Consider the following 57,671-nt stretch of genomic DNA (forward strand, 5'->3'; position numbering starts at 1 on the left):
GGTACGCTTTGGGTAGCAGGTCATGTTAAAAAAACACCCCGAAAAGAACTTTTGATTCGAAATAATTAAGAGGCATGTTGCAAAATCCTATTCCCTGATTTTTATTTGGGAGTCCCTCATAGTGAAAAAAATGTATAAATACAGTAGTTTATTTTTTACATAAAACTACATACTATTCAGTCACAGTATGAAATATGAAGGGTGTACTGTAAAATTCATTGAGCACCTCCATCTTTACGCTTATGGAGTAACAAGTCGGCACCATCATTATATTTGCTAGCCCCCAATGTTGCGACAGACCTTGCATTAAGACGGTTTATAAGAGCCATTTTTACTCCTTTCTTGTATAGTTTTTATCCACACACTCATCCCGCTTGTGACGTGCAAGGGAATGGTTTTGATTGATTCAAGATAAGCAGGTTTGAAATGAGAGAATCTTACGATATTCGAGACTCTCATTCAACATATAAAACAGTGAATTATCATTATAAATCAATGTGTTGTGTGAATCGTGAGAGTGTTAAAAAACGCTCAATTAAAGAGGGATCAGGATACGGGCTATGAACCATTTGAATTCAAGAGTAGTAGCGACGTTAGGTAAAGAATGATGGAGTTGGCTTTTGTCTGTGTAAGCGTGGGAATGGAGGGAGGATAATGGTGTGTGTTATCAAATTTCATGCAAATTAATAAGAAACGGAGTTTGAGGAAAAAGATAACTCTAAAGAAAATATGTCAGTTAATTACACAGGAGAGCATTATGCAGATCATTTTAATATGCCTTCATCCACTTTGATAGAAGGAAGTATTTATATAGCTAGAAGCTGTAGGCAATTTTATTCATTGAATATACGGCAAGATGCTGATGAAAAGAAGGTTTCACTTTCTTTTTTTGCAAGTAGCGAGGGAGTAAAAATCCGTAAGACTGCAAAACCTTCATTTAAATTTTGAGCTACTAAAATAGAATTGGTATTTCTTTTAGGTTTTGATTGTTTGAGCTCTATGATTTGTATTGGTTTTCCAATAATAAGATCGAGAGTTGTATCGGGGGTTGTCCGGTCATTGAAGCTGTAAAAAATAATCCCGTCATGCGTGTAGGTTGCCAGAGACCAAAATTGTGTTGTCTTTAGAGCTTTTAAATGAACAGGACCATTTTCAAGATTAAATCTGCAAACTTTAAGAAGAAAGAATGGATCAGTAGACTGCTGAATGGGGTTATTAGGATCTAAGTCAACAAATTGGTAAGGAGCTCCTGATTTTTTAAGAGCTTTCCATATATTATTTTGTGTCCAATAGGGAGTTAAAAATAAAACGCAAATATGAACAATGATGGCACCAATACTTGCAAGAAGTGCGGCGTGAAAGAGTCTAATCACAGTTTTGTTGTCCTGATGAAATTTGTTCTACAGAAGGCATTGTGAGCTTTTGTAATGCCGTTGCAGAAATGATTGAGGTATCATATAAAGTAAGAATAAGCCCAAATTCTTTTGGGCTGATGGTTGCAAGCCAATTGCCGCTTTGTGGTATAGGTGAAATGTTGATGCGTAATGCGCCATCTCTTTCGTAGGTAATATTGTCAGTGTAGAGTTCGAAAGGTATATCCTTAGATGAAGTGTATGGTTTCAGGAATCTGTCGGCCGTATAGAGGGTAAAGAAACGGGCGTTGGGAATATGACCTTTGAGCAAATAATGGCAATGAGGGAGCAAGGGACGCCCACGGCTGTCTTTCCAAAGTTGAAAAATGAGTCCTTCTGTGCGTCCGAGTGAGATATCACCTCGTTTGGCTGTGCGTGCACGGGTATAGGGATCGGTGTTGGTTGTGCCCACTTCTGGATAAGTACTCCATTTGCCAATTGTAAAACGTCCGAAATTATTGAAGAAATTGAGCATATAATTGACGCTAGATATTCCACACAAAATAGTAAAGGCAAAAATAAAAAAGGCAGTGGTAATATGAATAAACATTATAGAATATCTCAGATTTAAAGTTTTGAAGAACCAATAGTTTTTGTTTTCAAAGTGATTGATAGATTCCTCAGATCGTTGTTGATTAGCCGTATAATATTCAATGTTTCATGTGATGGCATGTAGGCTATTGAGGTTGCATTTTCAGAATCGTTGTAAGAAGGAATTGTTGGTGGCTGATAAGGGAGGAGAGAATCTTCAACACCATAGAGTTGTTTGAGCATGATATTTTGATGTGCAGAAGACATAATACGATGCCATATCATAGCAGGAACGCCGCCACCAAAAGCACGATTCATTGGTGAAAAATCATCATTTCCCATCCATACAGCTCCAGTATAATTACCAGTAAAACCAACAAACCATGCATCGCGATAGGATTGTGATGTTCCCGTTTTTCCAGCAACAAGGGTCATGGGGAGAGCAGCACGTTTACCAGATCCTCGTGTTGTGACACCAATCATCATCTGGTTCATATAAGCTGCTGATTGTTTGCTGAGAACCCGATATGGTTTATTTCCATTATGCTCTAAGTCCCATACCACAAGTCCATCAGTTGTTCTGATTTGTGTAAAACTATGGCGATTTCCAGCCATGCCTCCATTAGCAAAGACATTAAAACCGGTTGCTTGATCCATGGGGGTCATATTGGACGTGCCAAGAACCATCGTTTTGTGTGATGAGATATGCGCATTGATTCCCATATTTTTGATGAGATCTATGATGGGTTGTGTATCACGGTTAAGATATTGATAGGTAAGATAGACAGGAACTGTATTGATAGAAAAAGCTAAAGCAGTTGCTAAGTCAATTTTACCAACATAACGTCCAGAATTGTTTTTAGGTGACCAGCCACCCCAATTGATGGGGGCATCCAGAACTATTGTTGAGGGAGACAAACCGTGTTCCATTGCGGCGGCATAAACATACGGTTTAAATGCAGAGCCAGGTTGCCGTCCGCCTTGTGTTGCTCTATTAAATTGGCTTTTTTGATAATCTAGCCCTCCGACAATTGCACATACAGCACCGTTATTGTTGAGTATGACGGTAGCTGCTTGTCTTGCGCGATATTGTTGACCATATTGCTGTAAATGGTAGGTAATTGATTCCTCTGCTGCTTTTTGAATATTGGGATCAAGAGTCGTTTGAACAATTAAGGTATGGCTTGGAAGTTGGTCACTTATTTTTTTGACTTCTTCGAAGACCCAATCAAGAAAATAGTCAGGTTGATTATTTTCTATTTTTGGAATAGCACTGGCAGGATGGCGATGGGCACTGATAACTTGGCTCTCAGTCATGAATTCACTATTGACAAGATTAGAAAGCACGACATTAGCACGTGTTTGGGCAGCAAATAGGTGACTATGCGGAGCATATTTAGATGGAGCTTTGAAGAGTCCTGCTAACATAGCGGATTCGCTAAGGGATACGTTGCGTATATTTTTACCAAAGTAGAATTTTGCAGCTGATGCAATACCAAAGTTATTTCCTCCCATGTATGCACGGTCAAGATAAAGTTGCAAAATTTGCTTTTTGCTAAAGTTTGCTTCTAACCAAAGGGCGAGATAGGCTTCTTTGATTTTGCGTGTTATGGTTCGTTCGCTTGTTAAAAACAAATTTTTAGCCAGTTGTTGTGTGAGAGTCGAACCGCCTTGAACGACACTTTTAGCCTGCATATTTTGTGAGATCGCCCGTATGAGCCCGTACAGATCAATACCCCAGTGATCAAAAAAACGGCGATCCTCTGTCGCAAGTACTGCCTTAATAACATAATCAGGCATTTCCTCAACTGGGACAGAGGTTGCCGGCAATGCACCGCGGTGACCAATAGGATTTCCATATTTATCTAGAAAAAGAATGGAAAAATTTTTAGGAGAATACCAATCTTTTTTGGTTAACTCAAAAACAGAAATGCCCACAACGGTGAAAAGAGTAAAAACAATCAATCCTAATGTCAGTGCTTCATCGAGAATTTCTACGATAAAGCGTTTCCATCCTCGGATATGAAAATATTGTGAAATGACTTTTGTCTTATTCCAAAAGAAACTGTTGGCAGAGCGGATGCGATAAAGTGCTGTATCAAACAGTGCATCTAATTCAATAAGCGCTGGGCTTTGGAAGGGCTTATTATGCTGCGTTTTCTTTTTTTTAAAAAAATCAAACATTTTAAAAAGCCTACGGCAAAGTCATACAACCAAAAAAAATCTATGATGATTATATGGAGCACAAGTAATTTTTTGCTATAGCGCTCACAAATAAAGAGTTTTATCGAGGGGAAGGGAAATTTGTTTATGTTTATCATCGTTAAACATATTTTATTTTGAAATTGCTAAATTTTAGGATAATATCCATTTGTTTTTCTGAAAGAGGGTGTATCATTTTTGAAGAGACAAGAGAGCATTATTTGTTTTGTTTTCAAAAATGGACTGTGAGATATCTGTGATGAAAAAATTTTTCTTATTTATAATGATATCAATTTTTTTGGGGGCGGATTTTGTTGTCGCGGCTGGTTGTGTCGAAGTGGGTAAGAAGATTGCTACTCAAGAAAATGGCGTATTAGTACGTTTGAAACCAGTTGTTCAGGATGGGAAAAATATGTGTATGGTTGTGATTGTTGTGCCAGCTCGTGACGGTGAGAAGCTGCGTCGTGTTGAGGTTTTTGTTCCCAATAATTAAGTTTGGGAGATGTTGTAATGCGTATTTTAATTGTTGAAGATGATCGAAATCTTCACCGTCAATTAGTAGAAGCTGTAAAAAATGCGGGATATATTTCAGATAGTGCTTTTGATGGTGAAGAAGCTTATTTTTTAGGAAGCACAGAGCCTTATGATGCTGTCATTCTTGATATCGGTCTGCCTCATATAGATGGAATTCGTGTTGTTGAAAAATGGCGTCAAGAAGGGCATTCTATGCCTGTTTTAATGCTAACAGCGCGAGATCGTTGGTCTGATAAAGTGCTTGGCATTGATGCAGGTGCTGATGATTATGTTGTTAAACCATTTCATTTAGAGGAAATAATAGCGCGGTTGAGGGCGTTAATTCGTAGAGCTGCTGGGCATGCCACAAGTATGATACGCTGCGGTAAAGTTTTATTAGACACCAAGACTTCTCGTGTTTTTGCTGATGGTCAGCTGATTAAATTGACTTCTTATGAATTCAGACTTCTTTCATATCTCATGCATCATTGTGATAGAGTGGTTTCAAGGACAAATATTATCGAACATCTTTATGACCAAGATTTTGACAAGGATTCAAATACGGTTGAAGTTTTTGTAGGCAGGTTACGTAAAAAGCTTGGAGTAGATTTTATTGAGACAGTTCGAGGAATAGGCTATAGCGTGAGAACACTAGGTGGCCAATGAGTGTTTGCAAAAACGACAATTGGCTTAAAAAATTGTTTTTTTTCGTTAGTAGATCTCTCAGTTTACGAGTGATGATTTTATCGACATTATGGGTTGTTATTTCGCTTTCATCAATTTCTGCAGTGAGTATTTTATTTTATAGGCGCTTAAGTGAACAAAACTTAGAGCGTATTCTTTCAGCTCAGCTTTATAGTCTTGTTGCAACAGTAACTGTGTCACCCGAGGGAAGTTTGAGAGGAAGTGTTGGAATTGATGATATTCGTTATTCAGATCCAACAACAGGATGGTATTGGGAAGTTGTTGCTATATCACCTAATCTAAAAGGAAGGTTAACATCCCCATCCTTGGGAACAGAGAAAATATTTTCACCAAGCGATATTGATAGACCTTTTGACAATAAGTTTTTTCGCTCTTATCGGATAAAGGGGGATAGAGGTCAGACGCTACAGGTCATTGAAAATGATGTTGTCCTTGATAATCAAAATCACATTGCGCGTTTTCGCTTTGTTGGGAATATAGATGAGGCACATGCACAAGTGCAGGAGTTTAAGCGCACTTTGCAAATTTTTCTTTGGAGTTTTGGTATAGGCAGTGTTTTTATCAACATTGCTATTGTTTTCTTTAGTTTTCAGCCGTTGAAGCTTATCCGGCGAGCATTGAATGATATTCGCGAAGGCAAAGCTCATTACGTAAATACGGATTTAGTAAGTGAAGTTATGCCACTAGCACAAGAGATGAATGCTCTTATCAATAATAATCAGCGGATCATTGAAAGATTTCGCACGCAGGTTGGTAATCTTGCTCATTCATTAAAGACACCTCTGTCAGTGATTATAAATGAGACTGATAAGATGCATGGGAAACGGGCTCTTTTCTTGCAAGAGCAAACCGAAATGATGCAGGCACAAATAAATCATTATCTTCAGCGAGCACGGATTGCAGCGCAATGCGATAGTGTTGTTTATCACACATTTGTTCGCAGTGTGATTGAGCGTTTGGTGCGTCTTATGAAAAAGCTTAATCCTGAAAAACAGTTTCAGTTTGTTATGAATGTGGATGATATTATTTTTTCTGGTGAGAAAGAAGATTTAGAGGAAATTGTAGGGAATTTGATTGATAATGCTTCTCAGTGGTCTCGTACAAAAGTTATGATTTCCTGTCATTTAGAAGAAAATGTTGAAGAAACAGGATATTTTAGTATCCTTGTAGAAGATGATGGTCCTGGTGTAACAGAAAACAAAATGGATGAAGCGCTAAAAAGGGGGCGTCGGCTTGATGAAAGTAAACCGGGGACAGGTTTAGGATTAGCGATTGTTTCAGATATGGCCAATGAATATGGCGGGAATCTTTCTTTATCACGTTCTGTCTTGGGCGGGTTATGTACAAAGGTTTTATTACCAAGGCGGTAGATAATAAAATTTAGGGCATCATATTACGCATTGAATCTTGTGAGTTAGAAATATTTTAGATAAGATAGGGAGCAGGAGGCATTTCAGAATTATGAAGGGTGTATCTGTTTTTAATCGAAAATGGTCGATAGTATCATTTTTATATTCTTGATACCTATAAGAAGCATAAATGATAAGTTTTGTCATTCTGTCAATAAAGAAAATGTTGTTTTATCGTTTTATATTAGTATTTTTGTGAAATAAGAAGGAAGGATAAATTAGCTAGTTTTTTTATTTTCGTATCGGTATCACAATGATATGTTATTATTAGTTTTGACAGCACTTTTTCTCATTTTTCTGGCAGGTGTTCTTTTTATTTCATTGCACGTCAATGATAAGACAAACAAGGAATGGCGGGATCAAACCATTGATAATTATAAGAGTTTTATGTATCAGGTTGAATCTGACAAGATTTGCACGCATAATAAAAACAGACATACGCTTAAAATTTTGAGTATTTTTTTTGTTCTTCTTATGACGTGGAGCATATACGGTCTAACAGGTAATCCAGAAGTTAAAAGTTATTTTTTTAGCACGTTAATGGATAAGAATCCAAATCTCCTTAGTAAGAGTGAACAGCTTGTTCGTCTACAAGTGCTTTTTCTTCGTTCACCAAACGATGGTAAATTAGCAGATGCATTAGCAATAGGATATCTTGAGGAAGGTTATTTCCAGAATGCAGTGAACATTTATTTAGATGCGTTGCGTTTGAATGGAGAAACGGCTCCAAGACTTGTTGGGTATGGATTGGCCTTGGTTGGTTATGAGGGGGGAATAATTACGCAAGAAGCACAAAATGCTTTTCAGAAAGCAGCAGATTTAGCACCAAATGATTTTTATCCTCGTTTATTATTAGCTGAAGCATTTTATCAGTCAGGGAAGTCTCTGCAGGCAATACAATTTTTACAAAATTTTCTTGATACAATGCCTGAGAATTTTACAGGAAGATCACGTATTGAAGCTATGATCATTCAGTTACGTGATGCACACAATTGAATGCGTAGAAAGTAATTATCGTGGATTTAAATTTGACCATCAAGGAGAATATGAAAAGCTGTTTAACAAGCGAAATGGTTGCAATACGAGAAGTAGAAGTTAAGGTATTTCGTGAGGAAGGGATTAACAGATCTAAACCTAAGGAATGGAGAAGTGCAACAAAGTAGTTGAGGGTGAGCTAAATGACAGTTTGTAGAAAAAGTACCTTTTTATAAAGAAGTTCAGAAAGGCACTAGATTTTTGAAGAGAAGGATTGGATAAAAGTTGCACTCATATATGAGATGTGCGAAGCTCTTGATAATATATCTATCAAAAAAATCGTAGAGTGTTCATGAACAGCCAATCTTTTAATAATGCTCCTTCATTGAAAATTATTTCAAAGCAGCGAGAAAAAAAGCGATTGCTGGTAATCCTGTTTTATTGTTTGATGATAGTCATTGCAATAAGCCTCATTATGTATGCAATGCGTAACACGGTGAGTTTTTTTCGAACACCATCTGAAATTACAAGAGAAGATATTTTAACAGGACGCCCTTTGCGTTTAGGTGGTTTTGTCGAAAAGGGGACGCTTGAATATGTTGGAGAGAAAGGGATTGTTTTTTTTGTAACGGATTATACAAGACGTGAAAAAGTAATTTTCGGTGGGGTTCTTCCGGATCTTTTTCGTGAAGGTCAAGGTATTATTGTAGAAGGATATTTTGATAAACAGGGGCTTTTTATAGGTACGCGCATTTTAGCAAAACATGATGAGACTTACATGTCTAGAGAAACAGCTAATCGTTTGAACAAACATCATGGTGTGGAGAAATAATTAGATTGTGCTTGTCGAACTGGGTCATATATTTTTATCTGCATCTTTTGCAGTTAGTCTATTGCAGGCAATTTTACCAACTTTAGGTTTTTTGTGGGGGGAGCGTGCGTTAATGCGAACAGCTATTCCTCTAACATATATTACTTTTATATTATTGCTCTTATCTTTTTTGGTTATCATTCACGCCCATATTGTATCTGATTTTTCTGTTTTAAATGTTGTGAATAATTCTCATTCAGAAAAACCGATGTTATATAAAGTTACTGGTGTTTGGGGAAACCATGAAGGATCTATGTTGTTATGGGTTTTAAGCCTTACTTTTTTTAGTACATTAATGGCGTTGTCTAGGCAACATTTGCCAGAACAGTTTAAGGCATTAATTCTGATATGCCAAAGTTGGATTGTAAGCGCTTTTCTTTTGTTTATTCTTTTTGTCTCAAACCCATTTTTACGTGTTAATCCACCAGCATTGCAGGGAAATGATCTCAATCCTCTTTTACAGGATCTTGCGTTAGCAATTCATCCGCCACTTCTTTATTTAGGCTATGTTGGTTTTTCACTTTGTTTTTCTTTTGCTATAGCTGCATTGATTACAGGACAGGTTGATAGAGTTTGGGCACGGTGTCTTCGTCCTTGGGTTCTTCTTTCCTGGATTTTTTTAACATTGGGTATCATGGTTGGATCTTATTGGGCTTATTATGAGCTGGGGTGGGGTGGGTATTGGTTTTGGGATCCAGTTGAAAATGTTTCATTTATGCCATGGCTTTCAGGAACTGCTCTTTTACATTCTATCATTATTTTTGAAAAGCGAGATACATTGAAAAGTTGGACTTTATTTTTAGCAATTCTTACTTTTTCTCTTTCTCTTATGGGGGCTTTTCTTGTCCGTTCTGGTCTTTTGATTTCCGTTCATAGTTTTGCCGTTGACCCAGCACGAGGACAAGCAATTCTTGCACTTTTATTTTTTTTCACAGGAGGAGCTCTTCTTCTTTTTGTTTTGCGCGTACCCGTGTTTCAAACAGATAGATTATTTCAACCAATTTCGCGTGAAGGTTTTATTATTTTAAATAATTTATTACTCACAACAATAACAGCGACGGTATTGATTGGTACGCTCTATCCTTATTTTATTGAAGTCTTAACTGGACAGAAAATTTCTGTAGGTGCGGCCTTTTTTAATCTTACCTGCGGGCCTTTAATGGTTTTATTGTTATTGTTTATTCCATTTGGGTCAATGATGGCGTGGAAACATGGTGATTTTTTTATAGTTTTTGAACGGCTATGGTTTGTTTTTGCATTAGCTTGTATGGCTTGTTTCATAGTATTTTTTGCCACATCTTTGCGTGATATTTTTGCTGCTTTAGGCATTGGGCTTTCAGTTTTTGTTTTTGGAGGTAGTTTAGCTGATCTTTGGTGGAAGAGTGGGTATAGCAAAACAACTTTATGGGTGCGAATTAAGAGGCTTATAGGATTGCCATGGTCTGTTTTTGGTGCAGCGATGGCACATATGGGATTAGGTGTTACATTGTTTGGTATTGTCTGTGTTGCGTTCTTCACGCAAGAACATATTCTCACTATGCATAGGGGAGATATGGTAACGATAGCAGGTAAAACTCTTCATCTGAGCGAAGTGCGTGATGGCGATGGTCCAAATTATTCTGCAATGGAATTTAACTTTACGATATATGAAAATAAAGACGCTATAGGTAGCGTAATAGCATCAAAGCGGTTTTATTCAAGTCAAAATACGTCAACAACAGAGGTTGGTATTCAAAATTATGGATTATCTCAGTTATATATTGTGCCAAGACGTATAGATGATAAAGGCGTGATTTTACATATATGGTGGAAACCTTATGTAATATGTATTTGGTTAGGTGCATTTATGATGGCGATGGGCGGATGCCTTTCTCTTTTAGGTTTTTGGTTGCGCATGAGGATACACAGTAGGTGGATTTTTACTTTAAATTTTTTGAAAAGACATTGAGATGAAAAATCTATTGCTTTGGGTTTTATTTTTTTTAATCGTAATTTTTCCAATGCAGTTAGTAATAGCAGTAGAACCGGACGAAGTTTTAAAAGATACGGTTCTTGAATCGCGTGCACGAGATATTGAATCACATTTGCGTTGTCCAGTTTGTCAAAATCAATCACTTGATGATTCAGATGCTCCTCTAGCACGTGATTTACGGTTTTTGATTCGGGAAAAGTTAGAAATGGGCTATACGAATCAGCAAGTTATTGACTTTCTTGTTGAACGATATGGTGAGTTTATTCTCTTAAAACCGCCATTTAATCAAACAACTTGGTTTTTATGGTTATCACCGTTGATCATTCTTATTATTGGTATAAGCGCAATATTTTTTCGGGTGATACGATATAAGCCAAAATAATGATTTTAAATGCTCAGAAAGAAAAAATGCCATTACCGTTAAAAGAAGAATTGTATGAAGAAAAGTGTACTACATATAAATTGGTTATTCAGCTTTATTGATAATGAAGGGCAGCCGTGTATTTCAACCTTACAAAACTTTAATAATTTGGACAGAAAATGGTAAGGTCTGCTGTTTTATAAGTGATTGCAACCTGGATGAAAATATAATTGAATAGGAGCGTATACTAGATGCTTAAAAAAACTTTCTTTAAAACATTGGCTGCAATAAGTTTCTCCACTGCACTGGAAAGTGCACTGTTTTTTAGTGGAAGTGGATCAAGTTTGTGGACAACAGAAGCCCATGCAAATTCTGTATTTACTTCATTAGTACAGCAGCAGGGATTTGCAGATATTGTTTCTAAAGTAAAACCAGCTGTTGTTTCAGTTCAGGTGAAGAGCAATAAAAAGAAAGAAGACTGGTTCTTTAGCAATTTTTTTAGTAGTCCAAGTATTGATCAATTACCAGATCAACATCCTTTGAAAAGGTTTTTTAGAGAATTTTATGATCGTGGTAGGTCTAACAACAAGTTCCCGCAACATTCGCATAAACTTCGTCCTATAGCTTTTGGATCAGGTTTTTTTATTTCGTCTGATGGTTATGTTGTGACCAATAATCATGTGATTTCTGATGGTACAAGTTATACTGTTGTTCTTGAAGACGGTACAGAATTAAATGCAAAGCTCATTGGATCGGATCCACGAACTGACCTTGCAGTGTTGAAAGTCAATGAAGAAAAAAAATTTTCATATGTTGATTTTGGTGATGATTTAAAGCTCCGCGTTGGTGATTGGGTTGTTGCTATCGGTAATCCATTTGGTCTTGGTGGAACTGTGACAGCGGGTATTGTTTCGGCACGTGGACGCGATATTGGTACTGGCAGTTATGATGATTTTATTCAGATTGATGCTGCTGTTAATAGAGGCAATTCTGGTGGTCCTACTTTTGATCTTGAGGGAAAGGTTGTTGGAGTGAATACTGCGATTTTTTCTCCTTCTGGAGGAAATGTGGGGATTGCTTTTGCTATTCCAGCAGCAACAGCAAAACAGGTTGTACAACAGCTTATTGAAAAAGGTTCAGTTCAGCGTGGCTGGCTTGGAGTTATGATTCAGCCTATAACGAAGGAGATTTCTGACTCAATTGGTTTAAAAGAGGCTAAAGGTGCTTTAATTACTGATGCATCAAAGGGACCAGCAGAAAAGGCGGGTATCAAGACAGGTGATGTGATTATTTCAGTGAACAGAGAAAAAATTAATGATACTCGTGATCTGGCAAAACGTATCGCAAATATTAAGCCTGGAGAAACAGTGACGTTGGGTGTTTGGAGATCTGGTAAAGAGACTAATATTAAGGTTAAGCTCGATTCAATGCCTGAAGATGAAAGTAAGAAAGAAGGGCAAAAATATTTAAATGGGCGCAGTAGTTCAGATGAAACATTGGAAGATTATGGTTTGATTGTTGCTTCTTCTGATGATGGTGTAGGATTGGTTGTAACGGATGTAGATCCAGATTCCGATGCTGCAGATAGGGGAATACGCCCTGGCGATGTAATTGTGACAGTTAATAATAAATCTATTAAAAAGGTATCGGATGTTATTGAGACAATCAAGAATGCTCAAAAACTAGGACGAAAATTTGTACTTCTACAAGTGCAAACAAATGATCAAAATCGTTTTGTTTCTCTTCCAATTTTAAAAAAATAATACTTTGTTAACAGTAGAGCAGAGGTTTTACAAACTTCTGTTCTACGATGCGATTGAATAAAATAACGGAGATGCGTTTTATGAAGATACTCGTTATAGAAGATGATCATGAAACGGGGCGTTATCTCGAAAAAGCTTTTCTGGAGGTTGGACATTCTGTTGATGTTGCGTATGATGGAGATACGGGATACGCTTTAGCTGAAAAAGAAAATTATGATGTTATGGTTGTTGATCGGATGCTTTTGCATCGTGATGGTCTTTCTATTATTTCTGAATTGCGTGCTAAAGGCAATGAAACACCAGTTCTCATCCTTTCGGCTTTAGGGCAAGTGAATGATCGTGTGACGGGATTACGTGCGGGGGGTGATGATTATTTGACCAAGCCTTATGCTTTTTCTGAGCTTCTTGCTCGTGTTGAGGTTTTGCAACGGAGGAAAAATCCTAAAGGAGCAGAAACTGTTTATTGCGTAGGAAATCTTGAGCTTGATCGGTTAGCACATACGGTAAAACGGGGTGATAGAAATATCATATTGCAACCGCGAGAGTTTCGTTTACTTGAATATTTGATGCGATATGCTGGTCAGGTTGTGACACGCACGATGCTTTTGGAAAATGTTTGGGATTACCATTTTGATCCACAAACAAATGTTATCGATGTTCATATATCTCGTTTGAGAGCAAAAATTGAAAAAGATTTTGATGTCTCACTTCTCCATACTGTGCGTGGAGCTGGATATATGCTGAAAGCGCCAGATAATAAAACATGAATCGTTTAATTAATATAATGCGCACAACTGCGTTAAGACTTTCAGCACTATATATTTTATTATTTGGATTGGTTGCAATAGGGCTTTCTATTTATATGACAGCATTTTCTGCTTCGTTATTAACCGAGCAAACAGAGCAAGCTTTACATGAAGAGTTAAGATATATCGAAAATGCTTATAATTATGGAGGTCTTACTTTATTAATGCGTGCTATCGATTATCGTTCACGACAACCAGGCGCTTTTCTTTATCTTGTTACGGATCCTATGGGACGCATTTTAGCAGGCAATGTTGCGCGTATTGAATTTGGTATTTTGAATAAAAATGGTTTTATTTCAAATTCTTTTTTATATTCACGTTTTGGAGAACATGGCAAAACAAGTGAACATCGTGCTTTAGCAATTGTTGTTGATTTACCTAATGCTATGAAGGTTCTTATAGGGCGAGATTTGGATGAACCAGAACGTTTTGCTGCGGTTGTTCGTAAAGCAGTAATGATTGCTCTTGCTGCAATGGTTGGTGGGGCTTTACTCATATGGTTCTTTGTTGGCCGGCGAGCATTACAGAGGATTGATCATGTGACAGCTGCATCGCAGCGTTTGATGGATGGTGATTTCAGTAGGCGCTTGCCTGTTTCTGGGGTAGGTGATGAGTTTGATCGTTTGTCGGCCAATCTTAATGTTATGTTAGACCGTATTGAAGAATTAAATATTGGTTTGCGTCAAGTATCAGATAATATCGCTCACGATTTGAAAACACCGCTTACACGTCTTAGAAATCGTGCTGAAGAAGCACTTTCAGGGCAAAAGACAAAACTTGAATATCGTCAGGCACTTGATGGTATCATTGCTGAATCAGATCAACTCATTCGTACTTTTAATGCTATTTTAATGATTTCACGTATTGAAGCCAGCAGTGCAATTGAGCATCTTGAGCTTATGAACATGAAGCTAATCCTTGAAGATGCTGTTGAAATTTATGAGCCTTTTGCTGAAGAATCAGGTGTTTTACTTCAGTTAGGGGATATATTTGATAAAGAGCTTAAATTGAATCGTGAGCTCGTTGCACAATCGATTTTTAATCTGATTGATAATGCCATCAAATATAGGGCTCAAGATGGAAGGAAAGCGAAAGTTTGCTTATCTATGGAATATCGCGATGAACATTTATTGGTCGTTGTTAGCGATAATGGTCCAGGAATTGCAGAAGATAAACGTGAAAAAGTCACAGAACGATTTGTTCGCCTTGAGGAAAGCCGTACACAACCCGGTTTTGGTATTGGTTTAAGTATAGCAAAAGCCGTTATGAAACTTCATGGAGGAGAATTATTATTGGAAAGTGCAAATCCAGGTCTTAGAGCTGTTTTATTATTTCCTTAAAAGTGTTTTTCCTCATTCTCTTTTTTTTTGCACGTAACAACGATGCTTTTTAAATATAATGTAATGGTATAGAAAGGTAAAATACTCTTCAAGAAGGTGAAGATGAAAAATGCTTTTTTAAAAACACAACTCCTCCCTTTATGTCCCCTTGATGAGAGTGGTTCTCAATGGCTGAAAGATCTTGAAGAACAAGCAAGAAAAGAAAATTTAGAACTGCTTGTTTCTTGTATTTTAGACAGGGGAAAGCAGATCGATTTTATAAGCGCAGTTATGACATTGTCTCCTTTTTTGCGTGAGGTTTTAATTACTCATCCATCGTATCTCAGTCCTCTTTTAAATGTTGATATAGAGACGAGGCTAAGCGAAATTATAGCTGATATTACAGCTCTTGATAGAGAGGAATCTTTACATGAAACTATATTGATGGCTGCTTTAAGGCGTAAAAAACAGGAAGCACACGTTCTCATTGCTTTAGCTGATTTAAGTGGTGTTTTTACTTATGAAATTTCATGTGCTTGGTTGACGCGTTTAGGCGAAGCAGCATTAGGTGTAGCTCTGCGTTTTCTTTTAAGAGAAGCGCATGATCATGGTAAAATAAGTTTGTCAAGCCGTGATGATCCAGAAAAAGACTGTGGTTTAATCATTTTAGGGATGGGTAAATTGGGAGCGGAAGAACTTAATTATTCTTCTGATATTGACCTTATTGTTTTCATTGACGAAATGTCACCTCACATTGCTAGTCTTTCTGAGAGTGTTGATATATTCTCTAAAATGGTACGCAGATTAATTCGTATTATTCAAGAACGAACTGCAGAAGGATATGTTTTCCGTCTTGATTTTCGGCTTCGACCAGATCCGTCCTCAACTCCTTTGGCTTTACCGGTAAGGACAGCGTTGCGTTATTATGAGGGGCGCGGACAAAATTGGGAACGGGCAGCTATGATTAAAGCGCGTCCAGTCGCTGGTGATAAAAAAGCTGGCTTTAACTTTCTTAAAGAGCTTTTCCCTTATGTGTGGAGAAAATACTTAGATTATGCTGCTATCGCGGATATTCATTCGATCAAACGTCAAATTCATGTGTATAAAAATTATGGTCAAATTGCTGCTTATGGTCATAATGTAAAATTAGGGCGTGGTGGTATTCGTGAGATTGAGTTTTTTGTTCAGACACAACAACTCATTGCTGGTGGGCGTTTTTCTCAATTACGCGGGCGTCAGACAGTTGCAATGTTAGCAGAACTTTGCACGCTTGGGTGGATTAGTGAAAAAACAAAAGATAGCCTTGTAAAAAGCTATGCTTTTTTACGAAATGTAGAACATCGTATTCAGATGCTTGCAGATGAACAAACACATCTTCTTCCAAATAACATTTCTCAGTTCACAAGTGTTGCATATTTGATGGGTTATCAAGAGAGTAGCAGCTTTATGGAAGATTTACTAAAAGTACTTCAGGTTGTTGAAAAACATTATGCTGCACTATTTGAAAATGAGCAAGAACTTGGTTTAGAAATTGGCAATCTAGTTTTTACTGGTGAAGAAGATGATCCAGAGACACTCATAACGTTAAGCTGTTTAGGTTTTGAACGAACGAGTGATATTTGTCGTATTATGCGTACGCTTCATTGTGGGCGTTATAAAGCAACACAATCTGCAGAAGCACGCGAAAAATTGACAGAATTGACGCCAGCGCTTTTGAAAGCTTTCGGTGCAACAAAACGGGCTGATGAAGTCATGTTGTGTTTTGATAGTTTTTTGCAGGGTCTTCCTTCAGGAATTCAGCTTTTTAGTCTTTTGCAATCTAACCCTTCTCTTTTAAATATGTTGGTCCTTATCATGGGAGCTGCTCCACGTCTTGCGGAAATTATTACACGCAAACCACATGTTTTTGATGGAATGTTAGATCCAAGCATTTTTTCAGAGTTTCCAACCAAAAATTATCTAGAAAAACGGCTTGAATGTTTTCTTGAGGAAGCTCTCTCTTATGAAGAAATTCTTGATCATTTAAGAGTTTTTGCTGATGAGCAACGTTTTTTGATTGGCATTCGGATTTTGAATGGTGCAATTGTGGGCGAGTGGGCTGGTTTTGCATTTACAGCGCTTGCTGATCTTATGATAGCAAAAACGTTTTCGGCTGTTCAAAAAGAGTTTTCTCGTCTTCATGGAAATATTAAAGGGGGACGTGTTGGAATACTGGGTATGGGTAAGCTTGGAAGCCGTGAATTAACTGCTGGTTCGGATGTTGATCTTATTTTTCTGTATGAACATGATGAGGATGCAGAAATATCTGATGGAGAAAAACCTCTTTATATTTCTCAATATTATACCCGTTTGACACAGCGTTTGGTTGCAGCTTTATCAGCTCTTACAAGTCAAGGAGTTTTGTATGCGGTTGATTTAAGATTGAGGCCATTAGGAAATAAAGGGCCTGTTGCTGTTTCTTTTCAATTTTTTAAAAACTATTATCGCAAGGAAGCATGGATATGGGAACACCTTGCTTTAACACGGGCACGGGGTATTGCAGGGGATCATGATTTTTTACAAAAATTGGAGAATGAAGTTTGTACCATTATTTCTTTTTCTCGTAATAAGCAGGAGGTCGCAAAAGCAGTATATGAAATGCGTACTTTGATCGAAAAAGAAAAACCACCAGAAAGTCTATGGGATTTTAAAACAATGCCTGGTGGTATTATGGATCTGGAGTTTATAGCTCAATTTGCTCTTATTACGCATGTGGTTGAATTTAAAATTGGAGAAACGACAGCAGATATTTTATCTCATTTACCAAATAGTTTTCTTCATCAGTCATTTATTTCTGACTTACATCATTCTTATAGCCTTTATACAAATTTGAGCCAAATCATACGGCTTTGTTTAAATGACTCTCTTAATCCTCATGATATGCCACCCAGTTTAAGCGATCTTTTGTTAACAAGTGTTGGGGAGCCTGATCTGCCTCGTGTTGAAAAATTAATTGAGGAAACTAGGCAATCGGTATGCTCAATTTTTACACATGTTATTAATATTGCAATAAAATCAATCTATTAATAAATAGAGAGGGCGTTTATGGTTATTAATTATGAAACTGTCACGTGTAGTCTTGCATCGATATTGCAAAAGATGGTTGTAGTTATCTTTTTGGTGAGAATTTTTCCACTCATACAGTGATGAAATTAGGATAAAGATCATTGATAAAATATATGCATATATTGGTAGGCTGAGGAAAACAGATTCATGATAGAGATAGTACATATTTTGTGTGAGAGGGTGTCATTTTAATATTCCAATGGAGGATTAATTTAGAGAGCGTGGAGGTAGCTGGTTTGTACAGCCTTGTTGAGAGAAGATGACCGTTATCTAGAAAATTTGAAATCACAAGCAAGATTATCTGAATAAGCTTGAATCTGCTAAGGATAAAAATTGGAAAAACAGAACAGTTGTTACACACGCAGTTTGACTTGGTTTATATAAAAATTTTTGTGAAGAGAGGAGGGGAATAAAAAATAAAGCGTATATAAGTTTGTGTAGAAGAAGAAAGACTATAGCTCTTGATGGAATTTTTTCAGAAAAAACGTATCAGATAAATTACTGGAAAATAAATAAGAACATATTTTAAGAGCTTGATTATAAATTTTGAAGAAGCTGAGGAATTTTTCGAAAAAAACAAAATAAGATTAAAAAGAAAAATAAATGAAAGCATTTTAGATAGAGTTAGAAAATTAAAATACACTTTTTTATTTTTTAGTAAACGATGTTATTTATAAGATTTTTTAGTGAATATATATATAATTATATCATGTAACATATATAATTATGAATTATAATTATTCTATGAAAGTTATTAAAAATAAATTTAGTAATAGTATTTTAAAATAAAATGTTTATTAGTAATTTATATTTTATAATGTTAAATTAAATATATTAAAATGTAAACATTCATGTAATATTTTTCTTTGTTAAAAACAATTATTATATTATTTATAGCATAAAGTAAGTTATAATTAAAAATATTGATAATATATAGTTATTAAATGTATAATAATATTTTAAAATATATAACAATTATATAATTTATATTTTATTTAATCTTTTATTACTACAAAATAGTTAATAGCAGCATCTATTTTTTACTGTAGTTTCTAAAATACAGAAAGCGTATGTTATTCTACTAGGATCGCCAGTGCTTGTTTTTTCTTCTTTTCTTGGACAGGATTTTATCTCGGTGGCTAAATTGATAGCTTTTCCAGTAAAATGTGTGCGAATTATTTAGCAGATGAGAATACATGTAAATAGAGTCTAGTTAAAAAAGAATTTTACCTAAACTTTCTGGTTTTATTAACGGTATTTATGCAGGTTCCAATATTAATACCGACAATAGTTTGATTGTAGGTATTGAGACAGATATGATGGGGCTGACCGAAAAATATATCAATTCGTTAGATGTCAATTTATTGGGAATGAAATTGAACGGAATGTCTTTAAACAGTTTTGAAGAAATGAGCTACTCCTTCGGAGCCCAAGAGAATTTTGTGGTGGCAGCTTTTAAAAATATGAATCATAATTTATTTTCATATACTTTAAGAGAATTATCATTAGATTTTTATAATCATAAGGATTTCAATATACAATATAAGAGATAGATCGATTTCTTATTATTCTCTTCATTATTTCATAAAATGGTGAGAGTGCAGTTTTGAGTTAATGATTAAGAAGATAATTTTAAGGTAATTTTGCTTTGTCTTGTAAAGAGTGTAATGTAAAATTTTTTTCTTTATATTTTATTGTAGGATACAAAAATCTTTAAGGAATGTAAAAAAGTTAAAATGCTGGAAGTTTCTCAAAAGAAAATATTCTGTCTAAAAAACGTCTCGATAGGAGCGCTTTTGGTGGCAAAATCTCACAAAGGGATTTGTAATATAGCATTGGGGGATACGACAGAACAATTATTACAAGAATTTAAAAGACGCTTTGATAATGTACAACAAGCAGCTGATGACGACATATTGAAGAGAGAAGTTGCTTATATTGTTGCAATGATAGAAATTCCCAAATTGGTAGAAAAATGTGATTTCCCCTTAGATATAAATGGCACAGCCTTTCAGCAAAAAGTGTGGGCGCTTTTACGTGAAGTGCTATGTGGTCAAACAATTTCATATAAAGCATTAGCACAACGTATTGGTATGCCTAATGCTTTTCGTGCTGTTGCTCATGCATGTGCACACAATGAATTAGCACTAATGATTCCTTGCCATCGTGTCGTGTGCAAGAATGGTTTTATTTCTGGATATCGTTGGGGGGTTAAGCGAAAACAGATTTTGCTAGAACGGGAACAAAATAGGGGAATCTAAAAGGGCTTTAACTTTGTTTAATTGGCATTGTAATGGTTACAGTCGTCCCTTTCATTTCTTTAGAAATAATTTCAAGTTTCCCTTTGTGTAGTTCTAGTAAAGAGCATGAAATAGCTAATCCAAGACCTGATCCAGTATGGGTTTTAGTGAGTTGATTTTCCACTTGTTCAAAAGGTTGTCCAAGTTTTTTAATGGCTGATTGAGGAATACCAACCCCTGTATCTTTAATTTTACAAATAAGGTTACTTTTTTTCTTAAAAGCACAGATATCAATACTTCCGCCAGAAGGTGTGAATTTAACAGCATTGGAGATAAGATTAAGGAAAATCTGCTTCATAGCACGTTCATCAACTTCTGCATGCAGTTCTGGAGCAATATTTGTTGTAACAGAAATATTTTTTTCTTGAGCTTGTGGCGTAAGCGTGCGTACTGCTTCACTCATGATAGGTTCAAGATCGGTATTTTTACAATCGAGGGTAAATCTTCCGGCTTCAATTTTTGACATATCAAGGATATCATTGATAAGGGTGAGAAGGTGGGTTCCTGAATTGTAAATATCTTGCATATATTCTTTATAGCGCTGCGAACCAAGGGGACCAAAAGTAGATTGCAACATAATATCTGAAAAGCCGAGAATGGCATTTAGAGGAGTCCGCAATTCATGCGACATATTGGCTAAAAATTCTGATTTAGCTTTGTTAGCACTTTCGGCTCTCTCTTTTTCCGCTTTCAGACTTTTATTAAGCTTTTCAACTTCTGTTGCACGTTGTTGCGCATTTCCTCGAGCACGCTTAAGCTCTTGAATAAAAGAAAAAAGCCGTCTTTCACTGTCTTCAAATTTTTCTTGTTGTTGTTTCAACTCAGAAATATCAGTACCAATACAGACAAGCCCTCCATCTTGGGTTCGCCGTTCATTAATTTTTAGCCAAGAACCATCTGCAGTTTGGCGAACACTGGTTAAGTTACCGGTGCCATCATCCTTGAGAAGATATTCATTGATTGCAGGACGTGCCATAGCTTCGACGGTTGCACGTTGGATACCTGATTGTAGAATCGGTTTAGGGATAGCTGCATATTCACAGAATTTGCTGTTGGACATAACTAAGCGTCCTTCTGAATCCCATAATACAAAAGATTCTGAAATATTTTCAATTGCGTCGCGGATTCGAAGATCGGCTTGTGCTGTTTCTTCAGCGAGTTGACGTTGTTCACTAATATCGAAAGCAATACCAACCAAATGGGGTTCTTCTTCATCCGTTACTTCGGCACGAATACGCATCCATACATAATGACCATCGGCATGACGCATAGGGACATTAATATCGATATGCTTTTTTTCGCCACTCATCAATTCTTGGGCAAGATCAAAAAAATTAGCATCTTCTGGGCTAATAATAGCTGTGATTTGTGAAATTGAGAGCAGGGCATCTTGAGGGACATAACCAAGCATTTCATAAATTGCTTGCGACCAATAAACACGTCCGCTTGCCATATTCCAATCCCACAGTCCACAGCGTCCACGCATCATTGCCATATCAATGCGGTTTTGAATTTTTTCTGAGATGAGATCTGTGTTGCGTGCTCGTACAATTTGACTGTAATAAGCGTAGAGGAGAGCTAGAATAGCACCGGCAGTTCCTATGAATAGGGTTATATCTAACGAGGAAATTTTTTGCCATTCCGTATAGGTATGTTGCGTTTTTTCACTGATGAAGATACCATATTGCTTATTTTGTGTTTGCTGAAATGAAGCAAGAGCAGGGGTGTTCTTGCCTATTATAATCTTTATGATTCCAGCATGTTGTTCAAGAAATTGCAAAGAAAAGTTCTCAGAGGTATAGTCTTGTAAGGAATTTCCTAGAGTAATTTCTGGACTGGATGATGCTAGAACATTTCCTTTCTGATCCACTATAGCAATGACGGTGTTGAGTTTTATAAGCCCTTGATTGCGAAAATTGGTAAGGATATCTTGTAACTGATTATGAGAAAGAGCAGCGGCTTTCCCTTTTTGAGCAGCAGAAAGTAAATTCTGATCTATTGTATTAGTAAGATGAGCAGCTAAAAGGGTGATGGTAGAGCGTGTATTTTTATCAATCACATTTCGCCAATCATAGATTGATATGAAACGAATTGCTGCCAAAACGATAAGAAGTGTGATGATTACCAATGGAACAGAACGTCGTAACCAAGGTTCGATAAATAAAAGCTTTTGATAGGTTGAACCAGAAAGAAGATTGATATACTTCACTCGCGCTTTATGATTTTGAGCGCTTGATTTTGGATTGGCATATATATCTGTCGGCGCACTATCTGTTGGCGCATTACATGCGTCCAATTTAGCCATTTCTAAACCCTTTAGTTATGGAATAGTGTATTTTTAAACTTGCTTCGATATTCATAGTAACCTCATAGAGTGCAATGAATCAAAACAGGAGTCTTCTGTCCAGTCTTTTTTTAGAAAAAATAATTTCATTTTTATGAGAGTGGAGTGTGGAAATAAAAAGGAAGCATCATATGGTCTATAAACATGCTTAATGACCTGTTTATAGACCAATTATTATTGAGTAGCTTGTGGTATAGGTGATATTATAACATATTGATTTAAAATGTTTTTTATCTTTAAGAAAGGAGGCGATTGATAATATCAGTTATATCTTTTGACAATTTTGGTGTCGCTGCGATTGTTTTTAATGCAGTTTTAAATTTTTGTTGACGAATAGGTTCTAATTGTCGCCAAGAGCGTGTCATTGTTAATAACCGTGAGGCAAGCTGTGGATTTTTTTTGTCAATTTCCAAAATGATTTGGCAAAGGAAATCATAGGATGCGCCGTCAACTCTATTAAAACCAGTTAGATTGTTAGAGGCAAAGACACCAATCAAGGATCGTACACGATTAGGGTTATCTTTTGAAAAAAGCGGATGTTGTGTGAGTTTTTGAACTTGATCAAGTGTTGATGATCCAGCAACCATTGCTTGAATGGAGAACCATTTATCCATAACTAAAGGATCGTGTTGATACCGGTTTTCAAAATCATTTAAAGCATTTTGCGCTTGCTCACTTTTGTTAAAGCGCCGCACTAAAACAGTGATACTGGCCATACGATCAGTCATATTATCAGCTGTTGCATATTGTATGGCAGCACGGTTTGGTTGAGCTTCGGCAAGTGAAAGGTAGTCTAGTATCATATTCCGTAATGCCCGTTTTCCAGCTTGTTTAGTATCTGGAGAATAAGGATCTGTGATTTGCATTTGCGCATAAACTTTCGTGAAGAATTCTTGATGCTTACGTGCAATAGAGACTAAAAACTGATTGCGCACATGGTGGATCCGATCTGGATCAATATTTTCACCGATTGTATGTGCAAGCTCAATCTCACTCGGTAAACTTAAACAAAAAGCACGAAATTCTGGTTCAAGATTTTCATCTTTAATGATGTTTTCAATAAGTTTTAGCAAAGGAGATGGCATCTCTTTTTTTGCTTGCGTTTTATCTTGAATAGCTTGAATCAAAGCTTGTGTTATTAAATGGTTAAGAGACTGCCAACGATTGACTTGGTTGCTATCATTTTGTGCAAGAAAGATTAGTTCATCTTCATTGAATGGTGTTTTGAGAACAATAGGTGCAGAAAAGTCTCGGAGTAACGATAGAACAGGCTTTTCGCGTAATCCCTTTAATGTAAAAGTTTGATTTTCCTTATATAGAAGCATAACATCTGATTGAATATCTGTATCAGATTCATACGTGAGAGATTCTCCTTTATTCCCTATGAGACCAAAAGCGATAGGGATAAGCATAGGCTTTTTTGTGCTTTGTTGTGGTGTTGCCGGAATATGTTGTTTTGCATGAATCGTTAAAACACTATCACTATAATGGTGGTCAATTTCCACATTGGGTGTGCCAGCTTGTTCATACCACAGCATAAATTGTGAAAAATCTTTATGAGAAACTTCAGCAAAACAGGCAATAAAATCTTCAATTGTGCAAGCTTGTCCATCATAGCGTTGAAAATAGAGATCCATCCCTTTGCGGAAAAGAGTGGGGCCTAAAATAGTATGCACCATGCGAACAACTTCTGCACCTTTTTCATAAACGGTTGCGGTATAAAAGTTGTTGATCTCGTTATATTGACGAGGGCGGACAGGATGAGCCAAAGGACCAGAATCTTCAGTAAATTGCATAGCTTTTAATGTTTTTATATTTTCAATTCGCTGTAGGCTACGTATATTTTGATCAGAGGAGAACTCCTGATCACGGTAAACTGTTAGTCCTTCTTTTAAACAGAGTTGAAACCAATCACGGCAAGTAATACGATTTCCGGTCCAATTATGGAAATATTCATGAGCAATGACACGTTCGACGTTTCTGTGATCATGATCGGTTGCTGTTTCAGGATCTGCAAGAACATATTTATCATTAAAGATATTAAGCCCTTTGTTTTCCATTGCACCCATATTAAAATCGGAAACAGCGACAATATTAAAAACATCAAGATCATACTCACGACCGAAGTGTTGCTCATCCCAACGCATGGAACGTTTGAGAGCATCCATTGCATAGGTTGCACGTTTGGTTTTTCCTTTTTCCACATAGATAGCAAGTTTGACACGTCGGCCAGATACAGTGGTAAAATGATCTTCTAACTTCTCAAGATTTCCACCAACCAAAGCAAAGAGATAAGATGGTTTAGGATAAGGATCTTCCCAAACAGCAAAGTGGCGATGATTTTCAAGAGTTCCTGTTTCTACAAGATTGCCATTAGAAAGTAAGATAGGAATTGTTCGAGAATCTGCTTCAATTTTGACTGTATAGGTAGAAAGAATATCTGGGCGATCGTAAAAATATGTAATACGACGAAAACCTTCTGATTCACATTGCGTGCAATAAATACCATTTGAAAGATAAAGCCCCATGAGTTGGCGGTTACTTTCAGGGTTCACTTCTGTAACCAATTGTAAGGTAAAAGGAGCTGCTGGTGGTGTTGTAATTTCTAAACGTGAAGGAGTTGCTTTATAAGCGTTCTCGGACAATACTTCGCCATTAATAGCAACAGAAATTAATGTAAGATCATCACCAGAAAGCACAAGAGGTGTTAAGTCTTTTGTTCCTTGACGAGGTTCAATAGACAATATTGCTGTAACAGAGGTTTTTGTTGGAGATAAACAGAAGTAGAGTTGTGTTTTTGGTATAGTATAAGGGGTTGGTTGATAGTCTTCTAGACGATAAACGGGTGTCGTTGATTGTTGCATAATTTTTCCTATTCGTATTTTAAGAATTAAAGAATTGAAAGAGTTTTTATATTTTAAAGGAAAGGATGTGAAATGAAGAAGTTACAGTAGGTTCTCTAAGCGGTTTTTTACTTCTAAAAAATCTATCCATGTAAGTTTTTTTTGACTAGGAGTTCGGAGAAGGTAAGCGGGGTGAAAGGTTGGCATGACAGGTATTTTTATATTGTCCTCTCTTTCATAAGTGAGCCATTTTCCTCTTGTTCGGACAATACCATTTTGAGCTCCTGTAAGAAATTGTGTAGCAATGCCACCCAGCGCTATTAAAATACGAGGGCGTGCTAAATAGATTTGTCGTTCAATAAAAGGGCGGCATAATGCGACTTCTCTTGGCGTTGGTGTACGATTTCCTGGAGGGCGCCAAGGAATAGTGTTGGCTATGTAAACATCATTTCTTGTCAAACCAATTGATTCGAGAATTTTATTAAGTAACCTACCTGCTTTTCCTACAAACGGAGTTCCTTGTATATCTTCCTCTCGTCCTGGCGCTTCTCCTATAATCATGAGCGGGCTACCCGCTGTTCCATCTGAAAAACAAGTATTTTTTGCTGTCAATTTTAATGAGCAACCATTAAATTCGAGAAGAGCAGATTTTAATTCATCCAAGGTATTTGCACTTTTTGCTATTTCTCTCGCTGAAGATTCATGTTGTACTGTACCGGAGTTCGGCAGTGGATGATTATGGAAATTTACAGGTGGCGTTGGTTGATTATGAGAAATGTGAACAGCTTTTATTGGTTTTTTCTCTAAGAGTGCAGACTGATGAAAGCGGTCAATGGGCAAGTCTGTTAGAACAGCATCTACCCCACTTTCTTTATAAAAGTTTAAGAGTTCTTCATATGATATTACGTGTGGTGTTTGATTTAACATCTTATTTTTTCTACTGATCTATTTTACTATGAATAGACCAGACAATATTATCTTTCAAGTTTTATGCTACATTTGTAAGCCATTTCGTATACGAGACAATTATAACTTCTTTATCTTTTGATCAGGAAGAAAAACTGTAAATAATCACTTTAAGTTTTTTGGGTGTTATTTTTTGTAGATATATTAAAATATTTCATAATAAAAAACTAAATATACGCATTATAAGATATGCTTATATTTTATTTTATAAATTTATATTATTATAAATATATTTAATAAAAACATTTATATATTTGAATATTCAATAAAAGTAATATTTTTTTACAAACATTACTTTTATTAAAAAAATATTTTTCTATAATTTTTAGATATACTTTTCAAGATAAATGATAATAGAGAAATAGTTTTTTATAAAATTTTGACATAATTTCATGTTTTCAGAGAAAATTTTGATTATAGTTTAGAAGCAATGTGTGAATATATTTTTTTGCATTTTTTATGGCTTGAAGCGTAGATTGATTGAGTGCCAAATGTGCAGCAATAGTGCTTGAAAGAATACAGCCAGTTCCACGCATTGTTTCTTTTAAACGTGGAGTAGAAATATTTGTGATCCCAGTTTTATCAATGAAGCTATCAGTTGCGAGAGGTCCATCTGCATGCCCACCTTTTATTAAGATAGATCGTAGACCAAATGAAAGAAGTTTTTGTGCTTGTTCTATTGCTTCTTCATGATGAGACGCTAATGGATTTTGGCTGAGAATAGCAAGTTCTTCTCTATTTGGTGTTAAAAGATCAACAAGAGGAAGAAGTTTGTGGATTATAATTTCTATGGTTTCTTCCGTTGTTAGTTTTCCTCCTGAGGAGGCAACAAGGACGGGGTCAAAAATAACAGGGATGTGGGGATATTCTTCTAATACATGGCAAATTGCTGTTATAATTTCTTGATTGCCTGTCATGCCGATTTTTATTGCACTTATCAGATTTGCTTCTAGAGCTATACGCATTTGTGCAGCGATAAGTTTTTCACTCATTGGAAAAATTTCAGCAACGTGGTTATCATCTTGTACGTTAACGCAAGTGATGGCTAAATTTACTTTTATTTGAAAATGTGCTGCTGTTTCTATATCGCGAACAATACCAGCTCCCCCAGTTGGATCAGTTCCTGCAACAATCAGAATAGAAGGCATCAACGCCATGTTTGTGTCACCTTTATCCACTGTTGGATACGCTGTTCAGGTTTTTTATGGAGAATAATATCGGTTACAACAGCTGCACTATTTGCACCTGCTTGTAAAACATCAATGGCGCGTTCTGGGGTTAAACCACCGATACCCACTAAGGGTAAGGTGCCAATTCTCTTTTTCCATTGTTTTATTTTTTCAAGCCCTTGTGGCTCCCATTTCATTTTTTTTAAGATTGTTGGATAAATAGGACCAAGCGCAATATAGTCAGGGTTTACAGATAACGCGATATCTAATTCATGTTCATCATGTGTACTAAGACCAATTTTTATACCATTTTGACGAATTATGGGAAGATCAGCATTGCTTAAATCTTCTTGTCCAAGATGAATAAAGTTACATTTTTCATCAATTGCTATGGTCCAATGATCATTAATAATTAATTGTGTTCCCCATTTATCGCAGATACTTTTTGCGCGCTTAATATGGTGACGAGTCGTTTTTGAATTTTCATTTTTTATACGCAATTGTATAAGTTTTATTCCAAGAGGCACTAAACGTTCAACCCAATCAGCATTATCAACAATAAGGTAAAATGGATCCAGTTTCATGAGAATACTGCTTTTCCAATAACTGGTGTTGAAGGAACTGCAATATTACGTGCTTCGAGCATTCCTGCTTTATATCCCATACGCCCTGCCTGAACAGCTTTAGAAAATGCTTCCGCCATTAAGACAGGATCACCTGCTTTGGCAACTGCAGTATTGAGAAGGACTGCATCATAACCAAGTTCCATAGCAACAGCAGCGTGTGATGGGCGACCAATTCCAGCGTCAATAACAAGAGTAGCATCAGGAAAGTAAGCGCGAATAGAACGCAATCCATCGGTATTATGAGGTCCCTTGGCAGATCCAATTGGAGCACACCAAGGCATAATAACTTGGCACCCAACATCCAAGAGTTTTTCAGCAACAATGAGGTCATCTGTTGTATAGGCAAAAATTTTAAAATCTTCATTGTTTAAAATTTGCGCTGCTTCAATTAAAGAAAAAACATTTGGTTGCAAGGTATCGGGATTACCGATAATTTCGAGTTTAATCCAAGAGGTTTTAAAAAGATCTCTTGCGAGTTTTGCTGTTGTAATGGCTTCTTTAACAGTATAACAACCAGCGGTATTTGGTAGCAATGTGATATTAAGTTCTTTAAGGAACTGCCAAAATTGTCCACCTTGTTTTCCACCTGCGGTTTCTCGGCGCAATGAAACTGTTACAATTTCTGCTTTTGATTTACAAATAGCATCACGAAGGATTGCTGGTGAAGGATATTGAGCTGTACCTAACATGAGGCGAGAAGAGAATTGATGTCCATAAAGATTCAGCATAATTTCAGCCTCCTTGCATTGGACTTAGAATTTCAATCTTATCTCCTTCATGCAAGCTAAATTGACTCCGTGCATCTAGAGGAACGACTTCTGCATTAACAGCAGTTGCAAGCCAATTTCCTTCATAACCCAATTCTTTAAGCAATAGACTGAGAGTGATGGCTTCAGTTTGGATTGTTTCGCCATTGACAAATATTTGCATGCTTTACTCCAATGCCAATTTTATTGCTCGTTTTGCCATTTCTGGAGATAAAAGAAAACCATGTCTATAAAATCCGTTCACAAAAATATGATTATCATGTTTGTACACAGAAGGGAAGTTATCAGGATAGCATGGTCGAATACCAACACCAGATTCAATAATTTCTGCTTCAGAAAAAGCTGGATGCAAGGTATAAGCAGCATTGAGTAACTCCATCATAGACCTTACAGAAATAGCGCCATCAAAATCACTTTCAATCATTGTTGCACCAATCATAAAAATATTATCTTGTCGAGGGACAATGTAGAGAGGAAACCGTGGATGGAGAAGACGGACAGGACGAGAAATTTTAATATCTGTACTGCGTACAAGAAGCATTTCGCCGCGTACGCCTCGTATATTTTTGTCTTTTCCTAAACGTGCTATTCCTGTTGCATCAATAATAATATCAAAATTTGTTTCAGATATTCCTACATCGACAAAACATGCGCCATTTTTTATAAGAATTTCTTTTAAAGTGATAAGCGCTTTGCGTGGATCAATATGCATTTCATTTTCGTAAAAGAGTGCATAGTTAAACCGATCGGCAAGATCTGATTCAAGATGCGCTATTTCTGCACCATTTACAGTTTTGTGGTTATGTGTACGCATTGCAAATCGTTCAAGTTCTACTCTATCGCGCATAGGGGCGACAACTAAAGTTCCTTTTTGTATAACAAGATTGGGAAGTGTTTTGCGCCACCACTGTATGGCTTTTATTCCAAGATCTTCAACAATTTGTTCAGCATTTTCTCTTTCACAATAGGGTGCTAGCATGCCTCCTGCATACCAGCTGGCTGTTCCTATAGGAGAATGAGGGGGAGATGATACAGTAACAGGAATGCCTTTTTGTTGTAGCATAAAGGCAACCGTTAATCCCCCTACACCTGCACCTTTGACAAGAATACTCTTCAATTGTTTGCTTTCTTTCTTTGAGTAGGAGTAACTTCTATATAAAGATCACCATTTTCTTGATATTTCTCAGACATGGCAATCATTCCTTCATCTTTCATTTTTTGCATTGCTGCTGTTTCACGAATATCATGGGAAATTCGCATGGAACAGAATTTTGGTCCACACATGGAACAAAAATGCATTAATTTATGGGCTTCTTTAGGCAATGTTTCATCATGAAGGGTACGAGCTGTTTCTGGGTCGAGAGAAAGGTTAAATTGATCATGCCATCGGAAATCAAATCGTGCACGTGAGAGGGCATTATCACGCAATTGTGCTCTGGGTAAACCTTTCGCAAGATCAGCGGCATGGGCAGCAATTTTATAAGCAATAACACCAGTTTTAACATCATTTTTATCAGGGAGCCCTAAGTGTTCTTTAGGCGTTACATAACATAGCATAGCAGTTCCAAACCATCCAATCATAGCAGCGCCAATTGCTGAGGTAATATGGTCATAGCCAGGAGCAATGTCAGTGGTAAGAGGTCCCAAAGTATAAAAAGGTGCTTCATGACAGAGATCTAATTGTTGGTCTATATTTTCTTTAATTTTGTGCATTGGTACATGTCCAGGTCCTTCAATCATAACTTGTACATCTTTTTCCCAAGCAGTTTTTGTTAACTCTCCTAAAGTTTTGAGTTCAGAAAATTGAGCTTTATCATTGGCATCGGCAATAGACCCAGGACGCAGTCCATCCCCTAATGAAAGAGAGATGTCATATGTACGTGCAATATCACAAATTTCATCGAAATGTTCATAGAGAAAACTTTCTTTGTGGTGATGCAAACACCACTTTGCCATAATTGAACCGCCTCGTGAGACGATACCTGTTACTCGATCAATAGTGAGAGGAATAAATGGTAATCTTAATCCGGCATGAATGGTAAAATAATCAACACCTTGTTCTGCTTGTTCTATAAGGGTATCACGGAAAATATCCCATGTTAAATTTTCAGCAATGCCTTGTACTTTTTCGAGTGCTTGATAAAGAGGAACAGTCCCGATTGGAACCGGAGAGTTTCTAATAATCCACTCACGAATATTGTGAATATTTCGTCCTGTTGAGAGGTCCATAACTGTATCAGCTCCCCAACGAATAGCCCAAACCATTTTATCAACTTCTTCTGCCATAGATGAAGCAACTGCTGAATTGCCAATATTGGCATTAATTTTAACACGGAAATTGCGACCAATAATCATTGGTTCGCATTCTGGATGATTAATATTTTGGGGAATAATGGCGCGTCCACAAGCAATTTCATTGCGTACAAATTCTGCAGTGTAAATTTCTGGTATTGATCCATCAAATGTTTTACTTAATTGTATTCTTTTTGGGTCTTTTGTTGTTAAGCCTTCATTTTCTCGTATAGCTACATATTCCATTTCTTCGGTAATAATACCTGCACGTGCATATGCCATTTGTGTAATTGCTTTGCCCTTTTTGGCACGCAAAACAGGGTGTTTTTTTGCGAAAGTTGGTGCAGAATCTTTGTCGTAGGTCAAGCCATTATCTTCAGGTTTGATTGGTCGTGCTGGATAAGGTTCCGTGTCAGCACGTTTTGAAAGCCAAGGTGAGCTAATTTCTGGTAATCCTTTTGTAATATCAATAACTATATCTTTATCGGTATAGGGACCAGAAGTATCATAGACATTTAAAGTTTTTTCGTTGATGCTATCTGTCAATGAAATTTCACGTAATGGTACGCGCACATCAGAAAAAAAAGGGCTTTGTTGATAAATTTTTCGTGAGGCGGGAAGGGGATTGCAACTGATTGATGGAGTATTTTTTTGCACAAACTTTTTCCTTATAAACACATAGTTCAAAAACAGATTGTTATGTTAACGAGGATGTATTCAAATTATCAATCATGGGCACTTTAATGAAAGAATGCAATATGACTATTACAGTTATAGCAAGAAGCTCTCTAACAAAGCGCAAGAAGTTTCATTTTGAAAAAGTCAATGCAATATCTCTTATCATATTTGCACGACACCCCCACTTAAAACATTTTTGTTGGTGCGAATATGGTTGGCATAAATATCTCTATTGTCAATCACAAAGATATGTTTTTAACGATTTTGTATATCTCGTTAGAAATAAAATAGGCCTCATCTGATAAGATAATAACGACAATATTAAAGAGATATTTATAAAAATAAAGCAAAGTCAATAAAATATTACTATTTTGAAAACTTTTTTATAGCTTTTAAGAATAATTATTCTCTATTTTTATACAGCTCTCTAGTTGATCCAAAATCTCATTTTTAGCGATTAGCACTCTTTGCAAAAAATGCCATGCTATTTTCTGTTTAGCTAAAAATTTTTGAAGTTTAATATGATGAAATCCGAAAAAAGATACTTATCATTACTCAATTTTGCTACATTTCTTAAATTGATACCATATAAAATATGTACATAAACTTCTTTTTGTGAGTATCTTACCGCTTTTATCAAAAGTTTTTATTACTCTTGCAAAAGAACTCTACATATAATAAAATATAGAGAGGAAGTGTCTGCGCTAAATATAGAGGAGCAGATGGGTGGGGGAATTATCTCTTAATGCCAATTGTATGAGCTTTGTTTAGGGTGAGGACGTTGGGGGTGTATTTTTCAGCGTATAAAATGGGTATGTCCTTTAAATTTGATGAAAATGTGTGAGTATGTCTTAGGTTGTTTGAGGTACTTGCTCCAAATTTAAGTCAAAGTGCGGGAAATTTGCGTGCTGAGCCTATTCTTTGCGGTATTCTATAAATCGTAAATGAAGAATGTTTGAAAAGGGGCGTTGATGTTGATCTTGTGAAAACATTTTCAGAAACAAATTTCGTGAAATAAGATATGTTTGAAAAGATATTTGTGTGCGAATAAAACACGGTAGATTGTGTAAAGAACTCAAAGTAAATCTTTTAGTTTCCCTTATAAAGCTTTAATATAGCAATTGTAGAAAATAAAGATCAAACACAAAAACAATTTACAAAAATTTTGCGACCAAAAGTTAGAAAATCGAAGTGATTTTGTAGAGAGATGAAACATAGTATTGATAATACAAAATATGGCTTATGAGGAAGCTTAAAGTTTTAAAATATCTAAAAAATAGAGGTTTTCACGAAGTAATCAAAGTACATTATTAATCTCTTAGGTTAGATAAATTCACATTTAACAGTACACATATTAAAGCTATAAGATAGCTTCATGATCAATATTGATGAAATTTTCAACAAGACGAATTTCTCAATAGAAATGCAACCACTACAGAGCAATAATGGGCAAGTAATGCAAGATGAGATAGTTCCCTTATCAATGAAGGCATTGATGCTGATGTTATGAAAAGAAGATATGATGATTTTAGTTTGCTGAATAGGAGGAATGAAGAAAAATAAAATAAGTAAGTATAGGGTACAGAAGCAAATGATGTATCGACCAATGATAGTGGTGGGGAAACACTCTGGCACATAGAAGACAAATTGTTAAAAGAATTATTAAGAAAATGGGGGATTATAATGTCTAATATTTACGATTGGTCATTAAAGGCTGATGAAAATGCTAATTCGGATAATATCATTAATTGGGCAGAGGGACAACCTCCTAGTTCTGTTAATGATAGTGCGCGGGCGATGATGCAGCGTGTGCGTGAATATCTTGCAGACAGTGGTGGTTCGATTAATTCAAGATTTACGGTTAATGCAGAAGATAAAACAACATTAATTACATTGAATACAACTTCACCTATAACACAATACAACAATGATATTATCATACGTTTTAAGTCTTGTGGTGCGAATATTGGTACAACGACAGTAACTGTTAATAACATAGGGGAAAAGCCTATCTATAAGGCAACGGATGCAGGTATTATGCCATTAGAAGGTGGTGAGTTACAAACAGATGGCATTTATGAAATGGTATATAATAACGACTTTTCAATGAAAGTCCGTGACGGTTGGTATTTATTAAATCCGACACCACTAAAAGTAGAAAGTTTTCCGCCTGGATTTATTGCTACATTTGCTATGCAAAAAGTGACGAGTGGTTGGATTTTATGTGATGGTGCAACCTACAATCGTAAAGATTATCCGCAGTTATTTCAGGCAATAGGGGATCAATGGGGGAAAGATAGTGATACAACTTTCAAAGTTCCTGACTTTAGAGGTATGTTTTTACGCGGCTTTGATAATGGTCGCGGCATAGATGCAAAGAGACAATTTGCAGATGTGCAGAAAGATAGCATAAAGTCGCATACACATATTGGCACCATTGGAACGGCAGGTGAACATAAACACCAGTTTAAGTATAGTGGACTTGTGGTCGACAAGGGAGGAATTGGTACTTCTAACAATATTTTTGCGCGTGCAACATACACAAATACAACAGAATCAGCTGGTAAACATACACACAATATAACTATTTCAGCAACAGGTGAGCAAGAAACACGACCTATTAATGCGACGGTTGTTTATGCCATAAAGTCATGAGAATTATCGAACGACAAATGTCTATCTATCTTTGATAAGAATGTTAATGCGGAGAAAATCCGCGTTAACAATCACGACTGGTTCGTGTACTTTTAAAGTTAAGATATTTTAAAAGTATTAAATCTTAGAGTTGATACATTTTAAAATATAATAGAGCTGATTTTTCAATCAGCAACTTCAAATGGTTATGGTAATAATAAGGGAGAAATTTATCACTAAGGAACATATTTCAAAGTGTATCTTTTTTTTGTTTTTTTTGAATTTTGTATTTGCATAAATTTCACTTCAGATTTTTTGCAGTGTCATCAATTTTAGCATGATTATTTATCATTGCATAAAGACATTTTGATTTCTACAAGATGCATTTTCTTGCAAACAGTGTGAGTACTTTTGCATTATCACCTATCTGAGAATGCATCATAAATAAGAGCATTATAATTCACACGTGTATCATCATCATTCTATATAGATCTTCAATGATAACTTCATTATTCTCATAGGAATTACCATGTTTTATATTGTCAAATTTTCGTAAATTTTTAAAGTGCGCATTTTATTTTATTATAAAGTCAGAAGTTACTTTTCATGCAATAGATTATTTGCTTTTTTCACTTTCAATATGTTCTCCAATTTTGATATTAATACCAGTGCATAAGAGACAATAATTTAGTGTTTTCAAGCAATTTTATTCGCAGGTTATTCTCTTTTATAATGCGCAAGTAAGTGATTTTTGTTTCTGAACAGAACAAAAACAAGAGAATGTTGTTATATTTGATACTCTCATTTAATATAAAAATGCTGAATTATATTTATAAACAAACATCCTAATGGAAGTCTGTTTACTTTAAACAGTGATTTTTGAAGAGATTCATATATTTTATTGTATCGTTGAGTTTTTGGTTCAATCAAAAAATCTTCTCTAAATATGCTATCTCATAGGTGCAATGCTGTTTGAGGCAGTATAAATGGAACATTTTCTTTAGGTATTTCAGAAACGATTAAAGCACAGTGATAAACATCACGTAGATTTTGGGTTGTCAAAACGGTGGAAGCGCTTCCTTCACAATAAATCTTTCCCTGCTTTAGTAAGATGATTTTATCTGCATAATGCGAGGCGAGATTGAGATCATGAAGAACAGCAAGAACACCACCACCACAACGGGCAAAATTTTTAGCAATATCCATAACAACAAGCTGATGTTGAATATCAAGGCTAGCAATGGGTTCATCTAATATCATCCAACGAGAAACCCCATCACAAATGGGCTCCCATATTTGGCAAAGGACGCGAGCAAGTTGCACCCTAGCTTGTTCGCCTCCTGATAATTGATGATAATATCTGTTGCTATAGTTAGCAAGTCCAACACGTTCTAAAGCTTTTGTCGTAAGGTTTTGCAATTTAGTTTTGGTAATGGCAAACTGATTTACAGAAAGACCAAGTTCCACAACTTCGTGCACTAAGAATGGAAAAGCCAATACTGTTGATTGTGGAAATACCGCCCGTATTTTTGCCATTTTGTAAGTTTTTGTTTGGCTAACTTCATGACTATTTAAAGTTATTTTCCCACTATAAGGAATTTCTCCACTGAGTGCTTTGACGAAAGTGCTTTTTCCAGATCCATTGGGACCGATAATGATAGTAAGATCACCACTTTTCGCTTGAAGATTTATCTGGCTAAGAATTTGTTTTTTTCCGCGTTGAACGCAGACACTGCTTGCTTTGATCATGGAAAGTTTGTTCCCCGTTGACATATAAGAATCCAAAGGAAAAAAGGAGCGCCAAAAAGAGCTGTAACAATTCCGATTGGTAGTTCAGCAGGAGCAACAATTAAACGCGCAAAGGTATCAGCAAAAATAAGCAATGCTGCCCCTAAGAGAGCAGAACAAGGAATGAGATAACGATGATCGGGACCAATCAGCTGACGTAAAATATGTGGAACAACAATACCAATAAAACCAATTCCTCCACTGACAGCAACAGCACTACCACACATCAAAGCAACAAGAAAAATAGCAATATTTTTAATGCGTTGAATATGGAAACCAATATGGCCAGCAACAGCTTCTCCAAGAGCAAGAGCATTAAGCGCTCGTGATAAAAGGGGTGAAAAAAGAAGACCAACACAAATAAAAGGAAGCACAATCCAGACTTTTAACCATGTGGCTCCAGCAAGAGAGCCAAGATTCCAAAAGGTAATGTCACGTAATTGTTGGTCATTTGCGATAAAAATTAATGTTCCAACCACAGCGCTACTTAAAGCACCAAGAGCAATACCTGCAAGAAGCATTGTTGCAATAGAAGTAAAACGATGATGCGTTGCTATTGTATAAAGAAGGATTGTTGATAAAAGTCCACCCAAAAAGGCACCTATAATAACTTTATAAGGCTCTAGAAAAACTGCTAATGAAGCAGGAAAGGTAATACCAACAACAATCGCTAAAACAGCACCAAGACCCGCCCCTGCCGACACACCTACAATTCCAGGATCTGCAAGAGGATTACGAAAAAGCCCCTGCATAAGAACACCAGAGACAGCTAATGATGATCCAACCAATAATCCCAAGATAACACGAGGAAATCTAATATCAACAAGTATAAGATAATCGCGGGTTTTACTGCTTACGGAAAAATCTTGTGTAAGCATTACGTGAAGGAAATCAAAAAAAGAAACGTTGGAAGGCCCATTCAAAAGTCCACTAAAAATACTGAAGATCAGGAGTATAATAAGGCCTAATACTACAATCTTTTTCAAAGTTGCACGATTTGCTCCATTATCTTTTGTTTCAGGGGCACATACAGTGGATATTGGATCTGCCATTTCTATCAGCTCTTACCATTTTGGTTTGTACCATAAAGTATATTAATAAGATCTCTTGATGCGTCAGCAGTGCGTGGACCAAAACCTAAGAGATACATAGCATCCATTTGTTTAATAGCGTGATTTTTTGCTGCATTTGTTGCTTGAACTGCTGGTATAGCTAAAATCTTTTCAAGGTTAGCAGATTGTTCACGATGCTTTACAAGCAAAATAACATCAGGGTTTGATTGCAATAATGCTTCACCATTAAGGAGTTTATATCCTTTATAATCAGTGATAGCATTGATCCCACCTGAAAGTTTTATCATACCATCGGCAGCTGTACCTGTTCCAGATGCCATAACGCGTCCATTTTGCACGGATAGAACAAAAAGGACACGTTTTTGTTTTGTTATTTTTGATAAAAGTGCATCATTATCTACAAAATCACGGCTCACTTTCTTAATTAATGCAGCAGCTTGCGCTTCACGATGAATGGCTTGACCAACGATCCGAATTTTTTCTATCACACTCTCACGGGAATAATTTTCTGGCACAATCACTATAGGGATCGAAGTTTTTTTTAAAATGTCAATTGTTGAGGCAGGGCCACTTCCTTCAACGAGTAATATACCTTCTGGAGAAAGTGATAAAACCCCTTCAGGTGAAAGCGCACGCATATATCCAAGTACAGGAAGTTTGAGTGCTTCTTGCGGATAAACACTTGTACTATCACGGGCAACAAGCTGATTTTGGGCTCCTAATGCATAAACGATTTCTGTAAGAGATCCACCAATAGAAACAATCCGTGCATTTTCAGGAAAATGCTCCACAGGTTCAGCAATCACTTGATAAGAAAAAGTAGAAAAAGAAAACAGTACAAATACAAGAAAAAAATTTGATAGTTTGCGCAAAAAAAGTATAAGCATATTCAACTTTACCTTTCTAAGCGACTACTGCTTTTTGACACGAAGGAAGACTGTTCAATAATGAGCGCCAATCCTCACGTTCTTTTTGACTTTCCTTTCGTAAACCAAAGAATTGTATAATCATCTCACCATTTTTATCAAAAACTTCGAGTGAACTGACATAACCATCACGGGTAGGTTTGCGAACATACCATACACTATCAATACCAGAAATGAGTAAGTGTAGGTCGAATTTTTGATCAAGAACATTAAGCCATGGTCCCATCTGCTTAATATTTTTAACTTGCCCACTGAAAATCTGGATACATCCTCTATTACCAACAAAACACATAATAGGTATTTCTTGCTGCGCAACTTGGTTAAGCATCATTTCAACAGCTTCCACCTCTAATTCATTGGCAAATTCACGACCAGCATATTTTACAGCATCGCGTCGATTAATTTTAAATTCAGAAATAATATTATGAAGCTGGTGTACATCGGTCATATTCCGCCAACGATCACGGAATTTCTCAACATCCAATTCTATTTTATCCTGTTGAACTGAAGTCGGAATAGGAAGGACTTCAAGATTAGGTGATTGATTTTCATCAAGCAATTTTTCAACAAGCCTACTCCACTCTTCCATATCTGTTGTGTCTTGAGAGTAGAGTTTGAAAATAGCAACACCATACTGATCAAAAAATTGCAGACTTTTTGTAGGCTTTCCAAGAATAGTCATTTCATATTCAAAACCAAATTTCCACTGTTTTGCAAAAATACGCAAATCAATTTCACCGAGTGTTATAGGGACATTTTGATTTTGAACGACTTTTTCAACATGTCCTGTTACTTCGTGAACAGCATATTCATTGCGTGTTAACGCCATAACTGTTCCAAGAAGAGGAGCACTTTCTAAGAGAGTAGCAACATTAGTTTGGAGTTTTTTTGCTTTTCCAATTGTACAATAGGCAGCAATAAGCTCTGCCTCAGAGATACCAACAGAGATTGCAAAATCACGGTTCCGCATTTCTTTTTTTTCTTCCCGCAAGCGGATAATCATTTCGGCTGTATATGACATGGACTTTCCTTATATTTTCCTTATGTTACGTTAAAAGAGTTAACTTTCAAAATTTTACCGTTTCAAGGCAAAAGGTTGAACTATTTTTAATGAGTGGTTCAACCGATTATTAAATGAGCCCTTATTATTAACAGCGAAACAACCAAAAACCGATAGATAAAGTTCTCCTTTTAAGTCTTTATGATTCAAAGAACGAAGAGAACAGAGATACAAAAATTTATCCTTTTATTATACAATTTTCTATTGGTCTAAGTCATTAAGCAGAAGAAATTAAAACTTTTGCACAAACGACACTTTAAAGTTACGACCAGGTTGGCTGTAATAATCCTTTGGTGTTGTACTTTTACTGGAAGGAAGATCTGATACATTCCAATATTTTTCATTAAAAAGGTTATAGATACCAGCTCTTATAACCGGTCCCTTTTCACCAAATGGTTTCCACCAGCCTGACATATCGACAACTTTATATCCTGGATTTTTTTGGTAATCAGATTTTTTAGCAACTTTGTCACGTTTAGCTGCCAATGTAAGCACAACATCTGTTCCCCAAGACTTTTGAGCGTATCCTAAACCGATAATCGCTTTCAAAGCTGGAATTGAGTTAAGATATTCATTGTTATCAAGATCTTTTCCTTGAGAATAGGAAAGAGCAAGATTGCTATGGATTCCACTATAAAGAGCAAAATGCATCTTTGCTTCAACGCCGGAAATACGCACACGTGAACGATTTATATAATGCCGACGTGCAAATCTAAATTCTCCTGATGGGCCCTTATCTATAGTATCTATAAAATTTTTATATCGATTGGAAAAGGCACTAAGAGAACCACCAAAATTTCCATTTCCATATCGTATACCGACATCATACCCATTGCTGATTTCTGGCAGAAGATCAGGATTTCCCTTCACATAATAAAGAGAAGGCTTAGTGTAAGAAAGGTAGAGTTCTGAAACTCCTGGCGCACGAAAAGCTTGTGCCCACTGAGTATAGAGTGTCACTTGATCACGAACATCCCATTCCATACGTAGCTTAGGAGAAAAACGTGAACCAGTTCTTTCTGCAGGATATTCGCTAGAACCTAATGCTTTCTCATAAGAAGGAGTTTTTTGAGGGCTATGTTTGTACCAATCATAACGAACTCCAGGTGTTACACGAAAGTGGTTATTAACCAAAGCAATTTCATCTTCAAAGACAAGTCCAAAATTGTAACTTTTTGTATCTGGCGATTCTGATCTATTAGCAGGCAAGAAAGCACATCCTTGTGCATTTTCTTTCAAATGACAATTGTCTTTACCTAACATATAATGATGAAATTCGGATGACAAAACATTGGTAGCAAACTTTAATGTGTGGGTTCCAGAGCCAATATCGACCGTTTTGAGAACATGAGCATTTAAACCATAATTGCTATTACGTACTAAATTATCTCTTAAATAGTCTCCTTCTGGTGCTCGGACACGAAAACCACTCATAACATTGTTATTCGACTGTCTTTGCCAATAAATTTGTCCATGAAATGCATTTAAAAATGCATCACCGTCACCATTATAATCATAAGAAAGAGATAGGCGTTCACGCTGTCTATGATCTTCCTCATAAACGGAACCTAGGGCATATCTGGTAGAGGCATTCAATACATGCGTGTTTTTACTAGAACCAAAACGCTCTGCTGCAAAGCCAAGACGATGATTGTCATTAAAATATTGATGAATCTTAAAGAGCAAATTATTTCTATCATAATGAGCAGGGTTTTTGCGCGTACGTTCTCCATACCCTTCTACAGTTCCCATATTTTTACGCTCATGTCCTTCTACATAAGATCCTTGGAAAAGCAAAAATGTATTATAATTCTGTATAGCAAAAGCTTGAGTTACACGCCAACTGTTATCAACAGAATGGTAACCGCTTTTTATAAGACTACCCCAATTCTTTCCTCCAGTAATGAGGTCTTCAGGATTAAGGGTCCGCAAAGCAATAACTCCTCCTAGTGCACCGGATCCATAAAGACTAGAATCCGACCCTTGAATAATATCGAGCGTAGAAAGTGCTCCAAAGTCAAAAGTTGTATTTCCACTATTTCCACGCACTATATCTGAAAACCATGGAATGACAATTCCGTCCATTGTTGTGAGAACACGATTTGCATCTAAACCACGAAGCACAAAACTGCTATTGCTTGTGTTGTAGGTCACAGACGGATTAAGACGACTAACATCATGGGCATCATTTATTTGTTTCGCATGAATATCCTCAGAGGTTTTACGACTAGTGAGAATGGTTACTGAATCTGAACGTTCTTCTATTTTTTTTCCTTTAATAACAATTGGTTTTAGCTCAGTTACACTATTGTTGTCGCTGCTTTGCGCAAAAACCAATGAAGGTATACAGACCGATAATGCGCTTAAAATCACGCAGCTTTTATGGATATTCTCTCGTCTTATTCGCATAACACATTATAACCTTTTCTTTTAAAATCCCCTCTCTAAAACTTTACATAAAAAACACCCACTCTTCTGACAACAAGCTAGCCAGCTGAGCAAAAGCGGTTTAACTTCAGCGTAAAACCACAGAGAAAACATATTAAACATGATAAAATCAGTCAAGAAAAAAGTTGCAATTCTTAAAGAGCTTGTTTTAATGCAGTTTAATATCAATATAGGTTTAAAATAGCGGCGGAAAAAACTATGAATTTTGCGAATACGAGGCAGTTATTAACTCTTTGGATTTGTGCGTTTATGTGTGCTTTTTCTTTGCATATAATGTTGGGAGCACAGTTTTATTTTCGAAACACAGGTATAAGCAATGCTATGCTTTCACCGGGGGTTATGCTAACTTTTGTACAAGAGACTACCTATCCGGATATCGATACAGATTTGTTGGACGTTAGTACAGAGCCGGAAATGATGCAGCCTGATTTTATAGAACAGGAGACAGAGGTGTTGGAATCAGGGGATGAAGTTCAAGCAGAAGAGCTTCAGCAGCATGTAGAAAAAGATGATTTTTCGGTTCTTAAGTCTTTGGAAGAACCTTTTCCTCAAAAAATAGAGCACAAAGTACCTGCCAAAAAACTGGTACCGATGTTAAAGCCTATAGTAAAACATTCTAATATAAAATCAATACGTTCGTCTATTTCTAGTCAGGGTGGAGATAGGGCAGCGCGTGAAGATGCATTGTTAATAGAATGGTTGGCAAAGGTACAGTCACAATTAGAAATGCAAAAAAAATATGTAGTGGGACAGCGTATCAGTCGTGCAACAGGAACGGTAAAGTTAGAATTTAGAGTGCATGAACAGGGAAGTATTTTTTCTAGCCGTGTTGTTGTTTCTTCTGGCGATCCAGAACTTGATCGGTTAGCTATGGCAGCACTTCAACATGTAGGTTCTTTTCCTCCCCCCCCAGCATCAAAAGTGAACAAAATTATCAGAGTATCCTTAATATTTAGCTGATTTTTACGGAGAGCAGTTTCATTTTCTCATAGCTTATGTTGATCATTTCTATGATGTTGTGGTTTGTGGGTTGAGAAAACAGCATGAATTACTCCTAGAGTGAGTTAAAGATATACTATTTTCATTGTCCGGAAAGAAGGTCAACTTTTATATCTGCTTCCCCTGTGAGTCTTGCTTTGTAAACCTCATAATTTTCCATAACACGCATCACGTAATTACGTGTTTCTGTATAGGGGATACGTTCAATCCAGTCGATAACTTTATCGAGAGGTTGCCCTCGAGGATCACCATAACGTTTGATCCATTCATAGACACGACGGGGGCCTGCATTGTAACCAATAAGAGTTAATATATAAGATCCGTTAAAACGTTCCAATTGCTCGCTTAGAAAATAGGTACCTAATGTTGCATTATAGCTGGCATCACTGCTAAGTCTTTTGGGTGACCATGTGATTGAATATTTTTTTGCAAGCGTTTTTGCTGTTGTAGGGAGTAATTGGAGTATCCCTTGTGCGCCTGCCTTTGATATAGCTGTTGGATTAAATTCACTTTCTTGGCGTGCAATTGCATAGATGAGTGCTTTTTTTGCTACAGGAATGTTAGCAGAGGACGGTATAGCACCGAGTGGATGGGAAAGTGCGCCAACATTTTTACCTTGGAAAACAGCAGTTTTGCCGATTTTAAGGCTGGTATAATAATCACCATTTTTTTCTGCCATAACAGCCAGAAGAGCTAATTCACCAGGGTTATCTATTTTTTTTCCGAGTTCTCTATAAAAAAATTTAGCAAAATCAGCGTAACCAGCGGATTCTAGGCGCTGAATAACTTTAATAGCTTCTCGTGTGCTGAAACGTTGTCTCTCGGTGGTGGTTGGTTTTGGGAAAGAGACATCAAGTTTTTTTTGATGAAGTCGTGAAGCTGCTAATTGACCATAATACGTTGTACCAAAACGAGCTGCATTATGAAAATAATTTTGGGCATTGTTATGTTCCTCTAGATTTTCTGCTGCTCTTCCCATCCAATAATATCCTCGGGATACAGAAAGAGGCGTAGAAGATAATTGGAGAATACGCGAAAAATGGTGCATTGCCAATTTGGGGTTTTGAAGAAACCGTAACGCATACCACCCTGCATGGAATTCAGCATCGACTGCTAATGAAGAGATCATTTCAGTATATGTTGCAACGAGTTGGTAAGCAATTTTAGGTTTGTTTAAATCGAGCATTTCACGAGAAAGGGCACGCCGTTCTGTCCATAAAGAGTGAGGTTCCATAAGACGTAATGTTTCTCGTGGTGTTTGCATCATGAGTGTTGCAGCTGCGCTATATTGTCCGGTTCGTCGAAGATGTCGAATTTGAGCGAATTGTAAGAGAGGATCCTTTTGCCATGATCGTTTTACAGCACGTAATTTTTGTGCGGCTTTAGGATCATTTTTTTCGACAGCGGTAAAAGCATGATATAAAGATTGAGCATTTGCTAATTTTGCAACACGCTCAGCTGAATCAAAACGAGACGCATAAAGCATAAATTGCATACGTTTTAGATGATCGATAGGTTTTAATGCAGCACTTGCATTTTTAAGAACAAGCTCTTCTTCTTTTGCATTGAGCTTTGTTTTATACCACCACGGTGCGATGGTTTGTCGAGCACGAGCTGTTTGTCCAGTTGCAATAAGTGCTTTAGCGAATATAGCCATACCTTGCGCCGTTAGGGGAGGGTGATGAGAGAATTTTTGAATGATCACCTGTGCTAAATTGGTTTCATTGATAAAAGCACGTTCTGCATTGCGTTGCATAGTGATGAGACTTGGCCATCCTTTTAACGTATTTATTGCATGAAATATTTCAGAGCTTGATATATTCGCTTGGCTGGATATACCGATTGCCCATGTCAGGATGTGGCGATCAAGGCTGTTCTTCTCCATTGAATTGCGAAGCTTTATTGTGGTTGCAATATCGTTGTTTGAAAGGGCATCTAGCCCAGCTTTAAGTTGTTTGAAGGTAGGAGTGCTATGAGTTATATTAGAGAACTCTCTCAGGGGGGAGGCGCTTTCTTCTTTTATCACAAGGGAGGTAGGGCGAGCCAAGGGGATGGGAACTGTTTTGTGCAAAAGCGATGTTTGTGCATATGCACTTGAAAATGAAATCGTTGTTGCCAGTATAAGTGCAATAGAAGTTTGTAAAAAAAGGGAGTAAGAAGATACGCGCATAGAGAAAAAGCCTTGAGACTTTATTTTTTAGAAATACTCAAAATTTCTAAAACAGAAGCATAAAAAACTGGTTAATGTAGAAATCTTTAGAAGTAAAAAAGATACATGCTAAATTTTATAAGAGCTAGAAATTCATCTTGCTTCAATGATAGAGCAAGATTATGCTCTATTAGTGGTGATCTATAAAGGACATAAAAAGAAAATATTATTAGGGAGTTTACTATGCTCAAGGGAGCTGTGACAGCACTTATCACACCGTTTGATGATAAGGGTGCTGTTGATGAGACAACATTTTGCAATTTTGTTGAGTGGCAAGTTGCACAAGGCATTAATGGTGTAAGCCCTGTAGGGACAACGGGTGAGTCAGCAACTTTAAGCCATGAAGAACATAAGAGGGTTATAGAATTATGCATTGAGCAGGTTGCTAATCGCGTTCCTGTTATTGCTGGAGCGGGATCAAATAGTACAAGTGAGGCTGTAGAACTTGCACAACACGCGCAAAAAGCTGGTGCAGATGCAGTTTTGGTGGTTACTCCCTATTATAACAGGCCTAATCAGTTTGGTTTATACACGCACTTTTCTTCTATTGCGAAAGCTATTTCTATACCCATTATAATTTATAATATTCCTGGTCGTTCTGTTATTGATATGACTGTGGAAACAATGAAAGACCTTTGCCAAGATTTTAAAAATATCATTGGTGTGAAGGATGCAACAGGCAAAATTGAGCGTGCTAGTGAACAGCGGGAGAAGTGTGGCAAGGGTTTTGTGCAGCTTTCCGGTGATGATTGCACAGCAGTAGGTTTTAATGCGCACGGAGGTGTAGGATGTATTTCTGTTTCATCCAATGTTGCCCCAAAACTTTGTACAGAGCTTCATGCTGCTTGCTTGCGTGGTGATTATAAGACGGCGCTCGAATTAAATGATCGTTTGATGCCTCTCAATCGTGCATTATTTATTGAACCAAGTCCTGCAGGTATTAAATATGCTGCTGCAAAATTAGGGCTTTGTAGTGAAAGGGTTCGTTCACCGATTGTTCCGTTAGCGGAGACTACAAAGAAAACTATCGATGCAGCTTTACGTCATGCTGGTCTCCTTAAAGAATAATAATAAAGCTATAATATTGAACAAAGTTATGAATAAGAAAAAGAACGCGCCAATACGAAAAATAATTGCTGACAATCGTAAAGCCCGTTTTAATTATGAAATTCTAGATAATCTTGAGGCTGGTCTGGTCCTTCAAGGAGCAGAAGTCAAGTCTTTGCGTTCTAATCATGCAAATATTGCTGAAAGTTATGCTAGCTTTGAAAATGGGGAATTGTGGTTAGTGAATAGCTATATTCCTGAATATACGCAAGCTAATCGTTTTAATCATGAGCCACGTCGTTTACGTAAATTATTAATTTCAAAACGTGAAATGGCACGTTTTTTTAACGCCACTTCTCGTGAAGGGATGACCCTTGTTCCTCTTAAACTTTATTTTAACGAAAGAGGGCGTGCTAAATTGGAAATTGCTCTTGCACGTGGGAAAAAGCTTCATGACAAACGCGAGACGGAAAAGAAACGTGATTGGGGTCGTGAAAAAGCAAGACTTTTAAAAAGATATGGATAGCAGGAACGATTAATATATCTTTATTGGTAGAGAAGCTAAAGAAATTTTAGCACTGATCTAGGTATGCTTTTGCTGCTTCAAAAATCTGATGAAACATAGCATCTGTTAGACGGCCAGTATTTGTATTGTATCGTGAGCAGTGATAGCTTGAAAAGATGCGTAATTTTCCGACGTTATTTATTGCTCCGTGTCCAAAAGGATGGGCTGGAATTTTTGCGTTGAGAGCGCGTAGTGTTGAGTGGTGTGCAATAGTCCCCAAGGTGATAACTGCCTTAAGTTTTGGAAGGTTTGTTAAAAGGGGTGAAAAGAAAGATCGACAAGTGTTGATTTCTAGACCAGTCGGTTTATTTTCCGGCGGAACACAACGAACTGAGTTAACAATTGCTGCATCAATCAATTCAAGATTATCATCTGCTCTTTCTTCAAAGGTGCCTTGAGCAAAACCAAATTTTTTTAAAGTGGAGTAAAGTAAATGCCCAGCGTAATCACCAGTGAACGGGCGTCCAGTACGATTTGCTCCACGTAATCCAGGAGCAAGACCAACAATGAGAAGACGGGTTGTAGCAGCACCTTTATAGGGAAAGAAAGGGCGCACCGGTGCATTGTGCCAGCTTGGCTCTTTCACACGCCAGTCGGAAATGAAATCGTGTAAGCGAGGACATAAATTGCAATTTTGTGGTGGTTCTGGGCACAGCGAAGTTAATTGGCTATTCATGGGGAGGCATTCATCACTTTTTATAAAAATTAGGTTGTTTTGTATGAAGTGTATGGTGGATTATATCTTTATAGACAACCATAATGAATACAAATGAGTTATTTTATAACATAATTTAACATAAAATTGTCGCCAATTATTTTGCAGAAAATGAAATCCTACAGTATTTGATTCGAGAAATAAGGGAATAAGAAATATGTTATTTAATGGGATAAAATTTCCATTTATTTTATAATGAATACATTCATTATAAAAATTATACATGGATAAACATTATACATGAGGTTATTGTTATTAAAAAAGATTTTGAATAAATTTGAATAGTTGTAAGCTTTTAAGAATGAATCTCCCTTAAAGGAGAAAAGCGTTTTATCAGATAAGTGTATTTTATTTGTTTGAATCGGTTGCTTTTGGAATCTTTTATTTTATGGCAGCATTGATAACTGATTTTAATAGATTATGCGTTTTTGATAAACTTCCAAGATTTATTAAAATAGGTTCTTTAGATAAAAAATATGATAACTTGCATTGTTTTTCTTGTGTTTTATTTTGGTTATTGTATATACTTCTGAAGAAGTTTTTAATCTGTAAGAAAGAGGCATAAATGGCCCGCGTAACGGTAGAAGATTGTATTGATAAAGTCGATAACCGCTTTGAGTTGGTGCTTTTAGCAGGGCATCGAGCGCGTCAGATTTCACAGGGTGCGCAGATTACGGTTGATCGTGATAATGATAAAAATCCGGTTGTTGCTCTGCGTGAAATAGCAGAAGAGAGATTGTCTCCGGCTGATTTGAAAGAAGATCTTATTCATTCATTGCAGAAGCACGTGGAAGTAGATGAGCCAGAAATGGCGAGAGAATTAACTTCACATTCAGGTGAAACTGAAACTGTTTTTAGTACATCATTGGAAGAGGAAGGCGGTTCATTCGACAATATGTCGGAAGAAGAGCTTTTAGCAGGTATAGAGGGTTTGGTTGTTCCAGAGAAAAGTGATGATTATTAATTGCAGCAATTTCTATTGCAGCAAGGGGAATATGTTATTGTGGGATAGTGATCATTTTTCTTGTTTTTATTGATGAAGTGTTTCTATTCAATTAAGGGTTAGGTTGTGAAAAGATAAAGGATATACTCGTATGATGCGTCAGTGTGAGCTTGTTAGGCGTGTTCAACGTTACAAGTCTGACGTAGATGAGGCGCTATTAAATAAAGCCTACGATTACGCGCTACAAAAACATGGTTATCAGAAGCGTGCTTCAGGTGACCTCTATTTTTCTCATCCTTTAGAAGTCGCCGCTATTTTGACAGATATGCGGTTGGATGAAGCAACGATTGCTGTTGCTCTTCTGCATGATACGATTGAAGATACGAGCGCTACACGAGCAGAAATTGATCAGCTTTTTGGATCTGAAATTGGTAAGTTGGTTGAAGGGCTTACAAAGCTTAATAAGCTTGATCTAGTATCCAAAAAGGCAGTACAAGCAGAAAATCTTCGTAAACTTCTTATAGCTATTTCTGATGATGTCCGTGTCTTATTAGTTAAGCTTGCTGATCGTCTTCATAATATGCGCACTCTTGGTGTTATGCGTGATGATAAGTGGCGGCGAATTGCTGAGGAGACCATGGATATTTATGCGCCACTTGCAGGTCGTATGGGTATGCAGGATATGCGTGAGGAATTAGAGGATCTCTCTTTTTTTTATTTAAATCCAGAAGGTTATCGTACAATTACGCATCGACTTTCTGAATTATCGAAGCGCAATCGTGATTTGCTTTCTAGGATTGAAAATGAATTGACAAAACTTTTTTGGGAGAACGGTATTAAAGCAGATGTTAAAAGCCGTCAGAAAAAGCCTTATTCAGTTTTTCGTAAAATGGAAAGCAAGGCACTTTCTTTTGAACAATTATCCGATATTTTTGGATTTCGCGTTATTGTTAAAACAGTGAATGATTGTTATCGTGCTCTTGGAATTATTCATACGACATGGCCAATGGTTCCTGGTCGTTTTAAAGATTATATTTCTATACCAAAGCAGAATGATTATCGTTCTCTACATACAACGATTGTTGGACCTTCAAGACAACGGGTTGAATTGCAGATTAGAACTGCAGCTATGGATGAAGTTGCTGAATATGGTGTTGCAGCACACTCTATTTACAAAGATCATGGTTCTCATTATCCACCTACAAAATTATCAAATGAAACCAATGCTTATGCATGGTTGCGTCAAACCATACAATCCTTATCAGACGGAGACAATCCGGAAGAATTTTTAGAACATACAAAGCTCGAGCTTTTTCAAGATCAAGTTTTTTGTTTTACTCCACAGGGTCGGTTGATTGCTTTTCCAAAAGGTGCGACTCCTATCGATTTTGCTTATGCAGTCCATACTGATATTGGTAATTCTTGTGTGGGGGTAAAAATTAATGGGCGTATTATGCCTCTTATGACCAAATTAAAAAACGGTGATGAAGTTGATATTATACGTTCACAAGCTCAAATTCCGCCAGCGGCGTGGGAACTTCTTGTTGTAACGGGAAAAGCACGATCCGCGATTCGTAAAGCAACTCGCGTAGCTGTACGTAAACAATATTCGGGTTTGGGCTATCGTATACTTGAGCGTTCGTTTGAATATATGGGAAAGCAATTTTCAAAAGATATCCTTAAGCAAGTTTTACCACGTTTAGCACACAAAGATGTGGAAGACGTTTTAGCTGCTGTTGGGCGTGGTGAGTTACCTTCCGCTGATGTAATAAAAGCAGTTCATCCTGATTATCAAGATCATCGCGTGGTTCAAAAATCTTCTTTTAAACCTAGAGAAGAGGGTTGGTTTAATATTGAAAATGCTCAAGGAATGATTTTCAAAGTTCCAGAAAATGAAAAGGGTAAAACTGTAGAGAAGAAACATCAATCCAAAGCATTGCCTATTCGAGGAACTGGTGGAGATATTCCTGTACGATTTTCTCCAGAAGGGGCCGTGCCTGGAGATCGGATCGTTGGTATTATGCAACCAGGGGCGGGGATTGTTATTTATCCGATACAGTCTTCTGCTTTGATGGCGTATGATGATCAGCCAGAACGATGGATCGATGTTCGCTGGGATATCGATGCTCAAATGAGTGAGCGTTTTCCTGCGCGGATACATATTTTGGCTGTTAATAGTCCTGGTTCTTTGGCAGAAATTACTCAAGTGATTTCTACTAATGATGCCAATATTCAAAATTTATCTTTTGTTCGGACAGCACCAGATTTCACAGAAATTATGATTGATCTGGAAGTTTGGGATTTAAAACATTTAAATCGTATTTTTTCTCAGTTAAAAGAGGCTGGTTCGGTGAGTACAGTAAAGCGGGTTCATGGATGAAAAAGAAAGATTTTGCAATGAATACACAAGAGGTTATTGATATTTTTAAGCAAGCAGATGCTATCCTAGAAGGCCATTTTATTTTAACTTCAGGCCGTCATAGCGCTATCTATATGCAGAAAGCCAAAGTATTTATGCATGCTGACTTGACAGAAAAATTATGCTGTGGATTGGCTGAAAAAATCAAAAAATCTGTTGAAGGAAAAATTGATTATGTAGTGGGTCCAGCGATTGGTGGTCTTATTCCTTCGTATGAAACTTCACGTCATCTTGGTATTCCTTCTCTATGGGTAGAGCGCGTAAACGGTGTTTTTGAGTTGCGTCGTTTTGAAATCAAGAAGGGCGCACGGATCGTTATTGTTGAGGATATTGTGACAACAGGTCTTTCTATCCGTGAAACCATCGAGGCTCTCGTTGCTGCAGGAGCGGAAGTGGTGGCAAGTGCATGTATTCTTGATCGTTCTGGTGGTCAAGTTGATGTGGGTGTTCCATTAGTTGCACTTGCTGAATATGAGGTAGAATCTTACGCAAGCGATGCACTTCCTGCGGAACTTGCAATGCTTCCAGCGGTTAAGCCCGGAAGTCGCAATATTTAAGTGCCTTTATATTTTTTTATTTTTGTGCAAAAACATCCAGCAATCAATTTGCTTCATACGGATTATTTGTTGTCATAAGATATATATTGAGAATTATATGCTTTTTCGTCGTAGAGAATCAACAAATTTTTTTAATCGACTTCGGTTTCTGTTATGGCCACGTCGTTCATTTTCTCGTTCGTTTTCTTATATACGTAAACGTATTTTGCGTATATCAGCGACGCCGCATAAAGTAGCTCTGGGGTTTGCTATTGGTATTTTTTTAGCCTGTTCCCCTCTTTTTGGGATGCATATTGTCTTGGCGGTATTTTTTTCTTGGATCTTTCGCGCAAATTTTGCCGCAGCAATCATAGGGACGATTTTTTCTAATCCACTGACATTTTTGTTGATTGTTATGGCTGATTACAAAGTAGGTTATTTTTGCTTATCGCTTTTTAGCGATGTTAATGAGATTTCTCTTTCACAAATTCGCGCCTTGTTTAATGGTTTGACATTTACAAATATATCTCTGCTTTTTAAAGGAGCATGGGTCTCAATCATGAAACCAATGTTTTTAGGGGGTAGCCTTTTAGGTTTTATTTTGGGCGGATTATCTTATATAGGCGTTTACAGAGCAATTGTTCGTTTTCAGCAAAAGCGCTATCAAAAGATTATAAAAAGAAAAAAATTGTGGCAAGAAAAATCGGATAATATTTTATGATTGTTGGTCTTGGAAATGATCTTATTGATATAAGACGCATTGAGAGAATGTTGGTTCGTTATGGCGATCATTTTGTTCAACGTATTTTTACCGATATTGAACAGATAAAATCCGATAATCTTCAAAAAAGATCTTCTTCTTACGCCAAAAGATTTGCTGCCAAAGAGGCATGTGCTAAAGCTTTGGGAACAGGAATTTCTCGTGGTGTAGGGTGGAAAGACATGGGGGTGGTCAATTTACCATCTGGAAAACCAATCATGAAACTAACAGATCGTGCGCAACTTCAATTACAAAAATTATTGCCTTCTCATTATGACGCTGTCATTCATCTTAGCATAACAGATGATTTTCCGTGGGCGCAGGCATTTGTCATTATCGAAGCGCTGCCGCATGGATAAAGAGTGTAGGAAATTGTGTTTTTGTTTTTTTAACATTATGATAAAAAAGTGAATGATATTCGTCATGGAAGGTGGTTTATAATGAGAGAGAAAGTGCGTAAAAAGGAAGAAAAAGGTGGAATTCTTGAATTCATTTTTGTTTTGATACAAGCTCTGTTTTTAGCAGCACTCATTAGGACACTTTTGTTTCAGCCTTTCAGTATTCCTTCTGGTTCTATGCGTCCTACTTTGTTGGTGGGAGATTATCTTTTTGTTTCTAAGTATTCATATGGGTATTCTCATTTTTCTATGCCTTTTTCGCCTCCTCTTTTTTCGGGACGTATTTGGGCAACTCAGCCTCGTCGTGGAGATGTTGTCGTTTTTCGTTTACCGAGTAATCCAGATATTGATTATATAAAACGTGTTGTTGGACTACCGGGGGATCGTATACAGGTTCGTCAAAGCGTTCTTTATATTAATGATGAAGCAGTTTCACGTCGCTTTATGGGAAAGATTGATAATTTTGATATAACAGAAACCAATTACCCTGTTGATGTTTATCGCGAGACGATGCCTAATGGTGTTAGCTACGATACACTTGATTTAGCCTTTATTCCGCAAGTTGACGATACAAAAGTCTTTGAAGTTCCGGATGGGCATTATTTTGTGATGGGTGATAACCGTGATAATTCAGATGATAGTCGTTTGGATGTAGGTTATGTACCAGAGGAGAATCTGATTGGTCAGGCAAGAATAATTTTTTTCTCTATTAGGAATGGTTCAAGCGCTTGGCAGATTTGGCGCTGGCCATTTGATGTGCGTTGGAGTCGTTTATTCTCTTTGATCAATACTGTTCATGATTTGCCGCTTATCAAGCAAGGAATCGACGATGAAGAGTCCAATGATTGATCAGCTTGAAAAGCTAACCGGGCATCGTTTTAAAAATGAAGAGAGATTAAAAAGAGCATTAACACATTCTAGTGTACAAGATTCAGAACAGGGGAACTACGAGCGGCTAGAATTTCTAGGTGACCGAGTACTGGGGCTTCTGATTGCAGAAATGCTGTATCAATTTTTCCCGCAGGCAAGTGAAGGTGAATTATCGGTACGCCTAAATGGCCTAGTGAATGCACAGACATGTGCTGAGATCGCACGAGAAATGGGATTGGCTGAAATGATTCATGTTGGTTTTGAGATGAGAAATTTCGAGGGGCGTCGTCTCACCAATATGCACGCTGATGTGGTAGAGGCTTTGATTGCTGTCATATATCTTGATGGAGGATTGGAGAGTGTTCGGCCTTTTATTCAAAAATATTGGCAAAGTCGGGCAAAACAAATGGATGCTGATCGACGTGATGCTAAGACAGAGTTACAGGAATGGGCGCATATACAAGGTAGCGCACAACCACATTATCGGGTTGTAAAGCGCTCTGGCCCAGATCATGATCCTATTTTTATGGTAGAAGTAAGCATTTCTGGTTTTGCACCAGAGATTGGGCAGGGTAGTTCTAAAAGATATGCCGAAAGAATGGCAGCTGAAAAAATTTTACGACGAGAGGGAGTATGGGAAGCAATGGGAAAGAGCAATCATGGATGACGTTATAAAAACGCGTTCTGGTTTTGTTGTGCTTATTGGCATGCCTAATGCTGGTAAATCCACATTGGTTAATCAATTAGTTGGAGCAAAGGTTTCCATTGTAACTCACAAGGTGCAAACAACACGAACTTTGATCCGTGGTATTGTTATTCATGATAATACGCAAATTGTGTTGATTGACACTCCAGGTGTTTTTCGTCCTCACAAGCGATTAGAACGTGCGATGGTGTCTGCTGCGTGGGGAAGCGCTAAGAGCGCTGATGTTTTGCTTGTTTTAGTTGATGTTCAAAGTGGTCTTTCGGATGATGTTTGTGCTATGTTAGATATCGTAAAAAATGTTAAACAAGATAAAATTCTCATCATTAATAAAATTGATACAGTTGCTAAAGAGTCTCTTTTAGCATTAACCGCAAAGGTTAATGAACATGTAAAGTTTGTGCAGACATTTATGATTTCTGCTTTAAATGGCTCTGGTTGTAAGGATTTGCTTCATGCGTTGAGTTCAATGATGCAGGAGGGACCATGGTATTATCCAGAGGATCAAATTTCGGATATGCCCATGCGTCATCTTGCTGCTGAAATTACGCGCGAAAAGCTTTTTCTTCGCCTTCATGATGAACTCCCTTATTCTTCAACAGTTGAAACAGAAAACTGGGAAGAGCGTTCAGATGGTTCAGTAAAAATTAATCAAGTAATTTATGTAGAACGTGAGAGCCAGAAAAAAATTGTCTTAGGCGCAAAAGGTGAGACAATTAAAGCAATTGGTCAAACAGCGCGTGAAGAGTTAATGAAAATTATGGATCAGAAGGTTCATCTTTTTCTTTTTGTGAAGGTGCGTGATAATTGGGATAGCGATCCAGAACGTTACCGTGAAATGGGATTGGATTTTTTAAAATAAAATGAAATGGAAAGAACAAGCCATTATCCTTAGTACGCGCCAATATGGTGAAACAAGTGTTATTCTTGAAATTATGACACGTCAGCATGGCCGTTATATGGGGGTGGTAAAAGGGGGACGTTCGCGTCGTATGGCAGCTCTTCTGCAACCTGGAAATTTTGTTGAGGCTGAATGGTGGGCACGTTTAGACGAACATTTAGGACTTTTTCGGATTGAAGCCCTTGATTTACATGCAGCACGATTAATTGTTTTACCAGAAGCACTTTACGCTTTGCAGGTGATGGCATTTCATTTGCGTCTTCTTCCTGAGCGTGATCCACACCCTATTTTATATGATATGTTATACCTTTTTATGCAGAATTTTGATGAATTCTCTGTCATTGCAGAATTGCTTGTACGTTTTGAAATGCGGCTTCTTGAAGAACTTGGTTTTGGTCTTGATTTATCTCATTGTGCTGCAACAGGTTGTCAAGAAGGTCTTTGTTATGTTTCGCCAAAATCTGGAAGGGCTGTATGTGAGGAAGCAGGGCATCCTTGGAAAGAAAAGCTCTTAACTTTACCACAATTTCTTGTGCAAAGAACGATACGTCCTATAGATTTTAGTGACATAATAAATGGTTTTATTTTAACAGGCTTTTTTTTAATGCGTCATGTTTGGGAACCACGAGATATGAAACAGCCTTTAGTACGCATAAATTTGATACAATTGTTTGAACGGCAGTTTCGTATACAAGCATTAATTTAATTCATAATGATGAGAATGTGAAAATGCAAATCTTAAAAACGATTGCGGAAGTGCGTCAATATCTTGCAGAAGAAAAACGTTTAGGATTTTCGATTGGTTTTGTGCCTACTATGGGGGCATTACATGATGGTCATCTTGCATTGGTACAGCAAGCAAGAGCAATGTGTGATCGAATATTGGTTTCTATTTTTGTTAATCCGAAGCAATTTGATCCTCATGAAGATTTTGATAAATATCCAAGAGATTTGATGGGCGATTGTGCTTTATTAAAACAAGCGGGCGTTGAATATGTTTTTGCACCTTCTGTAGAAGAAATGTGGCCACTGGGAAATGAGACAATTGTAAAGGTAGAAAAATTATCACGCATTTTGATAGGAAAATTACGTCCAGGACATTTTTGTGGTGTGACCAGTGTCGTTGCTAAGCTTTTTAACATTGTTCAACCAGATAAGGCTTTTTTTGGGGAAAAGGATTTTCAACAAATTTTGATCATTCGGCGTATGGTTAAAGATTTGGCGTTTCCTATTGAAATTGTTGGAGTTCCTATTTTACGTGAGGAAGATGGTGTAGCGAGTTCTTCACGTAATCAGCTTTTAACATTAGAAGATCGTAAAGCTGCCAAAATTATCCCTGAAAGTGGTCGAGCTGCTGAAAAATTTTATAGTCAAGGTGAACGATCGGTTGATAAATTGTGCAAGATTGTTCGCGCTATTTTACAACAAGAGACACGTGCGATCATTGAATCAATAGATTTACGGGATATGGAAACTTTATGCGTGGTGAAAGGAACATTAGATAGACCTGCAGTTTTACTTCTCACTGTTCGTTTTGGTGAGGTGAGACTTATCGATCAATATGTATTACAGGAAAAAACTGAAAATGAGTGTACATAAAACTATAAAACGCATAACCGCTTCTCAAATACAGTCAAGGAAAGGACAAGAACCTATTGTTTCACTTACGGCTTATCAGTCCTATACTGCACGGATTGCTGATCCATATTGTGATTTGCTTTTGGTTGGTGATAGCGTTGGTATGGTTGTATATGGATTTGAAACAACACTCCCTGTTAATTTAGATATGATGATTTTGCATGGGCAGGCGGTTGTCCGTGGATCTAAAAGGGCTCTTGTGGTGGTTGATATGCCTTTTGGTTCTTATGAAGGAAGTCCAGAACAGGCTTTTTTGAATGCGTCACGTATTCTTGCACAAACAGGATGTGGTGCAGTTAAGCTTGAAGGTGGTGTCTCTATGGCAAAAACAATTGATTTTTTGTGCAAACGCGGTATTCCAGTTATGGCACATATAGGTCTTACTCCACAGGCGGTAAATCATTTTGGTGGCTTTAAAACACAAGGACGCAAAGAGAGTGATTGGCAAAAAATTGAAGCTGATGGAGCAGCGATTGAAGAGGCCGGTGCTTTTGCGGTTGTTGTGGAGGGGGTTGTCGAACCCTTAGCGGTAAGGCTTACAGAAAAACTTTCTATTCCGACTATTGGTATTGGTGCGTCTAACCAGTGTGATGGGCAAATATTGGTTATGGAAGATATGTTAGGCTATGGTGCTTATGTGCCAAAATTTGTACGCCGTTATGGTACTCTTGAACAAGCAATGGAGACTGCCATCAAGAATTATGCGGAAGATGTCACCTCTCGTGCTTTTCCAGCGGATGAGGAAGTCTATAAACTGAAATAAATCCAATTTAATTTGGAAAACATGATAAGTGATCATTTGTTATCGATCCTAGGTAATGAATGTTTATTTTTTATATCTCTCCTGTTTGCATTCAGTCTGTGGTATGATTTTTGTGTATTATTTTTTCATGAATGCATGAGTTTTTGCATCTCTTGTTGAGAGGATGTTATAAAGAATTTAGGTTTAATAACATCGTTTTTGCTAATTGAAACGATGCATTATTATAAAAGCAGAATTGCAGAACATCGAATATCGAGAGGGTAATGGATGGAAGAAAAGAAATTATTCTTTTAATGATTGCATCCAAGAGAAATGTTAAGAGAAGACAACGATAATTGAATAAATTT

At 36.9% G+C, this 57,671-nt stretch carries 47 protein-coding genes and 1 pseudogene; 28 read left to right on the plus strand and 20 right to left on the minus strand.

Annotation, left to right across the window (positions count from 1 at the left end; translation table 11 throughout):
• Nucleotides 1-218 precede the first annotated feature (218 nt).
• The 4 genes and pseudogenes from ABID39_RS07920 to ABID39_RS04170 all read right to left on the minus strand — a co-directional run.
• Nucleotides 219-329 (minus strand): annotated as a pseudogene (locus tag ABID39_RS07920) (integrase); the annotation flags it as partial.
• A 504-nt stretch (nucleotides 330-833) separates the two neighbouring features.
• Complete coding sequence (locus ABID39_RS04160; protein ID WP_354186335.1) at nucleotides 834-1,373, minus strand: DUF1254 domain-containing protein; 540 nt, start codon at nucleotides 1,371-1,373, stop codon at nucleotides 834-836.
• Entirely contained in the window at nucleotides 1,366-1,962 is a 597-nt protein-coding gene (locus ABID39_RS04165) for a DUF1214 domain-containing protein (protein ID WP_354186337.1), read from the minus strand. The genes ABID39_RS04160 and ABID39_RS04165 overlap by 8 nt, the downstream gene beginning before the upstream one ends.
• Before the next feature lie 17 nt (nucleotides 1,963-1,979).
• Nucleotides 1,980-4,127, minus strand: coding sequence for a transglycosylase domain-containing protein (locus ABID39_RS04170; RefSeq protein ID WP_354186339.1), 2,148 nt, complete (start codon nucleotides 4,125-4,127; stop codon nucleotides 1,980-1,982).
• A 274-nt stretch (nucleotides 4,128-4,401) separates the two neighbouring features.
• On the opposite strand from ABID39_RS04170, the gene ABID39_RS04175 reads away from it, so the two are divergent.
• From ABID39_RS04175 to ABID39_RS04235, 13 genes are all read left to right on the plus strand, one after another.
• Entirely contained in the window at nucleotides 4,402-4,638 is a 237-nt protein-coding gene (locus tag ABID39_RS04175) for a hypothetical protein (RefSeq protein WP_354186341.1), read from the plus strand.
• 17 nt (nucleotides 4,639-4,655) lie between these two features.
• Nucleotides 4,656-5,324, plus strand: a complete 669-nt coding sequence (locus tag ABID39_RS04180; protein WP_354186343.1) for a response regulator transcription factor — start codon at nucleotides 4,656-4,658, stop codon at nucleotides 5,322-5,324.
• Nucleotides 5,321-6,733, plus strand: a complete 1,413-nt coding sequence (locus ABID39_RS04185; RefSeq protein ID WP_354186345.1) for an ATP-binding protein — start codon at nucleotides 5,321-5,323, stop codon at nucleotides 6,731-6,733. The genes ABID39_RS04180 and ABID39_RS04185 overlap by 4 nt, the downstream gene beginning before the upstream one ends.
• A 297-nt stretch (nucleotides 6,734-7,030) precedes the next feature.
• Nucleotides 7,031-7,768, plus strand: coding sequence for a tetratricopeptide repeat protein (locus ABID39_RS04190; RefSeq protein ID WP_354186347.1), 738 nt, complete (start codon nucleotides 7,031-7,033; stop codon nucleotides 7,766-7,768).
• Between the two features lie 331 nt (nucleotides 7,769-8,099).
• On the plus strand, nucleotides 8,100-8,579 hold the full coding sequence (ccmE, locus tag ABID39_RS04195) for a cytochrome c maturation protein CcmE (RefSeq protein ID WP_354186349.1): 480 nt from the start codon (nucleotides 8,100-8,102) through the stop codon (nucleotides 8,577-8,579).
• A gap of 7 nt (nucleotides 8,580-8,586) precedes the next feature.
• Entirely contained in the window at nucleotides 8,587-10,566 is a 1,980-nt protein-coding gene (locus ABID39_RS04200) for a heme lyase CcmF/NrfE family subunit (protein WP_354186351.1), read from the plus strand.
• 1 nt (nucleotide 10,567) lies between these two features.
• Nucleotides 10,568-10,972 (plus strand): cytochrome c-type biogenesis protein, encoded by a 405-nt coding sequence (locus ABID39_RS04205; protein WP_354186353.1) that lies wholly within the window; start codon nucleotides 10,568-10,570, stop codon nucleotides 10,970-10,972.
• A 230-nt stretch (nucleotides 10,973-11,202) separates the two neighbouring features.
• Nucleotides 11,203-12,714 carry a Do family serine endopeptidase gene (locus tag ABID39_RS04210; protein ID WP_354186355.1) on the plus strand — a complete coding sequence of 504 codons (1,512 nt, stop codon included), beginning with the start codon at nucleotides 11,203-11,205 and terminating at the stop codon, nucleotides 12,712-12,714.
• Nucleotides 12,715-12,794: 80 nt separating this feature from the next.
• A complete protein-coding gene (locus tag ABID39_RS04215; RefSeq protein ID WP_354186357.1) occupies nucleotides 12,795-13,481 on the plus strand; it encodes a winged helix-turn-helix domain-containing protein in 687 nt (228 codons plus the stop codon).
• Nucleotides 13,478-14,860 (plus strand): sensor histidine kinase, encoded by a 1,383-nt coding sequence (locus tag ABID39_RS04220; RefSeq protein WP_354186359.1) that lies wholly within the window; start codon nucleotides 13,478-13,480, stop codon nucleotides 14,858-14,860. The genes ABID39_RS04215 and ABID39_RS04220 overlap by 4 nt, the downstream gene beginning before the upstream one ends.
• A gap of 102 nt (nucleotides 14,861-14,962) precedes the next feature.
• Nucleotides 14,963-17,905 (plus strand): bifunctional [glutamine synthetase] adenylyltransferase/[glutamine synthetase]-adenylyl-L-tyrosine phosphorylase, encoded by a 2,943-nt coding sequence (locus ABID39_RS04225; RefSeq protein WP_354186361.1) that lies wholly within the window; start codon nucleotides 14,963-14,965, stop codon nucleotides 17,903-17,905.
• A 1,355-nt stretch (nucleotides 17,906-19,260) separates the two neighbouring features.
• Complete coding sequence (locus ABID39_RS04230) at nucleotides 19,261-19,497, plus strand: hypothetical protein (protein ID WP_354186363.1); 237 nt, start codon at nucleotides 19,261-19,263, stop codon at nucleotides 19,495-19,497.
• 183 nt (nucleotides 19,498-19,680) lie between these two features.
• Entirely contained in the window at nucleotides 19,681-20,205 is a 525-nt protein-coding gene (locus ABID39_RS04235; protein ID WP_354186365.1) for a methylated-DNA--[protein]-cysteine S-methyltransferase, read from the plus strand.
• A 7-nt stretch (nucleotides 20,206-20,212) separates the two neighbouring features.
• Here the strand turns inward: ABID39_RS04235 and ABID39_RS04240 are convergent, their stop codons facing one another.
• The 9 genes from ABID39_RS04240 to thiC all read right to left on the minus strand — a co-directional run bounded on the left by ABID39_RS04240 (nucleotide 20,213) and on the right by thiC (nucleotide 31,908).
• Nucleotides 20,213-22,549 (minus strand): sensor histidine kinase, encoded by a 2,337-nt coding sequence (locus ABID39_RS04240; RefSeq protein WP_354186367.1) that lies wholly within the window; start codon nucleotides 22,547-22,549, stop codon nucleotides 20,213-20,215.
• A 275-nt stretch (nucleotides 22,550-22,824) separates the two neighbouring features.
• A complete protein-coding gene (pepN, locus tag ABID39_RS04245) occupies nucleotides 22,825-25,452 on the minus strand; it encodes an aminopeptidase N (protein WP_354186369.1) in 2,628 nt (875 codons plus the stop codon).
• A gap of 81 nt (nucleotides 25,453-25,533) precedes the next feature.
• Entirely contained in the window at nucleotides 25,534-26,358 is an 825-nt protein-coding gene (locus tag ABID39_RS04250; protein ID WP_354186371.1) for a uracil-DNA glycosylase, read from the minus strand.
• 437 nt (nucleotides 26,359-26,795) lie between these two features.
• Nucleotides 26,796-27,554 carry a hydroxymethylpyrimidine/phosphomethylpyrimidine kinase gene (locus ABID39_RS04255; protein WP_354186373.1) on the minus strand — a complete coding sequence of 253 codons (759 nt, stop codon included), beginning with the start codon at nucleotides 27,552-27,554 and terminating at the stop codon, nucleotides 26,796-26,798.
• On the minus strand, nucleotides 27,545-28,150 hold the full coding sequence (locus ABID39_RS04260) for a thiamine phosphate synthase (protein ID WP_354186375.1): 606 nt from the start codon (nucleotides 28,148-28,150) through the stop codon (nucleotides 27,545-27,547). The genes ABID39_RS04255 and ABID39_RS04260 overlap by 10 nt, the downstream gene beginning before the upstream one ends.
• A complete protein-coding gene (locus ABID39_RS04265; RefSeq protein ID WP_354186377.1) occupies nucleotides 28,147-28,920 on the minus strand; it encodes a thiazole synthase in 774 nt (257 codons plus the stop codon). The genes ABID39_RS04260 and ABID39_RS04265 overlap by 4 nt, the downstream gene beginning before the upstream one ends.
• Nucleotides 28,921-28,924: 4 nt before the next feature.
• Nucleotides 28,925-29,122, minus strand: coding sequence for a sulfur carrier protein ThiS (gene thiS / locus ABID39_RS04270; protein WP_354186379.1), 198 nt, complete (start codon nucleotides 29,120-29,122; stop codon nucleotides 28,925-28,927).
• A gap of 3 nt (nucleotides 29,123-29,125) precedes the next feature.
• Complete coding sequence (locus ABID39_RS04275) at nucleotides 29,126-30,076, minus strand: FAD-dependent oxidoreductase (RefSeq protein WP_354186381.1); 951 nt, start codon at nucleotides 30,074-30,076, stop codon at nucleotides 29,126-29,128.
• Nucleotides 30,073-31,908 carry a phosphomethylpyrimidine synthase ThiC gene (thiC, locus tag ABID39_RS04280; protein ID WP_354186383.1) on the minus strand — a complete coding sequence of 612 codons (1,836 nt, stop codon included), beginning with the start codon at nucleotides 31,906-31,908 and terminating at the stop codon, nucleotides 30,073-30,075. Before thiC ends, ABID39_RS04275 begins: the two co-directional genes overlap by 4 nt.
• A gap of 1,704 nt (nucleotides 31,909-33,612) precedes the next feature.
• On the opposite strand from thiC, the gene bgtC reads away from it, so the two are divergent.
• Nucleotides 33,613-34,584: a gene transfer agent tail collar protein BgtC gene (gene bgtC, locus ABID39_RS04285; RefSeq protein WP_354186385.1), complete on the plus strand. Its 972-nt coding sequence runs from the start codon at nucleotides 33,613-33,615 to the stop codon at nucleotides 34,582-34,584.
• A gap of 933 nt (nucleotides 34,585-35,517) precedes the next feature.
• Here bgtC and ABID39_RS04290 read toward each other — a convergent pair.
• The 5 genes from ABID39_RS04290 to ABID39_RS04310 form a co-directional block, all read right to left on the minus strand.
• Nucleotides 35,518-36,312: a heme ABC transporter ATP-binding protein gene (locus ABID39_RS04290; RefSeq protein ID WP_354186387.1), complete on the minus strand. Its 795-nt coding sequence runs from the start codon at nucleotides 36,310-36,312 to the stop codon at nucleotides 35,518-35,520.
• Nucleotides 36,309-37,403, minus strand: coding sequence for a FecCD family ABC transporter permease (locus ABID39_RS04295; RefSeq protein WP_354186389.1), 1,095 nt, complete (start codon nucleotides 37,401-37,403; stop codon nucleotides 36,309-36,311). Before ABID39_RS04295 ends, ABID39_RS04290 begins: the two co-directional genes overlap by 4 nt.
• 5 nt (nucleotides 37,404-37,408) lie before the next feature.
• Nucleotides 37,409-38,311, minus strand: coding sequence for a heme/hemin ABC transporter substrate-binding protein (locus tag ABID39_RS04300; protein WP_354186391.1), 903 nt, complete (start codon nucleotides 38,309-38,311; stop codon nucleotides 37,409-37,411).
• A 16-nt stretch (nucleotides 38,312-38,327) separates the two neighbouring features.
• A complete protein-coding gene (locus ABID39_RS04305; RefSeq protein WP_354186393.1) occupies nucleotides 38,328-39,371 on the minus strand; it encodes a hemin-degrading factor in 1,044 nt (347 codons plus the stop codon).
• A gap of 270 nt (nucleotides 39,372-39,641) precedes the next feature.
• The gene (locus ABID39_RS04310) at nucleotides 39,642-41,819 is read right to left on the minus strand and encodes a TonB-dependent hemoglobin/transferrin/lactoferrin family receptor (protein WP_354186395.1); all 2,178 of its coding nucleotides are present in this window, start codon (nucleotides 41,817-41,819) and stop codon (nucleotides 39,642-39,644) included.
• Nucleotides 41,820-42,056: 237 nt separating this feature from the next.
• Here ABID39_RS04310 and ABID39_RS04315 point away from each other — a divergent pair, with 237 nt between their 5' ends.
• Nucleotides 42,057-42,818, plus strand: coding sequence for an energy transducer TonB family protein (locus ABID39_RS04315; RefSeq protein WP_354186397.1), 762 nt, complete (start codon nucleotides 42,057-42,059; stop codon nucleotides 42,816-42,818).
• Nucleotides 42,819-42,939: 121 nt separating this feature from the next.
• Here ABID39_RS04315 and ABID39_RS04320 read toward each other — a convergent pair whose 3' ends face one another.
• On the minus strand, nucleotides 42,940-45,027 hold the full coding sequence (locus ABID39_RS04320) for a lytic transglycosylase domain-containing protein (RefSeq protein WP_354186399.1): 2,088 nt from the start codon (nucleotides 45,025-45,027) through the stop codon (nucleotides 42,940-42,942).
• Nucleotides 45,028-45,249: 222 nt separating this feature from the next.
• On the opposite strand from ABID39_RS04320, the gene dapA reads away from it, so the two are divergent.
• Together dapA and smpB are read left to right on the plus strand one after the other, a co-directional pair.
• Nucleotides 45,250-46,134, plus strand: a complete 885-nt coding sequence (gene dapA / locus ABID39_RS04325) for a 4-hydroxy-tetrahydrodipicolinate synthase (RefSeq protein WP_354186401.1) — start codon at nucleotides 45,250-45,252, stop codon at nucleotides 46,132-46,134.
• 28 nt (nucleotides 46,135-46,162) lie between these two features.
• Nucleotides 46,163-46,639: an SsrA-binding protein SmpB gene (smpB, locus tag ABID39_RS04330; protein WP_354186403.1), complete on the plus strand. Its 477-nt coding sequence runs from the start codon at nucleotides 46,163-46,165 to the stop codon at nucleotides 46,637-46,639.
• A gap of 46 nt (nucleotides 46,640-46,685) precedes the next feature.
• Here smpB and ABID39_RS04335 read toward each other — a convergent pair whose 3' ends face one another.
• Nucleotides 46,686-47,354: a uracil-DNA glycosylase gene (locus ABID39_RS04335; RefSeq protein WP_354186405.1), complete on the minus strand. Its 669-nt coding sequence runs from the start codon at nucleotides 47,352-47,354 to the stop codon at nucleotides 46,686-46,688.
• A 604-nt stretch (nucleotides 47,355-47,958) separates the two neighbouring features.
• Here ABID39_RS04335 and rpoZ point away from each other — a divergent pair.
• The 11 genes from rpoZ (at nucleotide 47,959) to panB (ending at nucleotide 57,324) form a co-directional block, all read left to right on the plus strand.
• Entirely contained in the window at nucleotides 47,959-48,357 is a 399-nt protein-coding gene (gene rpoZ / locus ABID39_RS04340; RefSeq protein WP_354186407.1) for a DNA-directed RNA polymerase subunit omega, read from the plus strand.
• Nucleotides 48,358-48,487: 130 nt separating this feature from the next.
• The gene (locus ABID39_RS04345; protein WP_354186409.1) at nucleotides 48,488-50,716 is read left to right on the plus strand and encodes a RelA/SpoT family protein; all 2,229 of its coding nucleotides are present in this window, start codon (nucleotides 48,488-48,490) and stop codon (nucleotides 50,714-50,716) included.
• 17 nt (nucleotides 50,717-50,733) lie between these two features.
• The gene (pyrE, locus tag ABID39_RS04350) at nucleotides 50,734-51,312 is read left to right on the plus strand and encodes an orotate phosphoribosyltransferase (protein ID WP_354186497.1); all 579 of its coding nucleotides are present in this window, start codon (nucleotides 50,734-50,736) and stop codon (nucleotides 51,310-51,312) included.
• 97 nt (nucleotides 51,313-51,409) lie between these two features.
• The gene (locus tag ABID39_RS04355; RefSeq protein WP_354186411.1) at nucleotides 51,410-52,012 is read left to right on the plus strand and encodes a DUF2062 domain-containing protein; all 603 of its coding nucleotides are present in this window, start codon (nucleotides 51,410-51,412) and stop codon (nucleotides 52,010-52,012) included.
• A complete protein-coding gene (gene acpS, locus ABID39_RS04360) occupies nucleotides 52,009-52,410 on the plus strand; it encodes a holo-ACP synthase (RefSeq protein ID WP_354186413.1) in 402 nt (133 codons plus the stop codon). Before ABID39_RS04355 ends, acpS begins: the two co-directional genes overlap by 4 nt.
• Nucleotides 52,411-52,491: 81 nt before the next feature.
• A complete protein-coding gene (gene lepB, locus ABID39_RS04365; RefSeq protein WP_354186415.1) occupies nucleotides 52,492-53,298 on the plus strand; it encodes a signal peptidase I in 807 nt (268 codons plus the stop codon).
• Complete coding sequence (rnc, locus tag ABID39_RS04370; protein ID WP_354186417.1) at nucleotides 53,279-53,986, plus strand: ribonuclease III; 708 nt, start codon at nucleotides 53,279-53,281, stop codon at nucleotides 53,984-53,986. Before lepB ends, rnc begins: the two co-directional genes overlap by 20 nt.
• Nucleotides 53,979-54,884 (plus strand): GTPase Era, encoded by a 906-nt coding sequence (era, locus tag ABID39_RS04375; RefSeq protein WP_354186419.1) that lies wholly within the window; start codon nucleotides 53,979-53,981, stop codon nucleotides 54,882-54,884. Before rnc ends, era begins: the two co-directional genes overlap by 8 nt.
• A 1-nt stretch (nucleotide 54,885) precedes the next feature.
• Nucleotides 54,886-55,629, plus strand: coding sequence for a DNA repair protein RecO (gene recO, locus ABID39_RS04380; protein WP_354186421.1), 744 nt, complete (start codon nucleotides 54,886-54,888; stop codon nucleotides 55,627-55,629).
• Between the two features lie 23 nt (nucleotides 55,630-55,652).
• Nucleotides 55,653-56,522: a pantoate--beta-alanine ligase gene (gene panC / locus ABID39_RS04385; RefSeq protein ID WP_354186423.1), complete on the plus strand. Its 870-nt coding sequence runs from the start codon at nucleotides 55,653-55,655 to the stop codon at nucleotides 56,520-56,522.
• On the plus strand, nucleotides 56,509-57,324 hold the full coding sequence (gene panB, locus ABID39_RS04390) for a 3-methyl-2-oxobutanoate hydroxymethyltransferase (protein ID WP_354186425.1): 816 nt from the start codon (nucleotides 56,509-56,511) through the stop codon (nucleotides 57,322-57,324). Before panC ends, panB begins: the two co-directional genes overlap by 14 nt.
• Nucleotides 57,325-57,671 lie beyond the last annotated feature (347 nt).

Origin of the sequence: Bartonella japonica, from assembly GCF_040545385.1 — a bacterium.
In the GTDB taxonomy this organism is placed as follows: domain Bacteria; phylum Pseudomonadota; class Alphaproteobacteria; order Rhizobiales; family Rhizobiaceae; genus Bartonella; species Bartonella japonica.

Bases quoted from the DNA above. Each gene is read 5' to 3' on its own strand.
- acpS (WP_354186413.1), top strand. From the start codon at position 52,009: ATGATTGTTGGTCTTGGAAATGATCTTATTGATATAAGACGCATTGAG.
- ABID39_RS04240 (WP_354186367.1), bottom strand. From the start codon at position 22,549: ATGGCTAAATTGGACGCATGTAATGCGCCAACAGATAGTGCGCCGACA.
- dapA (WP_354186401.1), top strand. From the start codon at position 45,250: ATGCTCAAGGGAGCTGTGACAGCACTTATCACACCGTTTGATGATAAG.
- ABID39_RS04165 (WP_354186337.1), bottom strand. From the start codon at position 1,962: ATGTTTATTCATATTACCACTGCCTTTTTTATTTTTGCCTTTACTATT.
- ABID39_RS04355 (WP_354186411.1), top strand. From the start codon at position 51,410: ATGCTTTTTCGTCGTAGAGAATCAACAAATTTTTTTAATCGACTTCGG.
- ABID39_RS04210 (WP_354186355.1), top strand. From the start codon at position 11,203: ATGCTTAAAAAAACTTTCTTTAAAACATTGGCTGCAATAAGTTTCTCC.
- bgtC (WP_354186385.1), top strand. From the start codon at position 33,613: ATGTCTAATATTTACGATTGGTCATTAAAGGCTGATGAAAATGCTAAT.
- ABID39_RS04255 (WP_354186373.1), bottom strand. From the start codon at position 27,554: ATGGCGTTGATGCCTTCTATTCTGATTGTTGCAGGAACTGATCCAACT.
- ABID39_RS04170 (WP_354186339.1), bottom strand. From the start codon at position 4,127: ATGTTTGATTTTTTTAAAAAAAAGAAAACGCAGCATAATAAGCCCTTC.
- ccmE (WP_354186349.1), top strand. From the start codon at position 8,100: ATGAACAGCCAATCTTTTAATAATGCTCCTTCATTGAAAATTATTTCA.
- smpB (WP_354186403.1), top strand. From the start codon at position 46,163: ATGAATAAGAAAAAGAACGCGCCAATACGAAAAATAATTGCTGACAAT.
- ABID39_RS04295 (WP_354186389.1), bottom strand. From the start codon at position 37,403: ATGGCAGATCCAATATCCACTGTATGTGCCCCTGAAACAAAAGATAAT.
- rpoZ (WP_354186407.1), top strand. From the start codon at position 47,959: ATGGCCCGCGTAACGGTAGAAGATTGTATTGATAAAGTCGATAACCGC.
- era (WP_354186419.1), top strand. From the start codon at position 53,979: ATGGATGACGTTATAAAAACGCGTTCTGGTTTTGTTGTGCTTATTGGC.
- thiS (WP_354186379.1), bottom strand. From the start codon at position 29,122: ATGCAAATATTTGTCAATGGCGAAACAATCCAAACTGAAGCCATCACT.
- ABID39_RS04230 (WP_354186363.1), top strand. From the start codon at position 19,261: ATGATGGGGCTGACCGAAAAATATATCAATTCGTTAGATGTCAATTTA.
- rnc (WP_354186417.1), top strand. From the start codon at position 53,279: ATGAAGAGTCCAATGATTGATCAGCTTGAAAAGCTAACCGGGCATCGT.
- ABID39_RS04345 (WP_354186409.1), top strand. From the start codon at position 48,488: ATGATGCGTCAGTGTGAGCTTGTTAGGCGTGTTCAACGTTACAAGTCT.
- panC (WP_354186423.1), top strand. From the start codon at position 55,653: ATGCAAATCTTAAAAACGATTGCGGAAGTGCGTCAATATCTTGCAGAA.
- ABID39_RS04225 (WP_354186361.1), top strand. From the start codon at position 14,963: ATGAAAAATGCTTTTTTAAAAACACAACTCCTCCCTTTATGTCCCCTT.
- ABID39_RS04205 (WP_354186353.1), top strand. From the start codon at position 10,568: ATGAAAAATCTATTGCTTTGGGTTTTATTTTTTTTAATCGTAATTTTT.
- pepN (WP_354186369.1), bottom strand. From the start codon at position 25,452: ATGCAACAATCAACGACACCCGTTTATCGTCTAGAAGACTATCAACCA.
- ABID39_RS04300 (WP_354186391.1), bottom strand. From the start codon at position 38,311: ATGCTTATACTTTTTTTGCGCAAACTATCAAATTTTTTTCTTGTATTT.
- lepB (WP_354186415.1), top strand. From the start codon at position 52,492: ATGAGAGAGAAAGTGCGTAAAAAGGAAGAAAAAGGTGGAATTCTTGAA.
- ABID39_RS04235 (WP_354186365.1), top strand. From the start codon at position 19,681: ATGCTGGAAGTTTCTCAAAAGAAAATATTCTGTCTAAAAAACGTCTCG.
- ABID39_RS04310 (WP_354186395.1), bottom strand. From the start codon at position 41,819: ATGCGAATAAGACGAGAGAATATCCATAAAAGCTGCGTGATTTTAAGC.
- ABID39_RS04220 (WP_354186359.1), top strand. From the start codon at position 13,478: ATGAATCGTTTAATTAATATAATGCGCACAACTGCGTTAAGACTTTCA.
- ABID39_RS04335 (WP_354186405.1), bottom strand. From the start codon at position 47,354: ATGAATAGCCAATTAACTTCGCTGTGCCCAGAACCACCACAAAATTGC.
- ABID39_RS04260 (WP_354186375.1), bottom strand. From the start codon at position 28,150: ATGAAACTGGATCCATTTTACCTTATTGTTGATAATGCTGATTGGGTT.
- ABID39_RS04320 (WP_354186399.1), bottom strand. From the start codon at position 45,027: ATGCGCGTATCTTCTTACTCCCTTTTTTTACAAACTTCTATTGCACTT.
- pyrE (WP_354186497.1), top strand. From the start codon at position 50,734: ATGAATACACAAGAGGTTATTGATATTTTTAAGCAAGCAGATGCTATC.
- ABID39_RS04180 (WP_354186343.1), top strand. From the start codon at position 4,656: ATGCGTATTTTAATTGTTGAAGATGATCGAAATCTTCACCGTCAATTA.
- ABID39_RS04305 (WP_354186393.1), bottom strand. From the start codon at position 39,371: ATGTCATATACAGCCGAAATGATTATCCGCTTGCGGGAAGAAAAAAAA.
- ABID39_RS04250 (WP_354186371.1), bottom strand. From the start codon at position 26,358: ATGTTAAATCAAACACCACACGTAATATCATATGAAGAACTCTTAAAC.
- ABID39_RS04265 (WP_354186377.1), bottom strand. From the start codon at position 28,920: ATGCTGAATCTTTATGGACATCAATTCTCTTCTCGCCTCATGTTAGGT.
- panB (WP_354186425.1), top strand. From the start codon at position 56,509: ATGAGTGTACATAAAACTATAAAACGCATAACCGCTTCTCAAATACAG.
- ABID39_RS04315 (WP_354186397.1), top strand. From the start codon at position 42,057: ATGAATTTTGCGAATACGAGGCAGTTATTAACTCTTTGGATTTGTGCG.
- ABID39_RS04215 (WP_354186357.1), top strand. From the start codon at position 12,795: ATGAAGATACTCGTTATAGAAGATGATCATGAAACGGGGCGTTATCTC.
- recO (WP_354186421.1), top strand. From the start codon at position 54,886: ATGAAATGGAAAGAACAAGCCATTATCCTTAGTACGCGCCAATATGGT.
- ABID39_RS04190 (WP_354186347.1), top strand. From the start codon at position 7,031: ATGTTATTATTAGTTTTGACAGCACTTTTTCTCATTTTTCTGGCAGGT.
- ABID39_RS04185 (WP_354186345.1), top strand. From the start codon at position 5,321: ATGAGTGTTTGCAAAAACGACAATTGGCTTAAAAAATTGTTTTTTTTC.
- ABID39_RS04290 (WP_354186387.1), bottom strand. From the start codon at position 36,312: ATGATCAAAGCAAGCAGTGTCTGCGTTCAACGCGGAAAAAAACAAATT.